57 protein-coding genes, 1 tRNA gene and 1 riboswitch (1 of these 59 cut by a window edge) are annotated in these 57,671 nt (G+C 39.4%); of the genes, 38 read left to right on the top strand and 20 right to left on the bottom strand.

The features are described 5' to 3' along the window. Nucleotides 1-10 precede the first annotated feature (10 nt). The 11 genes from pdxA (at nt 11) to PSF86_RS10415 (ending at nt 9,097) form a co-directional block, all read left to right on the top strand. Nucleotides 11-1,057 (top strand): 4-hydroxythreonine-4-phosphate dehydrogenase PdxA, encoded by a 1,047-nt coding sequence (gene pdxA, locus PSF86_RS10465; RefSeq protein ID WP_277900023.1) that lies wholly within the window; start codon nt 11-13, stop codon nt 1,055-1,057. A 99-nt stretch (nt 1,058-1,156) separates the two neighbouring features. Further along, nucleotides 1,157-1,693 carry a YceD family protein gene (locus tag PSF86_RS10460; protein ID WP_277900022.1) on the top strand — a complete coding sequence of 179 codons (537 nt, stop codon included), beginning with the start codon at nt 1,157-1,159 and terminating at the stop codon, nt 1,691-1,693. Nucleotides 1,694-1,702: 9 nt separating this feature from the next. Then, the gene (rpmF, locus tag PSF86_RS10455) at nt 1,703-1,900 is read left to right on the top strand and encodes a 50S ribosomal protein L32 (protein WP_277900021.1); all 198 of its coding nucleotides are present in this window, start codon (nt 1,703-1,705) and stop codon (nt 1,898-1,900) included. Between the two features lie 174 nt (nt 1,901-2,074). Then, nucleotides 2,075-3,070: a beta-ketoacyl-ACP synthase III gene (locus tag PSF86_RS10450; RefSeq protein ID WP_277900020.1), complete on the top strand. Its 996-nt coding sequence runs from the start codon at nt 2,075-2,077 to the stop codon at nt 3,068-3,070. Between the two features lie 30 nt (nt 3,071-3,100). Continuing rightward, nucleotides 3,101-3,607, top strand: a complete 507-nt coding sequence (gene accB / locus PSF86_RS10445; protein ID WP_277900019.1) for an acetyl-CoA carboxylase biotin carboxyl carrier protein — start codon at nt 3,101-3,103, stop codon at nt 3,605-3,607. A 91-nt stretch (nt 3,608-3,698) separates the two neighbouring features. Then, nucleotides 3,699-5,051 (top strand): acetyl-CoA carboxylase biotin carboxylase subunit, encoded by a 1,353-nt coding sequence (gene accC / locus PSF86_RS10440; protein WP_277900018.1) that lies wholly within the window; start codon nt 3,699-3,701, stop codon nt 5,049-5,051. 131 nt (nt 5,052-5,182) lie between these two features. Beyond that, nucleotides 5,183-6,313, top strand: a complete 1,131-nt coding sequence (locus PSF86_RS10435; RefSeq protein WP_277900017.1) for an NAD(P)/FAD-dependent oxidoreductase — start codon at nt 5,183-5,185, stop codon at nt 6,311-6,313. Continuing rightward, the gene (gene mtgA / locus PSF86_RS10430) at nt 6,306-6,992 is read left to right on the top strand and encodes a monofunctional biosynthetic peptidoglycan transglycosylase (RefSeq protein WP_277900016.1); all 687 of its coding nucleotides are present in this window, start codon (nt 6,306-6,308) and stop codon (nt 6,990-6,992) included. The genes PSF86_RS10435 and mtgA overlap by 8 nt, the downstream gene beginning before the upstream one ends. A gap of 15 nt (nt 6,993-7,007) precedes the next feature. Further along, complete coding sequence (locus tag PSF86_RS10425; protein ID WP_277900015.1) at nt 7,008-7,472, top strand: GreA/GreB family elongation factor; 465 nt, start codon at nt 7,008-7,010, stop codon at nt 7,470-7,472. A gap of 96 nt (nt 7,473-7,568) precedes the next feature. After that, a complete protein-coding gene (locus tag PSF86_RS10420; protein WP_277900014.1) occupies nt 7,569-8,120 on the top strand; it encodes a DUF5004 domain-containing protein in 552 nt (183 codons plus the stop codon). Nucleotides 8,121-8,269: 149 nt separating this feature from the next. Beyond that, nucleotides 8,270-9,097, top strand: a complete 828-nt coding sequence (locus PSF86_RS10415; RefSeq protein ID WP_277900013.1) for a hypothetical protein — start codon at nt 8,270-8,272, stop codon at nt 9,095-9,097. Nucleotides 9,098-9,104: 7 nt separating this feature from the next. Here PSF86_RS10415 and PSF86_RS10410 read toward each other — a convergent pair whose 3' ends face one another. From PSF86_RS10410 to PSF86_RS10395, 4 genes are all read right to left on the bottom strand, one after another. Then, entirely contained in the window at nt 9,105-10,058 is a 954-nt protein-coding gene (locus PSF86_RS10410) for an ABC transporter ATP-binding protein (RefSeq protein ID WP_277900012.1), read from the bottom strand. Nucleotides 10,059-10,096: 38 nt separating this feature from the next. After that, the gene (locus PSF86_RS10405; RefSeq protein ID WP_277900011.1) at nt 10,097-10,630 is read right to left on the bottom strand and encodes a DUF1697 domain-containing protein; all 534 of its coding nucleotides are present in this window, start codon (nt 10,628-10,630) and stop codon (nt 10,097-10,099) included. Between the two features lie 201 nt (nt 10,631-10,831). Further along, nucleotides 10,832-12,382, bottom strand: a complete 1,551-nt coding sequence (locus tag PSF86_RS10400; RefSeq protein ID WP_277900010.1) for a M20/M25/M40 family metallo-hydrolase — start codon at nt 12,380-12,382, stop codon at nt 10,832-10,834. 11 nt (nt 12,383-12,393) lie between these two features. After that, nucleotides 12,394-14,553, bottom strand: a complete 2,160-nt coding sequence (locus PSF86_RS10395; RefSeq protein WP_277900009.1) for a prolyl oligopeptidase family serine peptidase — start codon at nt 14,551-14,553, stop codon at nt 12,394-12,396. On the opposite strand from PSF86_RS10395, the gene PSF86_RS10390 reads away from it, so the two are divergent. Further along, nucleotides 14,552-14,704 (top strand): hypothetical protein, encoded by a 153-nt coding sequence (locus PSF86_RS10390; protein ID WP_277900008.1) that lies wholly within the window; start codon nt 14,552-14,554, stop codon nt 14,702-14,704. The two genes, PSF86_RS10395 and PSF86_RS10390, sit on opposite strands and share 2 nt — an antisense overlap. Before the next feature lie 21 nt (nt 14,705-14,725). Here PSF86_RS10390 and PSF86_RS10385 read toward each other — a convergent pair whose 3' ends face one another. From PSF86_RS10385 to PSF86_RS10370, 4 genes are all read right to left on the bottom strand, one after another. Then, nucleotides 14,726-15,715, bottom strand: coding sequence for an aspartate-semialdehyde dehydrogenase (locus PSF86_RS10385; protein WP_277900007.1), 990 nt, complete (start codon nt 15,713-15,715; stop codon nt 14,726-14,728). Between the two features lie 203 nt (nt 15,716-15,918). Then, on the bottom strand, nt 15,919-16,341 hold the full coding sequence (mscL, locus tag PSF86_RS10380; protein WP_277900006.1) for a large-conductance mechanosensitive channel protein MscL: 423 nt from the start codon (nt 16,339-16,341) through the stop codon (nt 15,919-15,921). A 133-nt stretch (nt 16,342-16,474) separates the two neighbouring features. After that, nucleotides 16,475-17,581 (bottom strand): alanine racemase, encoded by a 1,107-nt coding sequence (alr, locus tag PSF86_RS10375; RefSeq protein ID WP_277900005.1) that lies wholly within the window; start codon nt 17,579-17,581, stop codon nt 16,475-16,477. Next, the gene (locus PSF86_RS10370; RefSeq protein WP_277900004.1) at nt 17,547-18,230 is read right to left on the bottom strand and encodes a thymidine kinase; all 684 of its coding nucleotides are present in this window, start codon (nt 18,228-18,230) and stop codon (nt 17,547-17,549) included. The genes alr and PSF86_RS10370 overlap by 35 nt, the downstream gene beginning before the upstream one ends. Before the next feature lie 310 nt (nt 18,231-18,540). On the opposite strand from PSF86_RS10370, the gene PSF86_RS10365 reads away from it, so the two are divergent. The 11 genes from PSF86_RS10365 (at nt 18,541) to PSF86_RS10310 (ending at nt 28,230) form a co-directional block, all read left to right on the top strand. Continuing rightward, the gene (locus PSF86_RS10365; RefSeq protein WP_277900003.1) at nt 18,541-19,233 is read left to right on the top strand and encodes a DUF8457 domain-containing protein; all 693 of its coding nucleotides are present in this window, start codon (nt 18,541-18,543) and stop codon (nt 19,231-19,233) included. A gap of 135 nt (nt 19,234-19,368) precedes the next feature. After that, entirely contained in the window at nt 19,369-20,040 is a 672-nt protein-coding gene (gene rsmI, locus PSF86_RS10360; protein ID WP_277900002.1) for a 16S rRNA (cytidine(1402)-2'-O)-methyltransferase, read from the top strand. A gap of 12 nt (nt 20,041-20,052) precedes the next feature. After that, on the top strand, nt 20,053-20,625 hold the full coding sequence (locus PSF86_RS10355; RefSeq protein ID WP_277900001.1) for a uracil-DNA glycosylase family protein: 573 nt from the start codon (nt 20,053-20,055) through the stop codon (nt 20,623-20,625). A 59-nt stretch (nt 20,626-20,684) separates the two neighbouring features. Continuing rightward, nucleotides 20,685-21,110, top strand: a complete 426-nt coding sequence (locus PSF86_RS10350) for an OsmC family protein (protein ID WP_277900000.1) — start codon at nt 20,685-20,687, stop codon at nt 21,108-21,110. Between the two features lie 26 nt (nt 21,111-21,136). After that, the gene (gene recJ, locus PSF86_RS10345; RefSeq protein ID WP_277899999.1) at nt 21,137-22,825 is read left to right on the top strand and encodes a single-stranded-DNA-specific exonuclease RecJ; all 1,689 of its coding nucleotides are present in this window, start codon (nt 21,137-21,139) and stop codon (nt 22,823-22,825) included. A gap of 284 nt (nt 22,826-23,109) precedes the next feature. After that, nucleotides 23,110-23,565 (top strand): peptide-methionine (R)-S-oxide reductase MsrB, encoded by a 456-nt coding sequence (gene msrB, locus PSF86_RS10340; protein WP_277899998.1) that lies wholly within the window; start codon nt 23,110-23,112, stop codon nt 23,563-23,565. Beyond that, on the top strand, nt 23,558-24,112 hold the full coding sequence (msrA, locus tag PSF86_RS10335; RefSeq protein ID WP_277899997.1) for a peptide-methionine (S)-S-oxide reductase MsrA: 555 nt from the start codon (nt 23,558-23,560) through the stop codon (nt 24,110-24,112). The genes msrB and msrA overlap by 8 nt, the downstream gene beginning before the upstream one ends. Nucleotides 24,113-24,181: 69 nt before the next feature. Then, nucleotides 24,182-25,759: a protein adenylyltransferase SelO gene (locus PSF86_RS10330; RefSeq protein ID WP_407933326.1), complete on the top strand. Its 1,578-nt coding sequence runs from the start codon at nt 24,182-24,184 to the stop codon at nt 25,757-25,759. 17 nt (nt 25,760-25,776) lie between these two features. Beyond that, nucleotides 25,777-26,175, top strand: coding sequence for a DM13 domain-containing protein (locus PSF86_RS10325; RefSeq protein WP_277899995.1), 399 nt, complete (start codon nt 25,777-25,779; stop codon nt 26,173-26,175). Nucleotides 26,176-26,501: 326 nt separating this feature from the next. Continuing rightward, complete coding sequence (locus PSF86_RS10315) at nt 26,502-27,038, top strand: peptide-methionine (S)-S-oxide reductase (protein ID WP_277899994.1); 537 nt, start codon at nt 26,502-26,504, stop codon at nt 27,036-27,038. Next, a complete protein-coding gene (locus tag PSF86_RS10310; protein WP_277899993.1) occupies nt 27,013-28,230 on the top strand; it encodes a bifunctional alpha/beta hydrolase/OsmC family protein in 1,218 nt (405 codons plus the stop codon). The genes PSF86_RS10315 and PSF86_RS10310 overlap by 26 nt, the downstream gene beginning before the upstream one ends. Here PSF86_RS10310 and PSF86_RS10305 read toward each other — a convergent pair. The 4 genes from PSF86_RS10305 to PSF86_RS10290 form a co-directional block, all read right to left on the bottom strand. Next, nucleotides 28,227-29,288 carry a transporter substrate-binding domain-containing protein gene (locus tag PSF86_RS10305; RefSeq protein ID WP_277899992.1) on the bottom strand — a complete coding sequence of 354 codons (1,062 nt, stop codon included), beginning with the start codon at nt 29,286-29,288 and terminating at the stop codon, nt 28,227-28,229. The two genes, PSF86_RS10310 and PSF86_RS10305, sit on opposite strands and share 4 nt — an antisense overlap. Nucleotides 29,289-29,357: 69 nt before the next feature. Next, nucleotides 29,358-30,233: an alpha/beta fold hydrolase gene (locus PSF86_RS10300; protein ID WP_277899991.1), complete on the bottom strand. Its 876-nt coding sequence runs from the start codon at nt 30,231-30,233 to the stop codon at nt 29,358-29,360. Continuing rightward, on the bottom strand, nt 30,217-30,981 hold the full coding sequence (locus PSF86_RS10295; protein ID WP_277899990.1) for a UDP-2,3-diacylglucosamine diphosphatase: 765 nt from the start codon (nt 30,979-30,981) through the stop codon (nt 30,217-30,219). Before PSF86_RS10295 ends, PSF86_RS10300 begins: the two co-directional genes overlap by 17 nt. 73 nt (nt 30,982-31,054) lie before the next feature. Then, nucleotides 31,055-31,519 carry a 6-pyruvoyl trahydropterin synthase family protein gene (locus PSF86_RS10290; protein ID WP_277899989.1) on the bottom strand — a complete coding sequence of 155 codons (465 nt, stop codon included), beginning with the start codon at nt 31,517-31,519 and terminating at the stop codon, nt 31,055-31,057. A 254-nt stretch (nt 31,520-31,773) separates the two neighbouring features. Here PSF86_RS10290 and PSF86_RS10285 point away from each other — a divergent pair, with 254 nt between their 5' ends. The 12 genes from PSF86_RS10285 (at nt 31,774) to PSF86_RS10230 (ending at nt 45,191) form a co-directional block, all read left to right on the top strand. Beyond that, nucleotides 31,774-33,171, top strand: coding sequence for a glycoside hydrolase family 28 protein (locus PSF86_RS10285; RefSeq protein ID WP_277899988.1), 1,398 nt, complete (start codon nt 31,774-31,776; stop codon nt 33,169-33,171). A gap of 14 nt (nt 33,172-33,185) precedes the next feature. Beyond that, entirely contained in the window at nt 33,186-34,823 is a 1,638-nt protein-coding gene (locus tag PSF86_RS10280; RefSeq protein ID WP_277899987.1) for a glycoside hydrolase family 43 protein, read from the top strand. 41 nt (nt 34,824-34,864) lie between these two features. After that, complete coding sequence (locus PSF86_RS10275; RefSeq protein ID WP_277899986.1) at nt 34,865-37,510, top strand: glycoside hydrolase family 3 C-terminal domain-containing protein; 2,646 nt, start codon at nt 34,865-34,867, stop codon at nt 37,508-37,510. 106 nt (nt 37,511-37,616) lie between these two features. Then, a complete protein-coding gene (locus PSF86_RS10270) occupies nt 37,617-38,261 on the top strand; it encodes a 2OG-Fe(II) oxygenase (RefSeq protein ID WP_277899985.1) in 645 nt (214 codons plus the stop codon). Nucleotides 38,262-38,363: 102 nt separating this feature from the next. Then, nucleotides 38,364-38,458, top strand: a riboswitch (TPP riboswitch). A gap of 119 nt (nt 38,459-38,577) precedes the next feature. Beyond that, on the top strand, nt 38,578-38,778 hold the full coding sequence (gene thiS, locus PSF86_RS10265) for a sulfur carrier protein ThiS (protein ID WP_277899984.1): 201 nt from the start codon (nt 38,578-38,580) through the stop codon (nt 38,776-38,778). A 161-nt stretch (nt 38,779-38,939) separates the two neighbouring features. Beyond that, the gene (thiC, locus tag PSF86_RS10260; protein WP_277899983.1) at nt 38,940-40,802 is read left to right on the top strand and encodes a phosphomethylpyrimidine synthase ThiC; all 1,863 of its coding nucleotides are present in this window, start codon (nt 38,940-38,942) and stop codon (nt 40,800-40,802) included. Between the two features lie 58 nt (nt 40,803-40,860). Next, on the top strand, nt 40,861-41,457 hold the full coding sequence (locus PSF86_RS10255; protein ID WP_277899982.1) for a thiamine phosphate synthase: 597 nt from the start codon (nt 40,861-40,863) through the stop codon (nt 41,455-41,457). Then, on the top strand, nt 41,438-42,205 hold the full coding sequence (locus tag PSF86_RS10250; RefSeq protein WP_277899981.1) for a hydroxymethylpyrimidine/phosphomethylpyrimidine kinase: 768 nt from the start codon (nt 41,438-41,440) through the stop codon (nt 42,203-42,205). Before PSF86_RS10255 ends, PSF86_RS10250 begins: the two co-directional genes overlap by 20 nt. Continuing rightward, nucleotides 42,196-42,849, top strand: coding sequence for a thiamine phosphate synthase (gene thiE / locus PSF86_RS10245; RefSeq protein WP_277899980.1), 654 nt, complete (start codon nt 42,196-42,198; stop codon nt 42,847-42,849). Before PSF86_RS10250 ends, thiE begins: the two co-directional genes overlap by 10 nt. Continuing rightward, nucleotides 42,839-43,618, top strand: a complete 780-nt coding sequence (locus PSF86_RS10240; RefSeq protein WP_277899979.1) for a thiazole synthase — start codon at nt 42,839-42,841, stop codon at nt 43,616-43,618. Before thiE ends, PSF86_RS10240 begins: the two co-directional genes overlap by 11 nt. After that, complete coding sequence (gene thiH / locus PSF86_RS10235; RefSeq protein WP_277899978.1) at nt 43,611-44,726, top strand: 2-iminoacetate synthase ThiH; 1,116 nt, start codon at nt 43,611-43,613, stop codon at nt 44,724-44,726. The genes PSF86_RS10240 and thiH overlap by 8 nt, the downstream gene beginning before the upstream one ends. 117 nt (nt 44,727-44,843) lie before the next feature. Next, a complete protein-coding gene (locus tag PSF86_RS10230) occupies nt 44,844-45,191 on the top strand; it encodes a hypothetical protein (protein ID WP_277899977.1) in 348 nt (115 codons plus the stop codon). 54 nt (nt 45,192-45,245) lie between these two features. On the opposite strand, the gene PSF86_RS10225 is transcribed toward PSF86_RS10230, so the two are convergent. From PSF86_RS10225 to PSF86_RS10215, 3 genes are all read right to left on the bottom strand, one after another. Further along, nucleotides 45,246-46,013, bottom strand: coding sequence for an enoyl-CoA hydratase/isomerase family protein (locus PSF86_RS10225; protein WP_277899976.1), 768 nt, complete (start codon nt 46,011-46,013; stop codon nt 45,246-45,248). 357 nt (nt 46,014-46,370) lie between these two features. After that, complete coding sequence (locus tag PSF86_RS10220) at nt 46,371-46,460, bottom strand: hypothetical protein (RefSeq protein ID WP_277900216.1); 90 nt, start codon at nt 46,458-46,460, stop codon at nt 46,371-46,373. 205 nt (nt 46,461-46,665) lie between these two features. Next, nucleotides 46,666-47,991: an MATE family efflux transporter gene (locus PSF86_RS10215; RefSeq protein ID WP_277899975.1), complete on the bottom strand. Its 1,326-nt coding sequence runs from the start codon at nt 47,989-47,991 to the stop codon at nt 46,666-46,668. A 105-nt stretch (nt 47,992-48,096) separates the two neighbouring features. On the opposite strand from PSF86_RS10215, the gene PSF86_RS10210 reads away from it, so the two are divergent. The 3 genes from PSF86_RS10210 (at nt 48,097) to PSF86_RS10200 (ending at nt 49,846) form a co-directional block, all read left to right on the top strand. Beyond that, on the top strand, nt 48,097-48,891 hold the full coding sequence (locus PSF86_RS10210; protein WP_277899974.1) for a universal stress protein: 795 nt from the start codon (nt 48,097-48,099) through the stop codon (nt 48,889-48,891). A gap of 56 nt (nt 48,892-48,947) precedes the next feature. Beyond that, nucleotides 48,948-49,024: transfer RNA gene (locus PSF86_RS10205), tRNA-Ala, on the top strand. Nucleotides 49,025-49,129: 105 nt separating this feature from the next. Beyond that, a complete protein-coding gene (locus PSF86_RS10200; protein WP_277899973.1) occupies nt 49,130-49,846 on the top strand; it encodes an SDR family oxidoreductase in 717 nt (238 codons plus the stop codon). Nucleotides 49,847-49,851: 5 nt separating this feature from the next. Here PSF86_RS10200 and PSF86_RS10195 read toward each other — a convergent pair whose 3' ends face one another. The 5 genes from PSF86_RS10195 to PSF86_RS10175 all read right to left on the bottom strand — a co-directional run. Next, nucleotides 49,852-50,697, bottom strand: a complete 846-nt coding sequence (locus tag PSF86_RS10195; protein ID WP_277899972.1) for an alpha/beta hydrolase family protein — start codon at nt 50,695-50,697, stop codon at nt 49,852-49,854. Next, on the bottom strand, nt 50,687-53,443 hold the full coding sequence (locus PSF86_RS10190; protein ID WP_277899971.1) for a PD-(D/E)XK nuclease family protein: 2,757 nt from the start codon (nt 53,441-53,443) through the stop codon (nt 50,687-50,689). Before PSF86_RS10190 ends, PSF86_RS10195 begins: the two co-directional genes overlap by 11 nt. Nucleotides 53,444-53,551: 108 nt before the next feature. Then, nucleotides 53,552-54,901, bottom strand: a complete 1,350-nt coding sequence (locus tag PSF86_RS10185) for an OmpA family protein (protein ID WP_277899970.1) — start codon at nt 54,899-54,901, stop codon at nt 53,552-53,554. A gap of 109 nt (nt 54,902-55,010) precedes the next feature. Beyond that, nucleotides 55,011-56,204 (bottom strand): glycine C-acetyltransferase, encoded by a 1,194-nt coding sequence (kbl, locus tag PSF86_RS10180; protein WP_277899969.1) that lies wholly within the window; start codon nt 56,202-56,204, stop codon nt 55,011-55,013. Nucleotides 56,205-56,242: 38 nt separating this feature from the next. Then, nucleotides 56,243-57,671, bottom strand: the 3' portion of a protein-coding gene (locus PSF86_RS10175; RefSeq protein WP_277899968.1) for a UvrD-helicase domain-containing protein. 1,700 nt of this gene lie beyond the right edge of the window; 1,429 of the gene's 3,129 nt are visible here — the last part of the coding sequence; its start codon lies off the right edge, out of view; the stop codon is at nt 56,243-56,245.

The following is a 57,671-nucleotide window of genomic DNA, read 5'->3' as shown; positions in this document are numbered from 1 at the left end:
TTAAAAACAGATGAAAAACGACGATAACATAAAGGTAGGGATTTCCATTGGGGATTTAAACGGAATTGGGTGCGAGGTAATTTTAAAGACCTTTGAAGACAATAGAATGTTGGAATTATGCACTCCTGTTATTTTTGGTTCTACCAAGGTGATAAATTACCAGCGTAAAATGCTCGACATGAACCTTGCTTATAACGGTATAGATTCGGCAGTCAAGGTAGTCGCCGGAAAATTCAATGTGGTAAATGTATGGAAAGAAACCCCGAACATAGAGCCGGGAAAAGAGACCGAAGAAGGAGGGAAATATGCTTTTTTATCGTTAAAGGCTGCCGTAACGGCGTTAAAGAACGGCGAAATAGACGTATTGGTGACCGCTCCTATAAACAAACACAACATACAGTCGGAAGAATTTAAGTTTCCGGGCCATACAGATTACCTTGCGCAAGAGCTCGAAGGAGAGGCATTAATGTTTATGGTTACCAATGACCTAAAAGTAGGATTGTTAACAGACCACGTGCCCGTAAAAGAAGTAAGCAATAAGATAACCCCAAAATTGGTAGAAGGGAAAATCAATAAAATATATAATTCTTTGGTACAGGATTTTAGGGTACGTAAACCAAAGATTGCTGTTTTGGGCATCAATCCACATACAGGGGATAATGGTGTCATTGGCAAAGAAGACGATGAGGTATTGCGCCCCGTAATCAATAAAATAAACGACAGCGGGAAACTGGTATACGGTCCTTATGCCGCCGATAGTTTTTTCGGTTCCGGGCTACACCATCAATTTGATGCTATTTTGGCATCTTATCACGATCAGGGCTTAATCCCGTTTAAGACCTTATCGTTTGGAAAAGGGGTGAACTATACGGCCGGACTGTCCAAAGTGCGCACCTCTCCCGACCATGGAACCGCCTTTGAAATTGCAGGAAAAGGAGAGGCCAACCATAAATCGTTTGAAGAAGCCGTTTTTACGGCAATTTCAATATATAGAAATAGAGAAGAATACAACGAATTAACCAAAAATCCCTTAGAAAAGACGACAGGAAAGTTATAAACAAAAAAAAGTTAATAAGATTATTATCATAAATAAAAATTTATATCTTTGCACCCGCCTTATAATTAAGGAGTAAGGTTTTTAAAACTGATGTTTACAATGAAGAAGTTTAAGGAGTTTGAGATTCCTTTTGTAGGATTAAAACAAGGAAAACACCAGTTCGATTTTGAAATTAAGAAAAAGTTCTTTGATGCTTTCGAGTTCGACGAGTATAACAATGCAGACGTAAAGGTTAAACTTATATTGGACAAAAAAAGCAACATGCTGGAGTTAACCTTTGAAAACAAAGGGTCTGTAAACGTAAATTGCGATTTGTCCAATGAGCCGTACGACCAAAAAATAAAAGGAAAGCTTCACTTATTGGTAAAGTTCGGGGAGGAATATAACGATGAAAACGAAGAAATCCTTATAATCCCCCATGGCGAGCATCAAATAAATGTAGCACAATACATTTATGAGATGATCGTACTTTCGGTTCCCAGCAAAAGGGTACACCCAGGGGTGAAAGACGGGACTTTATCGACAGAGATCTTGGAGAAACTGGAAGAGTTTCAACCAAAAGAAGAAAAAAAGAATAACGACGGTGAAACCGATCCCCGTTGGGATCAATTGAAAAAACTATTAACGGATAAATAAAGATTTAAAATGGCACATCCTAAAAGAAGACAGTCTAGCACAAGAAGAGATAAGAGAAGAACGCATTACAAGGCTACTGCTCCTCAAATTGCTACAGACCCAACAACAGGGGAACAGCACGTGTATCACAGAGCTCACTGGCACGAAGGTAAACTTTATTACAGAGGCCAAGTGCTTATTGACAACACTACTGAAGAAGTAGCATAACATGAAATTTTAGTAAAAAGAATAAAACTCTCACAAGAAGTGGGAGTTTTTTTATTCAAAATTTTTCTAAAAGTCAAAAACGCCCTATTTTGCACCACTATTCGAATAAAAATTAGTAATTTGGACTGATTTTCATCGAATTTTTGCACGTTTTTGATAAAAACTAAGCGAATTATGAATAGACTTAAAGCAGCTATTACAGCTGTAGGAGCATATGTGCCCGAATATATATTGACCAACCAGATGTTGGAAACGATGGTGGATACGAATGATGAGTGGATTACCTCAAGAACTGGAATTAAACAAAGGCACATTTTAAAAGAAGAAGGTAAAGGGACTTCTTATCTAGCCATTAAGGCAGCAGAAGATCTACTTCAAAAAAGCGGCGCAAACCCGCAAGAAATAGACATGGTTATTGTAGCCACTGCAACCCCCGACTTACCCGTGGCGGCAACTGCTGCTTATGTAGCCTCGAAAATAGGGGCCATAAACGCATTTTCATACGATTTACAGGCAGCATGCTCCAGCTTTTTATACGGAATGTCTACCGCCTCCAGTTATATAGAAGCAGGTAGATATAAAAAGATATTACTCATAGGGGCCGATAAAATGTCTTCCATTATAGATTATACAGACAGGACAACCTGTATTATATTTGGCGATGGCGCCGGGGCCGTACTTTTCGAGCCCAATGAAGAAGGGCTAGGTTTGCAGGACGAATACTTAAGGAGCGATGGCATTGGCAGGGACTTCTTAAAGATCGATGCTGGCGGATCCATACTTCCGGCCTCAGAAGAAACAGTGAAAAACAAGCAACATTATGTATATCAAGACGGGAAAACAGTTTTCAAGTTTGCCGTGTCAAATATGGCAGATGTTGCAGAAAGAATAATGGTTCGCAATAACCTTACAAAAGATGACATCCAATGGTTAGTGCCACACCAGGCCAACAGGCGCATTATCGATGCTACGGCCAACCGTGTAAACCTCGATCCGTCCAGCGTAATGGTTAACATTGAAAAATACGGTAACACCACATCGGCAACCCTGCCTTTATTGCTCAACGATTACGAAAAGCAATTAAAAAAAGGGGACAATTTAATATTTGCAGCCTTTGGCGGTGGCTTTACCTGGGGATCCATTTATTTAAAATGGGCATATAACGCATAACAGAACTCAAATTACTAACAAAACTCAATCATGGATTTAAAAGAGATTCAAAGTTTAATCAAATTCGTGGCAAAATCCGGCGCAAGCGAAGTAAAGCTTGAAATGGAGGATGTGAAGATTACCATTAAAACAGGGTCTGAGGACAAAAAAGGAGAAGCTACTACCTATGTTCAACAAATTCCTGTAAATCAGCCAATGCCCCAACAGGGTACAGCTCCACAACCTGCAGCGGCACCAGCGGCAACTCAAGCCGAGGCCGAGGCCACTCCGGTTAAAGCCACTGAAGACGATAGTAAGTACATCACAATAAAGTCGCCGATCATAGGGACATTGTACAGAAGGCCATCACCAGACAAACCAAATTTCGTTGAAGTTGGCGATACCATTGCAAAAGGAGATGTTCTTTGTATCATTGAAGCAATGAAACTGTTTAATGAAATTGAATCGGAAGTATCTGGTAAAATCGTAAAAGTATTGGCTGACGACTCTTCTCCTATAGAATTCGATCAGCCATTATTTTTGGTAGACCCATCATAGAAATTTTGAATGTTCAATTTTGAATGATGACTTTAAGTGCGTCATTTAAAATAATTTAAAATTTAGAATCGATAATTTAAAGTTTCAAGAGATGTTCAAAAAAATATTGATTGCAAATAGAGGCGAAATTGCACTTCGTGTAATTCGAACTTGCAGAGAGATGGGGATTAAAACAGTAGCCGTGTATTCTAAAGCAGATGAAGAAAGCTTACACGTTCGTTTTGCCGATGAGGCCGTCTGCATTGGCCCTGCACCTAGCAAAGATTCATATCTTAAAATATCCAATATTATTGCAGCTGCAGAAATTACCAATGCCGATGCGATTCATCCGGGGTATGGCTTCCTGTCAGAAAATGCTAATTTTTCAAGAATTTGTAAAGAGCACGGCATAAAATTTATAGGTGCCGGACCTGAAATGATTGAAAAAATGGGAGACAAGGCAAGTGCAAAAGCAACCATGAAAGCAGCTAAGGTACCAACAGTGCCTGGATCAGACGGGTTATTGGGATCTTTAGAGGAAACCAAGAAATTGGCAAAAGAAATGGGCTATCCCGTTATGCTAAAGGCCACCGCAGGCGGTGGAGGAAAAGGGATGCGAGCCGTTTGGAAAGAAGAAGACATACAAAAAGCATACGAAAGTGCCAAGCAAGAAGCAGGTGCAGCCTTTGGAAACGACGGGATGTACATGGAAAAACTTATTGAAGAACCGCGGCACATAGAAATACAGGTTGTGGGAGATCAATTTGGTAAGGCTTGCCATCTTTCAGAAAGAGACTGCTCGGTGCAGCGTCGACACCAAAAGCTTACGGAAGAAACACCGTCCCCTTTTATGACCGATGAACTCCGTGAAAAAATGGGGAAAGCTGCCGTAAAAGCCGCCGAATATATAAAATACGAAGGAGCCGGGACCGTAGAATTTTTGGTGGACAAACACCGGAACTTCTATTTTATGGAAATGAATACCCGTATCCAGGTAGAGCACCCTATTACGGAACAGGTAATAGATTACGACCTAATCCGAGAGCAAATACTGGTAGCCGCCGGAGTGCCTATTTCAGGGAAAAATTACTTTCCGAAACTACATTCTATTGAGTGTAGGATCAATGCAGAAGATCCTTATAACGATTTTAGGCCATCGCCAGGCAAAATCACTACGTTGCATGCTCCCGGTGGACATGGTGTGCGTTTGGACACACATGTGTATAGCGGATATATTATCCCGCCCAATTACGATTCGATGATAGCCAAGTTGATAACAACAGCCCAAACAAGAGAAGAGGCCATCAATAAAATGAAACGCGCCTTGGACGAGTTTGTAATCGAAGGGATAAAAACAACCATTCCTTTCCATAGGCAGTTAATGGACGAGCCAGATTATGTTTCCGGTAATTACACCACCAAGTTTATGGAAACCTTTAAAATGAAACCCATGGAAGAGGAGTAAAGATCCTCTTTTTCTATAGTAAACAATAAGCGGCCTACAGTATTTGTAGGTCGTTTTTTATGGTAGTCCAAGACCTGGGACAAAGTCAACATCAATATAGGAATCACCAAAAATATGTTTACCTTAGGGATATGTCATTTCAATTGTCATATTGGGAGCAGGAAACCTATTTTTCCAAGGTAGACTTTACAATAATCGGTGGTGGTATTGTAGGGCTCCATTGTGCTTTGTCGCTTCGCAAAAAATATCCAAAAAACAAAATCGTGGTTTTGGAGCGCGGGTTGCTTCCCAGAGGAGCCAGTACTAAAAATGCGGGATTTGCCTGTTTTGGAAGCATTTCAGAATTGCTGGACGATCTTAATACGCAAACCGAAGAAGCAATGGTGAGCCTGGTTGAAAAGCGGTACCTGGGATTGCAAAAACTTAAAAAAGGTCTTGGGAGCAAAGGTATCGGTTACAGGCACCATCGCGGATTTGAGTTGTTTCAAGAAGGCAACCCGGAGCTTTATGAGGCCTGTTTGGAAAACAGAAATCGGATTAATAACCTTTTATTCCCCTTGTTTAAAAAAGAAGTTTTCTCCGTTGAAAAGAATTCCTTTGGTTTTGCGGGAATCCAAGATTATTATATGGCAAATGCTTTTGAAGGGCAGATTGATACCGGGAAAATGATGTATGCACTTTATTCAAAATGCATTAAAGAAAAGATTAAAATTTTATATGGCACAGAAATGCTCGGTTATGATGATGCCGGTTCCCATGTTGAGGTACAAACCGACCTTACCAACTTCTATACCCAAAAATTGTGCCTGGCTACCAATGGCTTTCTCTCATTGAAAGAATTTGAGGACATACAACCGGCCCGTGCCCAAGTACTTATTACCAAACCGATAAAAAACCTTCATATAAAAGGGAGTTTTCATTTGGATAAAGGATATTATTATTTCAGGAACATACATAACCGCATTCTTCTGGGCGGCGGTAGAAATTTAGATTTTAAAAAAGAAGCAACCGCAGAATTTGGGACGACCGAAACAATTCAAAATAAGTTAAAAGAAATTCTAAAAACAGTTATCTTACCAAATACAGTCTCCGAAATAGATTATTCGTGGAGTGGTATTATGGGTGTTGGAAGTATAAAGAAACCTATTATAGAGGCACTTTCAAACAATATTTTTTGTGGGGTCCGTTTAGGGGGTATGGGTATAGCCATTGGCGCCCAAGTAGGCGAAGAATTGGCAAAAATAACTATAGAACATGTTTAAAAAATTACTGCGTTTTATTTTTAAGCTATTGGTTTGGTTTGTAATAATTAGCTTGGGGCTTGTACTCTTGTATAAATGGGTTCCGGTGCCAGTTACACCCCTTATGGTAATAAGAAGCATTCAACAAAAACAATCGGATAAAGCGATTGTATGGAAACATGAGTGGATTGCGTTGGATAAAATTTCCAAAAACCTGCAATTGGCGGTGATTTGTAGTGAGGACCAAAAATTTGTTTACCACAATGGTTTTGATGTTCAGGCAATCGAAAAGGTAATCAATAAAGCTTCCGATGGCGGAAAGCTTCGTGGTGCCAGCACCATAAGTCAGCAGACCGCTAAAAATGTATTTTTATGGCCGGGCCGTAGTTGGATACGTAAAGGATTTGAAGTGTATTTTACATTTTTAATAGAACAACTTTGGGGCAAGGAACATATTTTGGAGGTGTATTTAAACAGCATCGAAATGGGGAATGGTATTTATGGTGCCGAGGCCGCTTCTCAATATTGGTTTCATAAAAAAGCAGGGGGGCTGTCAAAATACGAAGCTGCTGCCATTGCGGCCATATTGCCAAACCCGTTAAAAATGAAAGCTGCGCCGGCATCAAACTATATTCAGCAAAGAAAAGAATGGATCGTGACTCAAATGGGTTATTATGGAGCTTTTTCGTTGCCGAAGTAAAACATAGTAATAATTATGGACGAAATTAAACAACAACTCATAAAAGAATGCCTTGCGCTTTTAAACAAGAGGATGTACCAAATACAGAAAAGCATCAAGAGTATTGAAGAATCTTTGGCCTCTGAGACAAAAAGCAGTGCGGGCGACAAGCATGAAACCGGCCGTGCCATGCTTCAGTTGGAACGTGAAAAAGCAGGATTTCGCTTAAAGGAAATTGAAGAAATGCTTCAAACATTTTCGCGTATCAATTTCAATAGAACTTCCGAAGAAAGTAATAAAAAGGTAATTATTGGGAGTTTGGTTAAAACAAGTGAACATACTTATTTTATTGCAGTTTCCTTAGGAGAAATAATCATAAACAATTTAAAAATCTATTGTATTTCACCACAGTCGCCAATTGGTAAATTACTTGTTGGAAAAACCAACAAAGACATTGTCTCTTTTCAATCTTCAAAGTTTACCATTCTGGAAATTTGGTAGCAACGCGTAATTTCTTATAAAAATTAACAAGTATGTACGCAACCTTTTTTCGTTTTTCGCTTCTATAGGTTGAATAACAAAACTTAATAGCAAAAAATGAAAAATCAAAAACTAATTGCAACAACGTTGTTTGTTGCCCTTATGGGTGTATTTGTAAGCTGTACGGACGACGATTCTGACAATTGTGTTCCGGATTATACGGGAGCTTTGTCTGAAGCTGAAACAGCATTTGTAGGAGAATGGAGATTGTCGGCCATAGAAGCCGATGAAGAAGTAGACCTCACCGATGATGACGAAGACAACCCAAGTACGGATATATTTGCACAACAAACCGCTTGCCAAAACGATCAGGTATACGAATATAATTCCGACAGGACTTTTACATACAGTGCAGGTCAAAACGAGGAAGATTGTGAAGGTGCCGGGTCTATTGCCGGAACATGGAAACTTGGAGGAGATACGTTGGGACTTGTTTACAACTGTTTTGAGGACATTCTAGCGTTGGATTTTGATGCACAAAGAACAAGCTATACGATTGATTCCAACGTGCGTATCGAAGATGTAGACGGAAAAGTAATCCAAACACAAATAACGCTTACTTATACCAAGGCCGGAGCAGAAGAGCCCGCACCAGAAGAAGAGAACTAATAAAAATTATAGTTAAGTTTTAGGTTGAAAAGCCGGGGCGTTGACTAAGGTCAGGCTCCGGCTTTTTTCATGAAATTTCTTACTTACATTGTAAGGGACGGGATATTTGTATATTTTTATAGTCTAAATACAGCCAAAAACAAAAAACAATGAAAAAAATAACGATTCTTCCGGGTTTACTATTATTATTTGCATTCTCCCCAATTACCACAAATGCCCAATTTTGGAAGAAGATCCAGGATAAGGTAGAAAAGAAGGCTGTGGACGTAACCGATGATATGTTAAATGGTTCAACCGATGAGGAAGAAAGTACTGCTCAGGGAAATGCTTCAAAAGGACAGGTGCCTTACGTGGAAGAAGTTTTTTCTTTCGTTCCGGGAAGTAATATATATTTTCAGGATAATTATGACAACGAAAACCTTGGTTCCATGCCCAGATATTGGAAAACCAATGGCACCGGATCTATTGTCGAAATACCGGGACTTCCCGGGAAATGGCTAAAACTGGGAGACCGGTCCAGTTTTAAGCTCGATACTTTATTGGCCATGCCCAAAGGAAAGTTTACCTTGGAGTTTGATATCGTTACAAGAAGCGATAAAGCTAAAGATATAGGCGGGATGAATTTTGGTTTCAGTAAAGACAATGCTGTCCGTTCATGGATATCCGATGCTTATAATGATAATTCCATAACATCAACAGAACTACATTTTTGGAACAGGGCCGTATCTAATAGCAGCAGTGATACAAAAGTCAGCAATACATTGGACTTTCCTTTGGATAACTATGGAAATGCTTTAATACACGTTTCCATTGCTGTAGATGGGGATCAAATGCGGTTGTATCTTGACAAGTCTAAATTGTTGGATGCCAAGATGTTCTTGAACAAACCGACAAAGTACTTTTATGTAAGTGCCCCACTTGATATGGATCAAGGAGCTCAACTATTTATAGGGAATTTAAAGATAGCCAATAATTAAAGATACCTTAGTTATTTTTTAAAATAGATAACGATATCTCTTTTTCTATAGGCAACGCTTTTGGATGGTTAAAATAAATAGTTTTCCTTTTTCTTTTAGCTTCAATTAAGTAATGTGAACCTTGAAAATAACAGGTTTTTACCTTCACCTTAAAAATAGATGTAGGTATAACTTTTAGCTCGTGGGGATATAGTAAAATTTTTTTTGTTGAAGAATCACCCTCGATAAGTTGGTTCATGGCAATTTCATTAACTTCGCCAAACAAAGAAGCCACATAGCGGTTTTTTGGCCTTTGGTAAAGCTCTTTTGGGTTATTAAAATCAACCTTTTTGCCTGCTTTTAAAACCATTGTTGCATTGGCATAAGCCAAGGAATCTGTATTGTCGTGTGTGGCCGTAATGCAAGTTATGTTTTGCGACTTTAAATACGTAAATAAATCACGTCTCAGTCGGTTTTTCTTAAAATTGTCAATATTGCTAAATGGCTCATCAAGAAGCAGTAATTCGGGTTTGTTGGCCAAGGCTTTTGCAATAGCTACGCGTTGTTGTTGCCCACCGCTTAACTCTGTGGGCTTGGTGTTGGCGTAGGCTGTCATGCCAACGACTTCCAATAATTCGGCGATGCGCTTTTTCTTTTTTCTCAAATAAAAGTTTGACAAGAATTTTCCCACGTTTTCTTCAACGGTAATAAAGGGCATCAAATCGTAATCCTGGGCAACATATTTTATAAAATCTTCCCCCGGCACAATATTGTAATTCGGACCCATAAGTTGCTTGTTGCCCCAATATAATGTTCCTTTTTCTAGATGATATAAACCATAAATTATTTTGAGCAATGTACTTTTTCCAGAACCACTTTCGCCAATAATGGATAGGTGTTCTCCTTTTTGAAGTTTAAAGCTGATATTTTTTAAGACGGGGGCCTCTTTATATTGAAAAGAAACGTTTTTTACTTCAAGCATTCCAGGAAAGTTTTTGGTAAAGATATTGATTATGAATTTTAAATCATATCCCGTAATTTAAGCATGGTTTTCCAGTTTCGTGTGGTAGCGCCAAGCTTTAATTTTTTCTCTATAAACGGATTGGAAATTTTTGCTTTTCCATAACCGTTATGGTAGCAAAAGTATAGGATATTATCGCGGTGCGTATATTCTTCATCATCAACACGGTATTCATTTAAGTTTTGTATGGATTCTGGTAGAGGAGTACCTTCTAAAAAGGTGCAGTACAATTTTTCAATAGGTTCGCCTTTTTTTAAAAAGGGATTGTTCTTTATAATAGCGGTAAATTTTTTTTCAGAAATAATAAAGCACTTGACATCAAACCCAAAATGGGCTGCAATGTGCTGTTCTATCTTTTGCTGAATTTTTGAAACGTCGCTTTCATCTGAAGAAAAAATAACATTCCCGCTTTGAATATAAGAAGCCACTTTTTGAAACCCGATTTTTTCCAATGTAGCCCTTAAATCGGCCATTTTTATTTTTCTATGTCCGCCTACATTTATCCCACGAAGTAACAATATATATGTTTTCATTTTTACCCTGTTTGACTTTTTTAATACAGAACCTGTTGATGGACTAAAAATACGAACAAAATAAACCCCTTAAAAAGAATCCAATTCATTTTAAGGGGTTTGTAATATTTTGAATCTTAAAATTCCTCGACGGCTTTACCTTGAGGTTTCCGCTTTATCTCTTTTTGGAGAGGTCGGAACCGTCTCTTTTTGGCAGGTTTGTTAGTCCAATCCACCTTTTCTGTTTGGTTCTCTTGCTTCTGGCCATTCGCGTGGCTTTCCTGTTTCGTCATCAATTGGTAAAACACTTTTTACATTGGATGTTTTTTGCGGATCTTCACAGGCCATATATGCTAAAATAGCGGTTAGAATGACATTGTTTTGCACATCGTCAAAAACAATTTTGTCGTAAGTGTCCAGATTGGTATGCCATGTATAATTCCAATAAGCCCAACTTAAGGAGCTTAAGGAAAATGCCGGAGCGCCTTCGGCCACAAACGAGGCATAATCTGATCCGCCTCTCGCGGGAGTACCGGGAAAGTGTGTTTCAATTTGTTTTGTGATGCTTTCGGGAACTGCATGTAGCCACCTTCCCAAATATTCATAAGAATTTAAAAACCCTTGCCCTGATAAATTTACTACGCGTCCCGTTCCATTATCTTGATTAAAAACGGCTTGTACGTTCGCAACAATTTTAGGATGGTCTTCTACAAAGGCCCTCGACCCGTTTAACCCTTGTTCTTCGCTTCCCCACAAACCAATAATAATAGTCCGTTTAGGGTTTGGGTATATTTTTTTAAGAATACGCGCAGTTTCCATCATGGTAATGGTTCCCGTACCATTATCGGTAGCACCCGTACCGCCATCCCAAGAATCGAAATGGGCAGATAGAATTACATATTCGTCGGGTTTTTCCATACCCTTGATGGTTGCAATGGTGTTGAAAGTGGGCACAGTGCCTAAATTTTTAGATTCGGCAACAATTTTAATTTCGGGTTTTTTACCGTGTTCCACCAAGCGGTAAAGCATTCCGTAGTCTTCCAGGGCCACATCGACCATAGGGATTTTTTTTGTTCCGGCGCTAAATATTTTGTTTGCCCCAAAGCCTTTGGACCAATACGATTGTACAATACCAACGGCGCCGGCTTTTTCCAGGGCCTCGGGCAACGTTCTGCGCGTATATCCGGTTTTACGCATATTGTCCCGCCATGCATCTTCAAGGGAGTCCCTGTTTTTTTTCATTTTTTCAAAAGATTCAGGGGTTGCAAATTCTTCCCAATTATCATCGGGTCTTCCGGTAGGTTGTTTCATGGAAACCATTACTATTTTTCCTTTTACTGAAGGAAGCCATTTCTGGAAGTCAATGGAATCTTTTACTTCGGGAAGGATGATCAATTCTGCCGTAACTCCTTTTTTAGAAGTGCTTGGGTTCCATGCCAACTGCATTCCTTGGATAGATTTTACGCGAGGGGAAACCATATCGATATGGGTTATGCCACGTTCCCAGCCTTTCCATTCACCCCATTGTTGGTTCTCGGCCGTGATATCCCAAGAGCTGTATTTTTTTACGGCCCAATCGTGTGCCTGTTGCATTTGTGGAGTGCCTACCAAACGCGGACCAATACCGTCCATGAGTTCGAAGGCAAGCTCCTTTAATTGAGAGTTTTCTGAGGCCTCTTTTACAATGGCATCTACAACTTCTTGTTGTGTTTGTGCTTGCGCTAAAGAAATAAAAGCCAGAAAGGCTGCCAAAAAGATTGTTTTATTTATCATATGTGTTGGGTTTAGTTTTTAAATTCTTTTAAAGCAGCTTGGTTTGGAAGTTCTTTATAACCCATATTGAAAAGGGTAAATCCAAAAATATCTGCATATTGATCGATGGTTTTGCTCACCGGGGTACCGGCACCATGCCCCGCATTGGTTTCAATACGGATAAGAACAGGGTTCTTGCCTTGTTGTTTTTCCTGTAATTCGGCAGCAAACTTAAAGCTATGTGCCGGTACTACACGGTCGTCGTGGTCTCCCGTTGTAATTAATGTGGCTGGATATCGTGTGTCTTTTTTTACATTGTGGACAGGGGAATAGCCTTTTAAGTAATTAAACATTTCTTTGCTGTCCTCTGCGGTGCCATAATCATAGGCCCATCCGGCCCCTGCGGTGAAAGTGTGGTAGCGGAGCATGTCCAAAACACCTACAGCCGGTAAGGCTACTTTCATTAGGTCTGGGCGTTGTGTCATAGTGGCACCCACTAAAAGCCCTCCATTAGAACCCCCACGAATGGCTAAATATTCGGAAGAGGTGTAATGTTGATCGATTAAATATTCGCCAGCGGCAATAAAATCGTCGAACACGTTTTGCTTATGGAGCTTTGTGCCGGCATCGTGCCATTTTTTTCCATATTCGCCACCGCCACGAAGGTTTGGTACAGCATAAATCCCACCTTGTTCCAGCCATACCGCCATTGCTGTACTGAACGAAGGTGTTAAACTAATGTTGAAACCTCCATAACCATAAAGAATGGTCGGGTTTTTCCCATTGAGTTCAATCCCTTTTTTGTAGGTTATGATCATGGGGATTTTTGTGCCGTCTTTTGAAGTGTAAAATACCTGTTCAGACTCATAATCGTTGCCATTGAAGTCGATCTTAGGTTTCCAATAAGCCTCAGATTCTCCCGTTTCCGGGTTAAATTTATAAATACTCCCCGGGGTATTGTAATTGGTAAATGAATAATAGAGTTCTTTGTCTTTTTTCTTGGCGCCAAAGCCACCAATGCTTCCCAGTCCCGGAAGTTCAATGTCCCGAACTAGTTCCCCTTTATAATTGTATTGTTTCACTTGAGAAACGGCATCAACCATATATTCGGCAAAAAAATATCCGCTTCCTGTATTTGGATTTAACACATATTCTGTTTCAGGGACAAAATCTTTCCAGTTTTCCGGGGTTGGAGCGGAGGCATCGACGGTTACGATTTTTTTATTGGGAGCGTCTAAATCGGTTAACAGGAACAATGTGGAACCTTTATTTTCTATAACATATGTATCGCTTTCCGTAGTTTCAATAATAGGTATTAAGGAAGCATTTTCCTTTGTTAAATCTTTTAAATAAAGTTTGTTCCCAGAGGTTGATATAGATGCGCTGATTATTAAATAGCGGTTGTCCTCGGTGACATTGCCCCCTACATAACGATGCTTTTGTTCTTCGGTTCCCCCAAAAATAAGTTTATCGTCCTTTTGCGGAGTGCCGAGTTTGTGGTAATAAAGCTTATGTTGATCGGTTTTTGCCGAAAGTTCGCTTCCTTTAGGTTTATCGTAACTGGAATAATAGAAGCCTTCATCTGCTTTCCACGAAATACCGCTAAATTTTACATCTGCAAGCGTATCTTCAATAATTTCCTTGGTTTCCGCATTTTTTACAATGATTTTTCGCCAGTCGCTACCACCTTCAGAAATGGAATAGGCAGCCAATTTTCCGCTTTTGGAGAAGCTTAAACCGCTAAGAGATGTGGTCCCGTCTGTAGAAAAAGTATTGGGATCAAGAAAAACTTCTTCTTTGTTATCGCCTGTTTTTTTTCGGTATACCACATATTGGTTTTGCAAGCCGTCGTTTTTGTAGTAATACATATAATCGCCTTCTTTAAAAGGTGCCGAGAGTTTTTCGTAGTTCCATAATTGCTCCAGTCGTTTTTTTAGCTGTTCCCTAAAAGGAATTCTTTCAAGATAGCCAAACGTTACTTCGTTTTCGGCTTTTACCCATGCGGCCGTTTCATCAGAGCGGTCGTCTTCAAGCCAACGATACGGGTCTTTTACTTCAGTTCCAAAATAAGAGTTTATGGTATCTACTTTTTTAGTAGCTGGATATTTCAAGGCGAGCTTTTTTTTAGGTTCTGTGGTATCACAAGAATTTAAAATCCCCGCAACTACCACAAAAGCGATTAATTGTTTCATGGGTTCAAATTTATTGTTTTTAAAGGTCAATATGGAATATGGCACTGAGCATTTAGGATATAGCCTACTTCATTCCATTGGATTGATTAAAATTAGCGGGGATAATTTAAAGAAAAAGCCCTTGACCATATCAGGAAAAGGGCTTTTTTAACATATTTTTACAGAATCTTCTTTATACAAGATTGTTTTTTACCAAATACTCAGCAATCTGAACTGCATTGGTGGCCGCACCTTTTCGAAGGTTATCGGCTACAATCCACATATTTAAGGTGTTGGGTTGTGATTCATCCCGTCTAATTCTTCCAACAAAAACCTCGTCTTTATCATGTGCATAAATGGGCATTGGGTAAGTATTGGTATCTGGATTGTCCTGAACCACGACCCCCGGGGTGTCGTTTAGCAACCTTCTAATGTCTGCCAAAGTAAAATCATTTTCAAACTGTACATTCACAGCTTCCGAATGTCCGCCAGATGTTGGAATACGAACGGCAGTAGCCGAAACTGCAAATGAGTGGTCGCCGAATATTTTTTGAGGCTCCCGTGCCAGTTTCATTTCTTCTTTGGTATATCCATTTTCTTCAAAAACATCGCAATGCGGCAAAGCATTTCTGTTGATCGGATATGGATAAGCCATTTCACCTTCCACGCCTGCAAGCTCATTTTCCAGCTGTTTAACGGCTTTAACACCTGTCCCTGAAATAGATTGATATGTAGAAACTACCACGCGCTTCATTTTATAGGCTTTGTGCAGTGGGGCCAAGGCCATTACCATTTGTATGGTGGAACAGTTTGGATTGGCAATGATTTTATCTTCCGGGGTTAATTCGTTGGCATTGATTTCCGGGACCACCAATTTTTTGGTGGGGTCCATGCGCCATGCCGAAGAGTTATCGATAACGGTTACACCGGCATCTGCAAATTTTGGTGCCCATTCCAAAGAAGTGCCACCACCAGCCGAAAAAATGGCAATATCCGGTTTTTCGGCCACCGCATCGGCCAAACCAATTACTTTATATGTTTGTCCTTTGAAGGATAATTCTTTACCTACAGATCTTTCTGATGCTACAACTAATAATTCGGTAATCGGGAAATTGCGTTCCGCTAAAACTTTAAGCATTACCTCGCCTACCATTCCGGTAGCCCCTACAACAGCTATTTTCATGTTTTATTTAATTATGATGTCTTCTACATTTTATTTGAAGACAAAAGTAGTTAATATTCACGGTTCTACCATCGGAAAAACAACAATTGTTTTAATCGTAACAAAATGTTATAATTATCGATTGAATTAAAAATAACCACGCTTTATGGGCGTGGCTTTAATTACTATTGCTTGTGCAGCGGTTTGCCCCGAAAAGGGGTATTTTATTTGGTATTTTGCTTTTTTAACTCGTCACGAATTTCAATTAACAATTCTTCGGTAGTTGGCCCGGCGGGTGCTGCAGGAACTTCTTCTTTTTTCTTTTTGGTTTTTTCATAGGCTTTCAGTACCACAAAGATACAAAAACCGATAATTATAAAATCTATAACCGTTTGTATAAAAAGGCCATAATTGATGGTAATGGCTTCCGAGACCATCTCTTCACCATTTAGGACAGCATCTTTCAATACAATTTTAAGTTCGGTAAATTTTACACCGCCGAGAAGCATCCCTATAGGCGGCATTAAAATATCTTTGGTCAAAGAAGTTACGATTTTTCCAAAGGCGCCACCAACGATAACAGCAGTGGCCAAGTTTACAATGTCACCTTTAAGCAAAAAGGCCTTAAAATCTTTAAAGAATCCCATATAAATTATTTTGTTGATTAGTCAATGACTAAATATATAAAAAAATACGATAAGTATTGAAAGAGTCAACAAGTGAAGCCATTTTTTGCTTCATAACTAGAAAAAATATAACAGCCTTATTATTTGGAGGTGCTCAATGTGTAATTATTTTGCGCCGTACCCGCTGGGAAATGCCCGCAATGAGTTCGTAAGATATGGTGCCTGCTGTTGCCGCAAATTCACCGGCGGTAGGACTTTTGCCAAAAACCAGCACTTCGTCGCCTTCCTTGCATTGCACTTCGGAAACGTCTACCATGAGCATGTCCATACACACATTACCAACTATGGGGCATTTATGGCCATGAATGGTTACATGTGCCTTGCCTTTTCCGTACTGGCGCCCTATTCCATCGGCGTGGCCCAATGGAATGGTGGCTGTTTTCATAGCCTTATCGGCAATATGCCCTTGATTGTACCCGATACTGTTACCAGGGGCAATATTGTGTATCTGTGAAATAACACTTTTTAAGCTGAGCACTGTTTTAAACAAAGCATCGTATTGTGCGTCGTTTCCAAAACCATACAGCCCGATACCGCTCCTGACCATATCAAACTGTGCACTAGTTGTATAATTTAATATTCCGGATGTATTTAACAAATGGTATAGGGGTTTATGCGAAAATTTCTCGGCCAAAGATGCTTTTATTTCTTTAAATGAAAGGATTTGCCGCATCGTGAAATCTTTTTCATTTAAATCTTCCGAAGCTCCCAAGTGAGAAAATACAGATGCTACATAAACGTTTTTTTGATGAAGAAGCTTCCCTGAAATAAGCGCTATGTCCATTTTAACAAATCCTAAACGGTTGAGGCCGGTGTTAAATTTAAGATGAATTGGATACTCTTTTTCGTTTTTGGCAGCCTCCAAAAAAACTTCCAAAACATTAAAGCTATATAAACTTGGTTCTAGTCTATAATTTATAATCTCGTTGAAATGAACTGGAAGCGGATGTAATACCAAAATAGGTTTGGTTATACCGGCATTTCGTAGTGCAATACCTTCGTCGGTGTAGGCAACTGCAAAATAATCTACACCTAGTTTTTCAAGAAAAATGGCAATTTTAGGGGCATCGCTTCCGTAGGCATAGGCTTTTACAACAGCCATGAATTTGGTAGTGGGTTTAATTTTGCCCTTTAATAAGTTGTAATTGTGTTTTATTGCCGGAAGGTTAATTTCCAGTGTGGTTTCCCTGGTGTGCGTCATCGTCATTTTTTTTAACCTTTTCTTTTAAAGAAATATCCTCAGGATCTTTAACGTCCATTTTATTTACTTTTTCGCGAAGCATGGCCTTAAAAAAAGCGGCCCTGCTCAAGGGCTCGTATTCTTCTGTTTCTCCCAGCAGTACCAATTTGTCGTTGGTGGATTTTCTAAAGCTGTAATTGGCAAGGTTTCCGGTACGGGTACAAATGGCATGTACTTTGGTAACGTATTCGGCAGTGGCCATTAATGCCGGCATTGGCCCAAACGGATTCCCCTTAAAGTCCATGTCCAGGCCCGCAACAACTACACGCACCCCTTTGTTGGCAAGGTCGTTGCATACCGAAACAATTTCATCATCAAAAAACTGGGCTTCGTCTATTCCCACAACATCACAGCCATCTGCCAAAAGACGGATGTTGGCCGCAGCAGGAACCGGAGTAGACCTAATCTCGTTGGCATCATGAGAAACTACCATTTCGTCGTCATAGCGCACATCTACCGCGGGCTTGAAAATTTCAACCTTTTGCCTTGCAAACTGGGCGCGTTTAAGCCTTCGGATCAATTCTTCCGTTTTACCGGAAAACATAGACCCGCAAATGACTTCTATCCAGCCAAATTGCTCTTTATGATTTACTGTATTTTCGAGAAACATTTTGTAATTTTCTAGGCGAAAAAGAAAAGAGATTTCTTTTTGAGAAAAAACTAAACAAACTTAAGCAAATAATTAAAGTCTAAATTTAAGAAAAGAGAAATAATATCAACAAATACAAAGTTTTTAATATACCGTCGATATTTCATTGTAATTGTTCATGTTGCGGTATTTAACAACCCATTATTTATGGCTTAAGAAGACTTTAAGTAAATAATTATTAAAAAATAACTATCTTATATGCATATTAAAATACAGGTTATAAAAAAATTGCTGTAAGAACAGAATAGTCTCAAAACACAAAAAAGCAGTCATGAAAAAGAAATTAGAAGCAGAGTTGATAAGCATAGCTCATCGAGTCTTGAAATTAAAGGGAAAGGAAGATCTGGCCACCATGCACACCGAAAGCAGGGAACTGTATGAAAAACTTACGTTGTTGAAGTTTGTCGAAGATAATTTTGGGGAAATCCAGCCAACAACCGGCAGGAACGAAGTAGCCGACAAGTTTGAGCAATTAGCCAATTCGGTGTTGAAAGGAAACTCGGACGTGCCCGAAAGCAATCCCAATGAAGATGCAATTATGACGCCCGTAATAGATACCATACGGGATATGGTTGAAGAAATGCCCGAAGAAGAAACCTTGGACGAAATTTTATCGGGAATATTGCCCGAGCCCACCTTTGTAAAAAGGGACATGGAGGTGGTAACACCAAAAATGTCCAGTGGAAATACCATAACGGTAGAAAAAAGGGCATCGTCGCTAAACAATCGGTTAAAAGCGGGCCTTTCTATTGGGCTGAATGATAAATTGGCATTTACCAAACACTTGTTCAACAATAGCGATGAAGATTATATCCGGGTGATATCTCAAATCAATACTATGGATTCTTACGAAGATGTCCATCAGTTTATTGTTGAAATGATAAAGCCGGATTACGATAATTGGGAAGGAAAAGAAGCTTATGAAAACAGGTTTTTAGAAATTATTGAAAAAAAGTTTTCTTAAAACACATATAAAGAGTTCAATGAACGAACCATTAGCAATTGGACGTCATTTTTGTCTGCAGCTTCGATTTAATAGGATTGTTAGAAAAAAATTCATAAAAATAAAACTTCCTTTACCTTTGCCATAAATGTTGTTATGTCAAAACTGTATATAGTACCAACGCCCATAGGTAACCTTGAAGATATTACCTTAAGGGCCATTCGGACATTAAAGGAAGCAGATCTTATTCTAGCCGAAGATACCCGGACAAGCGGAAAACTTTTAAAGCATTTGGGAATTTCTACACAAATGCACAGTCACCATATGCATAACGAGCACAAAACGGTCGAGGCCATTTCCGAACGGATATTGTCCGGAATAACAATTGCGCTCATCAGTGACGCCGGAACACCCGCCATCTCCGACCCCGGGTTTTTATTAACACGTACATGTATTGAAAAAGGAATAGAAGTAGACTGTCTGCCGGGAGCAACCGCTTTTGTGCCTGCATTGGTAAACAGTGGCCTGCCAAACGATAAATTTGTTTTTGAAGGTTTTTTGCCCGTAAAGAAAGGCCGGCAAACACGGCTAAAGATATTGGCCGAAGAACCCAGGAGCATGGTTTTTTATGAGTCCCCTCACAAATTGATAAAAACGTTGACCGATTTTGCTACATTTTTTGGCGGAGACAGGCAGATGTCCGTTTCCAGAGAACTTACAAAAATGCACGAAGAAACCATAAGGGGCACCGTTCACGAGTTGATAAATCATTTTAATACAAAAGCGCCAAAGGGTGAGTTTGTAATTGTAATAAGCGGAAAGTCCTAAAAATAATAAAATTTGAAAGAATTGCTAAAGGAAATAAAAAAATGTAACATATGTGCGGCACATTTACCTTTAGAACCGCGCCCTGTGCTACGTTTCAATAAAAACAGCAAAATACTTATTATTGGACAGGCACCGGGGACAAAGGCACATGAAAGCCAAACCGATTTTGACGACGCAAGCGGAAAAAAGTTACGCCAATGGCTAGGCATAGACGCTAAAACTTTTTACAATACCAATAACATAGCCGTGGTGCCAATGGGGTTTTGTTATCCCGGCAAAGGTAAAACCGGCGATTTGCCTCCAAGGCCCGAATGTATGCCGAAATGGCATCAAAAGATATTCGATCAATTAGCAGACCTTCAGCTTGTAATATTAATAGGTCAATATGCACAGAAAGCATATTTAAAGGGCAATAGTTATAAAAACCTTACAGAAACCGTGCGGAATTATCAGGAGTTCCTGCCGGCATTTTTTCCAATTCCGCATCCATCGCCCACAAACCGGTTTTGGATGGCCAAAAACAAATGGTTTGAAATAGAAGTTATTCCGATCTTACAAGAAAGGGTACAGGTAATTTTAGAATGAATAAAAGGACTTTCTGTTGAGGAATATGTATTTTTGACGATTCATATAAAAATATAAAAATGGCAAATACAAATACAGTCATAACAACCTGGAGAGAGAACATGCAATTTCATTCTACCAATCCAGCGGGCGAATTAATTATAGACGCTAGCCCAGAAGATGGCGGAAACGGAGATGGATTGCGGCCAAAAGCATTAATGCTATCGGCATTGGCAGGCTGTTCTGGATTGGACGTTGCTTCTATGATAAAGAAAATGAAACTGGAAGTAGAAGATTTTAAAATCGATATTACGGCCGAACTTACAGACGAGCACCCAAAATATTACCATAAAGTAAGCGTAGATTATCATTTTTACGGAAAATCCTTGGAAGAAAAGAAACTGCAAAGGGCGGTCGACCTTTCTGTAGAAAAATATTGTGGCGTCATGGAAATGTTTCGTCGCTTTGCCGAAATGACAATCAACACACATTATCACAATTCATAAATAACTAGCCCCTAACCCTACTGTTTATGACTCGCTGGACCGTAAAGGCAATGCCTTCAAAAGATGAAATTTCAAGACTATCCAAGGAGCTTGGCGTAAATGCTATTGTCAGTACATTGCTGTTACAGCGGGGAATTACCAATTATTCGGATGCCAAAAAGTTTTTCCGGCCTTCGTTAAACCACCTTCACGACCCTTTTCTGATGAAAGACATGAGAAAGGCCGTATTGCGGATTGAAAAGGCCATTGAAGAAGGCGAGAATATTTTGGTTTATGGCGATTATGATGTGGACGGAACTACGGCTGTTTCCTTAATGTCGTCTTATTTAAAAGAAAATTACTTTAATGTGGCCACCTATATTCCAGATAGGTATGATGAAGGATACGGGGTTTCGTTTCAGGGCATCGATTTTGCCGACGACAACGATTTTACGCTCATAATAGCATTGGATTGTGGCATTAAAGCAGTCGATAAAGTGGCATATGCCAAAGAAAAGGGCATCGATTTTATTATTTGCGATCACCACAGGCCGGGCGAGACCATTCCAGATGCAGTTGCTATTTTAGACCCAAAGCAAAACGATTGCCAATATCCTTATGATGAATTATGCGGCTGTGGGGTGGGGTTCAAGCTTATTCAGGCACTTGGCTTGCGCAAAGGGCAAACCACTGAAGACCTTGTTCCTTATCTGGACTTGGTGGCTACCGCAATAGGAGCCGATATAGTCCCTATTACCGGAGAAAATAGGGTTTTGGCCCATTTTGGGATGAAAGTTATAAACGAAATGCCCAGGCCGGGTATCAAGGCTATTACCAAACAATTAAAAAAAGAACTTACCATTACCGATGTTGTTTTTGTGGTTGCGCCGCGCATCAATGCGGCCGGAAGGATGAAACATGGCCAGCATGCAGTGCAATTGCTGGTCGAAAAAGATTTTAATACTGCTGTTCAGTTTGCAGAAGAAGTAGAAAATTTTAATGCCGACCGAAAAAACCTGGACCAACAAATTACCCAGCAAGCATTATTGCAGATACAGGAGAATAAAGAAGAAAAGAACTATACTTCGGTGGTGTTTGATGAAACCTGGCACAAAGGCGTTATAGGTATTGTAGCTTCAAGGCTTATCGAAACTTATTACAGGCCGACACTGGTTTTTACCAAAAGTGGCGAAAAACTCGCTGCATCGGCAAGGTCGGTCAAAGGGTTCGATGTTTACAATGCCATTGAAGCCTGTGAAGACTGCCTGGAGCAATTTGGAGGGCATAAATATGCGGCAGGGCTTACGTTAAAACCCGAACAGTACAAACTGTTTAAGGCTAAATTTGAAAAAGTGGTTTCGGAAACAATCGATTTACAATTGTTAACGCCCGAACTCATTATCGATGCCGAAATCGACCTGAATGATATTACGCCTAAATTTTACCGCATCCTTAAACAATTTGCTCCATTTGGCCCCGGAAATATGGCTCTCGTTTTTTTAACTCAAGGACTACAGGATAACGGTTATGGAAAATGCGTGGGACAAGACCAAATACATTTAAAACTAAATGTATCACAGGGAAACAGCAATACATTTGGGGCCATTGGCTTTGGACTTGGGAATAAAATTGAAAAAACAATCCATAAAAAAACCTTCGATGCAGTTTATGCAATCGATGAAAATGAATGGAACGGTACCGTTTCCCTTCAATTAAAGTTGAAGGATATAAAATAGTATGACATACTTCGCTGCAAATAGTTTCTTTTTTTAACCAACTAAATTCAAGAGGTCTATATAATTTTCATTACATTGAAAAAAACAGTTGAGCAATGATATCCGTTTTGCCGTAAGAAATTTAAACCAAAAACGACTATTATACTGTTTTAATCGGAACTCGTTTTAATTCTTTTGATTAAAGTGAAAAATCAGTCATTTTACCCAACCGCTTGAACAATGTTAAACGGGCAGGTTAAAAAGCTTAAACGGGTTCTTCAACAAAAAAAGAAAGGAAAAACACTATGTTAACTTGGAAAGAAGTAATAAATTTTTCGGTAAAAGGTAATCCTAAACCAGATAAACGTGTTGAAAAAACCGATGCCGAATGGAAAGAATTGCTCACGCCCGAACAGTACAGGATTACACGGTTAAAAGGAACCGAAATGGCGCATTCGGGTGCTTTGTGCACTATTTACGATGCAGGAAAATACAATTGTATTTGTTGCGGCACCCCATTGTTCGACGCTACCATTAAGTACGATTCCAGTTCGGGATGGCCCAGTTTTACCCAGCCTATTAAAGAAAATGCCATTAAGTACGAAAAAGACGCTTCTTTTGGCATGGTAAGGGTTGAGGTAATGTGCAATACCTGCGATGCGCATTTAGGGCATGTTTTTCCGGATGGTCCGGAACCAAGCGGTTTGCGTTATTGCATAAATTCTGAATCAATAAAATTAGAAAGGACAGAAAATGAATAATAAACATGAAGTAGCCACTATTGGCGGCGGTTGTTTTTGGTGTATCGAGGCTGTTTTTCAAGAAGTAGCAGGCATAGAAAAAGTAGTATCCGGCTATGCAGGGGGAACGGCTCCCGGGAAACCTACATACAGAGAGGTGTGCTCTGGCTTAACAGGCCATGCAGAGGTCGTTCAAATTACATTCAATCCTGAAATAATTTCGTATAAAGAACTGCTAATAATATTTATGACGAGCCACGACCCTACAACCATGAATAGGCAAGGGGCCGATGTAGGTTCTCAATACCGTTCGGTTATTTATTATCACGATGAAAAACAAAAAACAATAGCCGAAAAAGTTGCAGAACAAATAGAACCTTATTATGAAGACCCAATTGTTACTGAAATAAGTCCATTAGGAACTTTTTATGAAGCAGAAGATTATCATCAGGATTATTACAGAAACAATCAATCGCAGGGATATTGTAGTGCGGTAATTACACCAAAATTGGCAAAACTTAGAAAAATGCATGCCGGCAAATTAAAAAAAACGGCTTCATCTAAATAATGACAGCAACAATTTAATAAATACATATAAACAGAATAAGAACAAGATTAAAACGTTATTACAACACATATTTTGAGTAAGTTAAGGCTAAACATACAAGACACGTTTAACAAAGAACTTCCTGCCGACCCAATTACAGAGAATTATACACGGCAGGTAAAGGGAGCCTGTTTTAGTTATGTAAAACCGAAAACAACCTCAAAACCATCGTTGATTCATGTTTCCGAGGAGATGTTGCGGGAACTTGGGCTAACTCCCGAAGATGCTAAAACCGATGATTTCCTCAATGTTTTTACCGGAAAAAAAGTACTGCCAAACACCAAGCCATACGCCATGTGTTATGGTGGTCACCAATTTGGTAATTGGGCAGGACAATTGGGCGATGGCCGCGCCATTAACCTGGCAGAAGTTGTACATCAGGATAAACGTTGGGCATTGCAATTAAAAGGAGCGGGAGAAACACCCTATTCTCGTTCGGCCGATGGTTTGGCAGTATTGCGCTCATCTATTAGGGAATATTTGTGCAGTGAGGCCATGTTCCATTTAGGGGTGCCAACAACAAGGGCACTTTCACTGGCCTTAACAGGCGACAATGTTCTAAGGGACATGATGTACAACGGCAACCCGGAATTCGAAAAAGGGGCCGTATTGTGCCGTGTTGCGCCAACTTTTATTCGTTTTGGAAACTTCGAGATACATGCTGCAAGGGAAGACCATGCAACATTGAAGAAACTGGCAGATTATACCATAAAGCATTTTTATTCCCACTTGGGGGAACCTTCAAAAGAAACCTATGTAAAACTATTCAAGGAAATTGCCCGTAAAACATTGGAAACCATAATTCATTGGCAACGGGTCGGTTTTGTCCATGGCGTGCTCAATACCGATAATATGTCTGTTTTAGGGCTCACCATTGATTATGGCCCCTATGGCTGGCTGGAAGGTTTCGATTTTGGATGGACGCCCAATACCACCGATGCCACCCATAAAAGATACCGTTTTGGAAATCAGCCTAATATTGGCCTTTGGAACCTGTACCAATTAGCAAATGCATTGTATCCGCTTATTAACGAAACAAAAGGGTTGGAAGACGCCCTTAATGCCTATAAGGAAGATTTTGAAGTCAAGTCCTTGGAAATGATGCGCAAAAAGCTTGGGTTATTTACTTCTGAAGAAAAAGAAGATACAACTTTAACAATGCAACTTGAAGAGCTGTTGGAAAACAATGAGATAGATATGACCCTGTTTTTTAGAAATTTAAGTACATTTAAAAAACAAAACCCAGAAAAAGGAGCCAAATTAATTGAAGAAGCCTTTTATTTTCCTGCGGAACTTGAGGGCGATGTATTGAAGAAATGGAATGCCTGGTTTGAACTGTATGCAATTAGGCTAAAAAACGAAAAGCTAAACGATGAGGAACGAAAAAAGAAAATGAACACAATAAACCCCAAATACGTTTTAAGAAACTATATGGCCCAACTTGCAATAGATGCAGCCAATAATGGCGATTATAGCCTTGTTGATGAGTTGTATAATTTGTTAAAGCGCCCATATGACGAACAACCGGAACACGAAAAATGGTTTGTAAAACGCCCAGACTGGGCACGCCATAAAATAGGTTGTTCCATGTTGTCTTGTAGCTCTTAACCCAAAAAAGCAAACCGATGAAAACTACTGTATTTACTTTTTTACTGTTTACCTTAATTGCATCCAGTGCATATACCCAAAACGGAAACCAATGGGTAGAAAAAGTATATAACGTAAAAGGAAACTGGTCTATTACAGAAAAAAATGGACAGCATTATTTTAGGCTTGGAAGTAATTTTAATACACTGGCGGGGCCCAACCTAAAATTGTACCTATCGCCTTTAAAAATGAGCGAAATTAAAAACCGCGAAGCAATAGATAAAGAGGGCGGTGTGCTTATAGCAGAATTAAAATCTAATAAAGGGAGCCAGCAATACAAATTGCCCGAAGACATAAATTTAACCGATTATAAATCGATTGTGATTCACTGCCAGCAATTTGCAGTGGTTTGGGGCGGTGTAGATATAGAAAAATAGCTTCCGTAAGCTTTTACCTAAAAAATAAAGCGGTTTAACCTTAACCATCAAGCTGATAAGATGCTATTGAATAAAATCAAACAAATTCCAATAGGATATTCGGAAGTGGAATATTTGAATAAAAAATATGGGGTTTCCCGAACCGATTTCAACAATGGGAAAAGTATAAAAATATATGCAGAAGAATTGGGAGGCAACAATTTTATAAGTTTAATTAAATTATTAGATCACTGCTCCTTCAGAAAGCCTTAAGCCTTGTGAAATGCCTGAAGCAAAAGTGACCGATTTTTTGAAGCGTTACAAATTAAAATGATAAAGCATATACCATGACAAAAATTGCTTTTGGGGGAAGTTGCCATTGGTGCATGGAAGCCATTTATCAATCGTTGATTGGCGTGGTGAAAGTAGAACAGGGGTTTGTAGCTTCAAAAGAAGCCCCGAGCACATTTTATGAAACGGTAATTGTTTATTTCAATCCGGAACAAATACCGCTAAAGGCGCTTGTAGAAATTCATCTTAAAACACACAAAAGTACAGTTAACCACAGTAAAAGGAACAAGTATGTTTCTGCAGTCTATGCTTTTTCAGTTGAACAGCAACATAAAATAAGGGTCTTGCTGGAAGCATTTCAAAATAATTCTTCAGAAAAAATAATAACGAAAGCTTCTTTATTCAACACCTTTAAGCCTTCCGAAGAGATGTTTTATAATTATTATTATTCCAACCCGGAAAAACCGTTTTGTAAAACCTACATCGACCCAAAGTTAAAAAAGCTTTTGGTCAACTATGAACAGTTTACAAATAAAAAGTTGCAAAGCCTTGTAAATAAAAACAATAATGAAAAGTCCATCATTCAGAATTAAAAATAGCAAGGGCTACGAATTGAACGCCTATTTGGAGTTGCCGGCCAACCAAAAGCCTAATTATTATGCCATATTTGCACATTGTTTTACGTGCAACAGCAATTTAACCGCTGTAAAAAATGTAAGCAGGTCATTGACAAACCACGGGTTTGGCGTAGTTCGTTTTGATTTTACCGGATTGGGGCAAAGCGAAGGAGCATTTACAGAGAGTTCCTTTTCTGCAAATATTGAAGACCTTATGGTGGTAAACAATTATATGACCAGGCATTACCAAGCGCCTTCCATGCTGATTGGGCATTCATTGGGCGGGACTGCGGTTCTCGTGGCAGCATCGCGATTGGATAATATCAAGGCTGTGGCCACCATTGGTGCTCCGGCCTCCGTAATGCATGCAAAAAACCTGTTTTCGCACCAACTTGAAGAGATTCAAGACAAAGGACAAGCTGAAGTAAATATTGGGGGCAGGCCATTTAAAATAGACCAGGATTTTATAAAGGGTTTTGATGGCATGGACCTTCCCGCGGTCATTAAATCGCTTCGAAGGCCATTGTTAATAATGCACGCCCCTTTCGATAAGGTTGTGGGGGTAGCTAATGCCGAAGAAATATATATGAGCGCCATGCACCCTAAAAGTTTTGTGAGTTTAGACGGTGCCGACCATTTGTTAACGGATAAAAGGGACAGCGAATATGCCGGAAATGTAATTGGTTGTTGGGTACAACGGTATTTTGATGTTCATCAGAACAGTATGCTCGATAGAAATGGAGAACAGTTGGTAGCCCATTTAAACCTAAAGGAAGACAATTTTACCACCAATATGCAAACCCGAACCCACGCCTTTCTGGCCGATGAGCCCAAAAGTGTGGGGGGTGACGATTTTGGCCCTGCCCCATACGATTTTTTAAGTGCGGCCTTGGCCTCGTGTACGGCCATGACCTTAAAACTATATGCCGAAAGAAAAAAATGGGACCTCCAGGAAGTTTTTGTATACATAACATATGCCAAGAAGCACAGCGAGGATTTAATGATAAAAGGAGACAGGTCGGGCAGAATGGATCATCTTTCAAAAAAAATAAAACTCATTGGAAACCTGGACGAAACCCAAAAAGCCAGGTTAAAGGAGATCTCTTCAAAATGCCCCGTGCACAAAACATTGCTGAACGACATTGTAATAGAAACTGATATGGTTTAATCCTTATTGATCCATTCTTTTATGATTTTTTTGATTTCCCCACTTTCTTTAAGCCTTAAAATTTCAATATCGATTTGTTTTTTTAGGACATTGGCTTCGGGAAAGGCCAGCCCGTAATGTTGGGGTAAAATTTCTTTTTTGCTTAGCAGGAATTCTTCTTTATCACCTTTGTCAAAAATATGTTCAAGCGGAACAACGTCATAGACCAAAGCATCGACATTTCCATCCATTAGTTTATCGTACCCTTCTTGAACGTTATTAACCACAATGGTTTCGCCCCCAACAATATGTATGTTGTCTATTAACTTTGGATTGGATGGTACGGCAACCTTTTTATTTTCCAAATGGGTAAGCGAGGAAATTGTCTTTCCTTCCTTGGAAGTAATGGAAAGCGTGGTTGCAATTCCGGCCACAAAGGAGGTGGCCATAATCAACGATATAATCATCCAACTTCCTATTATAAACCTCCCTAATACCGTTTTAGGGGCATAATCGCCATAACCAACGGTGGTCATGGTTACAATAGCCAGCCAAATACCGTTTCCTATTCCCTTAACGATGCTTTTTCCATATTCTTCGGCCATATATTTCCCTTCGGCAAACCAAAAGAGCACCCCGACAATTGTAAGTACAAACAGCAATCCTAGCACGGCGAATAAAAAAGTTTTACTAAAAAAGGGCTGGATACGCTCCCAGAGGGTTAAATCCAGAACGGGGGCCAAAATGGCCATTTCTGTATCAAAATACGGTTGAGAGAAGGTAACCTGCTCTGCACGCTCGGCATTGATGGTAGTTGGGCCAATAAAAACATCGACAGCATTGTTTTTTACGGCATTCAAGCCAGAATCAATGTTTTTATATGGGTATAGTTTATACTTCAGGTTCTCGTTAAATGCTAATTCACGCCATAGATCGACAATAATTCCCGTTGGCGAATCATCCGAGTATACAAACGGTTCAGATCCTCCATAACCCACACGGACAATACTGTCATTACTATTTTGAGAAAATAAACTTACGGAAAAAGTTAAAAATAACAGTACAAATGAGAATCGCATAGCTTCTTATGATTTTTTCAAATGTATAAAAATCATTTTATGGAGAAAAATATCTTAATTATTCTATAATTAAAGATGGATTAGCGAATCTATTTCCCTGACAATTAGCTGTTGCTTCGTCCATGGGATAAAGTGATTTTCTTCCGGAAGGGAAATGGTTCTTACAGGGGCATTTTTAAATTGCTCTTTGGCATATGTCATATTTTCATAAGAGGCCAACATATCTTTTTTACCGTGTATAATTACCGTTGGTACTTGTAGGTTTTTCCATTGCGGTTCTATTAACCGTAGTGCTGCCTCATGTGTATATTTTTCATCAGCAGAGACTACAAAAGCGGGCGGGACCAACCATCTTGTAGCCCGCCACCTGGCCAGATTGCCTATCCAAAAATAGATTTCTTTATCGGGGGCTATTGCCGGGGAAAGCATAACCAGTCCTTTTATGTCTTTGTTTTTTAAAGTAGCATAAGCTGCAACAGGAGCACCATAAGAATGCCCGACCAAAATTACATTTTTTAAATGCAGGGAATCAATAAGTTCGCTAACGGCCATGGCCTGTTTTATTATTGATGGATGCGCCTTCCCAAAATCGGAATACCCATAACCCGGACGGTCGAAAGTTACTATTTCTGCATTTTTAAGAAGTGTCGGGTCTTTTAGGTAATTATAAAAAGCATCGGCCGACCCCGGGGCGCCATGTACAAATAATACCGTGTTTTTTTTCTTTTCTGAAGTTTCTATGGCCCGTATGGAGCAATTTGTGGCCTTGACGTTAAAATATTTTATGGAAACGGGCACATGGGCCTTTTTAAAAATTTTAAGCGTTTGTTTGTCTGAAGTTCTAAATTGAAGGAAAAATTGAAGAAAAACACATATAATGCAGAGCACCAAAAAGAAAAGGAACCATTTCTTTTTATAAAAGCGCTTTTTATTGTACGTCTTCATATTTTAAAAGTTGCATCTCATTTCCATCAAAAACGGCATAGGTGTAATAAGAAATCCAATCACCTAAATTAAAATATTTGCTATTGTTTGCTAAAGTTATTTCCAAAGGAAGGTGCCTGTGCCCAAAAACAAAATAATTGCGGTGTCTATTTTCAAGCTTTCGCTTGCAGTATTGTACAAGCCATTCATTTTCTTCCCCTAAAAACTTAATATCTTCATCGCCGGAAATCAATTTGTTTTTTACCGACAGATATTGTGCTAGTTTTACTCCCAAATCAGGATGGAGCCACCTAAAAAACCATTTTGCCACAGGATTGGTAAATACTTTTTTCATCCGTTTGTAACCTTTATCTCCCGGCCCCAGGCCATCTCCGTGGCCGATAAGAAAGGTTTTGTTGTTAAAGGTATATTCTTGTGGTTTATGGTATACGGGGATATGGAGTTCTTCTTCAAAATAACCGTTCATCCACAAATCGTGATTTCCTACAAAATAATAAACCGGAATACCGGCATCGGTAATTTCTGCCAGTTTCCCCAAGGTTCTTGTAAACCCTTTGGGAACAACGCTTTTGTATTCAAACCAGAAGTCGAACAAATCCCCTAATAAAAAAATGGCGGCTGCATCTTCTTTTACATGGTCGAGCCACGCCACAAATTTTTTTTCACGAACCAAACTTTCTTTATGGTCTGGTGCCCCTAAATGATTGTCGGAAGCAAAATATATTTTTTTACCCTCGGGAATGTTCATCAATTTTGTTTAAAGGTGTAAAGATAAAATAAATAGTTTTCAGAACGATGATCATCGGGGAGGTTGAAAAAACTTAAATGGGTTCATGTTCATTGTCGCTGGCATACCATTCGGCAAAAGAGGTTTCAGTTTCCTGCAATTTTAGCGAATGTAATTTGATATGTTGGGGAAGTTTTTTTTGAATTTTTTTTGCAAAATCAATCACCATGTTTTCACTGGTGGGTTGATAATCCACTAAAATAACGTTGTGCCCCCGCCCAGATAATTCTTTGGCCAATTCTACATGCGGTGTGTTTTTGTTAAAAACCGTGGCATGATCAAAAACATCGACAATATCTTCTTTCACGATTTTTTTTAAATCACCAAAATCGATTACCATCCCCAATTTTACGTGCGAAGTGTCGGTAATGGGTGTTCCAATTACGGTTACAGACAATTTGTAACTATGCCCATGCACATTCCTGCATTTTCCGTCGTAACCATAAAGGGCATGGCCGGTTTCAAAACTGAACTGTTTGGTAATTCTTATTGTACTCATCTCCAGGAAAATTTTTACAAAGATAATGAGAATTATATAGGAAAAATGCGTTTTTAAATGGATGCTCCTTATTATAATTTTTGAAGCAAACTTTATTAAAACCCACAGGCTTGCTACTCAAGAATGAGATTTTATGGATTTCCCTTCTTTTATTTTATGAAACCATAAAAAAGCAACCCTAAAATTTGTAAATATGCTCCAAGTGAATATATTTGTGTAATCGATTGCATTAAACACACCATAAAACAGCCAAAATGAAAAAGCTTCTATTAAGCCTTATAACTACATTGTTGATTTTTTCATGTAAAGAAGAATCAAAAAAAGAAATTGTCCAAGAAGACCCTGTTGCTAAAATTATTGAAGGGATTATTGTTCCTGAATTTCCCGATAAAACTTTCAACATTAAAGATTTTGGTGCCGTAAACGATGGGAAAACCGATAATACCAATGCCATAAAAGAAGCTATCAAGGCATGCACCAATACCGGTGGCGGAAAGGTAATTATTCCCAAAGGAAAATACCTTACGGGACCGATTCACCTAAAAAGCAATATAAATTTACATTTGGAAGAAGGGGCCGAGGTGCTTTTCACCAAAGATAAAAAGGCATATTTACCGGTGGTACACACTTCTTATGAAGGGGTGGAACTCATGAACTATTCCCCGCTTATCTATGCTTACAAACAAAAAAATATTGCCGTGACCGGAAAAGGGGTTTTTAACGGGCAAGCAGGTAAAAAAAATTGGTGGCCTTGGTGTGGAGCTGAGCGTTACGGACATAAAGAAGGAGCGCCTCAACAAAAGGATTCCATTAATTTGCCAACTTTACGCAAAATGAATGAAGCCGGAACCCCGGTTGCAGAACGTGTTTTTGGCGAAGGGCATCATTTGCGCCCTACATTTTTTGAACCCTTTGAATGCGAAAACATTTTGGTACAAGGCGTAACCTTTACCAATGCACCTTTTTGGGTAATGCACCCCATAAAATCAACAAACATTACTGTTGATGGCGTTACCGTAAGCAGTCATGGACCCAACAACGATGGTTGCGATCCCGAATACAGCAAGAATGTATACATAAAAAATTGTTTGTTTGATACGGGCGATGATTGTATCGCCATAAAATCGGGAAGAAACGATGATGGAAGGCGGGTAAATATCCCAAGCGAAAATATTGTAGTTGAAAATTGCGAAATGAAAGACGGTCACGGAGGAGTTGTAATGGGAAGCGAAATTTCTGCCGGGGTACGCAATGTGTATGTAAGAAACTGTAAAATGGACAGTCCGAACCTGGAACGTGCCATCCGTATTAAAACCAACACGCTTCGTGGTGGGTTTGTGGAGAATGTTTTTGTAAAGAATATTGAAGTTGGACAGGTAAAAGAAGCATTTTTAAAAATAAATACCCATTATGGAATTTATGCCAACCAAGAAGGTAATTACATGCCGAGCATTAAAAATATACATATAGAAGATGTCAAGGTTGATAACGGAGGAAAATATGGAATTTTAATACGTGGGCGCAAAGCAAACCCCGTAAAAAACATCACTTTTAAAAACGTTACCATCAAAAAGGCAAAAATGCCAATGCTTGTGGAACATGCAGAGCCTATTCAGTTTACAAATACAACCATCAACGGAGCGAAATACTGAAAACATTCAAAAAAATGCTTGGCAAGATTTTAAAAACACTTTTTCTAACGGGCGTTGTATTTCAAGGGTCTTATGCACAGAATACTGATTTGTACAAATCCGATGTCTGGGTAGCCGATCAAGGTGATGGAACCTACAAAAACCCTATTTTACATGCCGATTATTCAGATCCGGACGTGGTGCGTGTGGGCAATGATTATTACATGACGGCTTCCAGTTTTAACTGTGCCCCGGGACTTCCCGTACTTCATTCAAAAGACATGGTAAATTGGGAACTTATTAATTACGCACTTCGGGAGCAAATTCCTGTTGATCATTTTAAAATTCCCCAACATGGAAACGGCGTTTGGGCACCGAGCATCCGTTATCATAACAATGAAATTTATATTTATTGGGGCGATCCTGATTTCGGAATTTACATGGTAAAAACCAAAGACCCGTTTGGTAAATGGGATGAGCCCGTCTTGGTAATGGAGGCCAAAGGAGCCATTGACCCCAGTCCGCTTTGGGACGACAATGGGAAAGCCTATTTGGTACATGCCTGGGCAGGTAGCCGTGCCGGAGTAAAAAGTTTGTTGACCGTGCATGAAATGAACTCCGAAGGAACCAAAATACTGGATAAAGGAAAGCACGTTTTCGATGGCCACGACGCAAACCCAACGGTTGAAGGCGCTAAATTTTACAAACGAAACGGGTATTACTACATTTTTGCGCCCGCTGGGGGCGTAGCCACGGGATGGCAACTTGTTTTAAGGTCAAAAGACATTTTTGGACCTTATGAAGAAAAAGTGGTGCTGGAACAGGGAAGCACAAAAATTAATGGTCCGCATCAAGGAGCTTGGGTAGAAACGCCAGCAGGAGTCTCTTGGTTTTATCATTTTCAAGATGTTGACGCTTATGGAAGAATAGTGCACTTACAACCCATGAGTTGGAAAAACAACTGGCCGGTAATGGGCGAAGATTACGATGGAAATGGTGTTGGCGAACCGGTAACTAAACATAAAAAGCCAATTGTTGGAGAAACATATCCAATGGTCTCTCCTATTGAAACCGATGAATTTAGCACAGATAAACTAGGCCTTCAATGGCAATGGCAGGCCAATCCAAATGTATTATGGAGCGTACAACTTCGAAACACCGATTATTTACGGCTGTTCTGCAGGAAAGTACCCGAAGGGAGCAGAAACCTTTGGATGGTTCCCAATCTCTTGCTTCAAAAATTTCCTGCAAATAACTTTTCTGCGACAACAAAGGTGAAGCTTTTCCCGGAGGAAGCCATATCTGGTAAAAGTTCAGGGCTCATCATCATGGGAATGGATTATGCAACGCTAACAATTGCTTCGGATAAAGATGGGTTTTTTATTGCACAAACCGAAGCTTTGGAGGCCATCAATGGAAACGACGAAAAAATAATTACTAAAGCGCGCATCAAAAGCAATCAAATATATTTTAAGGTTACTGTAAGGACTCCAGATGCCACCTGCCGATTCAGTTATAGCGAAAGTGGTAAAAAATTTAAACAAATAGGGAAACCTTTTAAAGCACAACCCGGTAAGTGGATTGGTGCTAAAGTGGGCCTTTTTAGCATAAGTACACAAAAGGCAAAACGCGGAGGCTATGCAGATTTTGATTGGTTCAGAATTTCTGAGTAATTTAATGCCTTTATTTAAGTGTAGAACAAACACCCGCCAAAATGAAAAACCAGACCCTTGCAAAATCTTTTTTGTCTTTATTGCTAATAACGATTGTTAATTTAAGCAATGCACAAAGCTATCCTTTTCAAAACACTGAATTATCGGAAGAAGAACGTTTAGACGATATAATGGAACGCCTCACGGTTGAGGAAAAAATTAACCAATTGCTGTTCAGGGCACCTGCAATTGAACGATTGGGGATACCCAAATACAATTGGTGGAACGAATCGTTGCACGGGGTGGCAAGGGCTGGGTACGCTACTGTTTTTCCGCAGTCCATAACCATTGCCGCTTCTTGGGACAAAGATTTAATATTTGCGGTTGCTTCAGCAATATCCGATGAAGCCCGAGCAAAGCATCATGAATACATACGCAGGGGCCAACGGGAAATTTATCAAGGGCTTACCTTTTGGTCACCCAATATCAATATTTATCGCGATCCAAGGTGGGGGCGGGGCCATGAAACATATGGAGAAGACCCCTATCTCACTGGGGAATTAGGGACGCAATTTGTAAAGGGCTTGCAAGGCGACGACCAGAAATACCTAAAAGTGGTGGCAACTGCCAAGCATTTCGCTGTACATTCCGGTCCTGAACCTTTACGGCATGAATTCGACGTAATGCCCACACAAAAAGATTTATGGGAAACGTATTTGCCGGCCTTCCGTTCGTTGGTAAAAGAGGGCAATGTATATTCGGTCATGACGGCCTACAACCGTGTTTATGGGGAAGCGGCAAGTGCCAGTGACACACTGTTTGATATTTTAAGGAATAAGTGGGGCTTTGATGGTTATGTGGTGTCAGATTGTGGCGCTATTTACGATATGTGGAAAACACACGGTGTAGCAAAAGATGCTATGGAAGCCTCGGCAATGGCCGTTAAAGAGGGTTGCGACCTAAACTGCGGCAATTCTTATGAAAAATTAACCGATGCTGTTAAAAACGGGCTTATAAATGAAGCAGAATTAACCATTGCCCTTCGCCGGTTGATGCGGGCACGCTTAAAACTGGGGATGTTTGATCCCGATGAAAAAGTTCCTTATGCACAAATTCCCTTTTCGGATAACAACAGTACCGAACATAACGATTTAGCAAAAAAAGCCGCCCGGGAAAGCATTGTTCTTCTAAAAAACAAAAACAATCTTTTGCCTTTTTCAAAAGAAGTAAAAAAAGTAGCTGTGATTGGCCCGAATGCAGCTAATGTACAGTCGCTTTGGGGAAATTACAACGGCATACCAAAAAGCCCGGTAACGGTTTTGCAGGGAATTAAAAATAAATTGGGCTCCCAAACAACTATTTTATATGAAGAAGGTTGCGAATTAGCAAAAGGAATACCCTCCATGGAAGCCATTCCGTCAAAATACCTTTCAACAAAAGATGGTAAACAAGGGCTTACCGCTCAATATTACAACGAGACGGAATGGAAAGGAGTACCACTTTTTACTAAAATAGACAGCACGATTGACTTTCAATGGGATATTGAAACACCCGACCCGCGCTTAAAAATAGGAAATTACAGCGTTCGCTGGACAGGATACATCACTCCTCCAAAAACTGGAATCTATTACTTTAGTGATTGGGGCAAACCTTTTATGGAGTTTACCATTGCCAATGAGGTTAAAGGTGGGGGAAATCACGAGCACCGCGCGGTTATAGACCCTAAAGAAATGGTAATGGAAAGAGGGAAAAAATATAAAATTGAAGTAAAATATAACAATTATTATGGCGATGCTACCGCTAAAATGCTTTGGAGCATACCAAAGGAAAATCAATTGAAAAAAGCAACCGAAATAGCCAAAGATGCCGATGTGGTAATCCTCGCTTTAGGGCTTAACGAACGCTTGGAAGGCGAAGAAATGAAGGTAGCAGTTGAAGGGTTTTCCGGTGGCGACCGGACCGATCTTAATTTGCCAAAAGCCCAAATAGAACTCATGCAGGCCATAGTTGCCACTGGAAAACCTGTTGTATTGGTATTGCTTAACGGAAGTGCCTTGTCGATTAACTGGGCATCGGCAAATGTTCCGGCAATTTTGTCGGCGGGATATCCCGGTCAGGAAGGGGGCGATGCCATTGCAGATGTACTCTTTGGCGATTACAACCCCGCGGGAAGGCTTCCGGTTACTTATTACAAATCGGTTGACGACTTGCCCCCGTTTGAAGATTACAACATGCAGGGACGAACTTATAAGTATTTCAACAAAGAACCGCTCTATCCATTTGGGTACGGGCTTAGCTATACCAAGTTTGAATATTCATCATGTAAACTTCCCACGGAAATTGAAATAAATAAACCGATCCCTGTTTCTGTTGAAGTTACTAACACAGGTAATTATGATGGAGACGAAGTGGTACAGTTATACCTTACCGATGAAGAAGCCTCAACAAAGCGGCCAATCCGTCAATTAATTGGCTTTAAAAGGATTCACCTAAAAAAAGGAGGTAAGCAAAAAGTGGAGTTTACCATTCAGCCAAGGCAGTTGTCCATGATAAATAACGAGGACAGGTTGGTTATCGAGCCTGGTTGGTTTACCATCAGTGTCGGAGGGAAACAACCCGGTTTTACAGGCGGCCAAGATGCAAATACCACCCAAACAATTTTAAAGCGTATTGAAGTAAAGGGCAAAAGCATACCGGTGGCTTACTAAATTGCCTGTTTACATATGGGTTGATAAAATGGTTAATAGCTCCATTATTTAACAAATAACCGTTCAAATTAAAAGCTATATTTGCGCACTTTTTAATGAGCAGCATATGAGTGAGTTGTTCGATCAACTAGAATTTGTGGAAGATCCGTTGTACGAGCGTATTATCAACGATCTTTTGGAGCAGCAATACAGCGTTATAGACAACTTCTTTACAGATGATGAAGTGGTGCTGCTACGCAATTCCCTGATGGCCAAATACGAGGAGGAACAGTTTAAAAAAGCGGCCATTGGCAATAAGTTTGACGAACAGATTATAAAATCCATCCGTGGCGACTTTGTTTTATGGATCGACGAGCAAAAAGCCAACGCGGCCGAGACACGCTTCTTCCACAAAATAAACCATATGACACATTACCTTAACAAAACCTGCTTTTTGGGTATTTTGCACAAAGAATTTCATTATGCCGTCTATCCCGAAGGCACCTTTTACAAACGTCATTTGGATACTTTCCAGAACGATGACCGTAGGAAACTATCTTTTGTTTGTTATCTCAACGACGAATATTGGAAAAACGAAAATGGCGGCGAACTGGTAATCTATCAGGAAAAAAACGGTGTGGAAGCAGCCAAAAGTTTGTATCCACTGCCCGGGCGCGTTGTTATTTTTGAAAGCCAGCTCTTAGAGCATGAAGTAAAGACAGTATTGGCCGCAGAACGGTATAGCATTACGGGCTGGTTAAAAACAAGGTAATGTTTAGGTCAATATTTAATGACGCACGAAATCTCAAAGCAATGTTCCTTTTGTCGAATAATCGCTTTGCATCCTCAAACAAAATACATACCTTTATCACAACATAAACTTTAGGGGTGCCGTGAAAGCCGGCTGAGATAAAACCCTCGGAACCTGATCTCGTTAATACGAGCGAAGGGAAAAGTTGAAATATTTAAGCGACATACTATTTCCAAATAGTATGTTTTGGGGACAAGGCTACTTACGGCACTTGTAACCTATTCAATCTACTTTTCAGGGAGTTCCCCTCCTAAAGTTTACAGAAAAACATAAAAAAATGATTACTGTAAACGTAAACAGCACCAAGCACACATTTTCACAGGGCATCAATACACAGGAATTGCTGGAGCAACTGCAAGTTTCCCCAAATGGCATTGCCGTGGCCATAAACAACCAAGTCGTGCCAAAAGCAAAGTGGCAGGAAACCATTACAAATAATGCCAATATATTAATTATTAAAGCAACCCAAGGCGGATAATACTGAAGTTTTATTTGGGCGGGCCCTTCATTGCATTCCGGCCTGGCTATCCGCTGTATCCCCGACATTTATCGTCGAGGGATACCGCTGCTATCCCTGCCCGTTCCATCAATCGGGCTTTACCTAAAAAACAATTATTTAGAAAAATAAATTACAAGAACATGAATCCTAAAACCCAAAACACCACACCCAACAATACCATAAGCAGGGCTCCTTTTCCTAATTCAAATAAAATATATGTATACGGAAACATCCATAAAGGGGTAAAAGTGCCCATGCGGCAAATACAATTAGACGATACCGTAGATAAATTTAACGGAACACGCGAAAAAAACGATCCGGTATTGGTATACGATACCAGCGGCCCATATACAGACCCGAACATACAAATAGACGTGAAAAAAGGCTTGCAGCCCATTCGCGAACAATGGATAGCAGCACGGGGCGATGTTGAACAGCTCGACGGGCTTACTTCTTCTTATGGAAACGAACGCCTGAACAATGAGAATTTGGACGAACTACGGTTTCAACACCTTAAAAATCCTTTCAAGGCCAAAAAAGGGCAAAATGTTACCCAAATGCATTATGCCAAAAAAGGGATCATTACTCCCGAAATGGAATTTATAGCCATTCGTGAAAACCAAAAACTGCAAGAGGCCAAAGCCATTGCCGGGCAACATCCCGGAGAGAGCTTTGGGGCCGCCATTCCTAAAGAGATCACGCCAGAATTTGTGCGTCAGGAAGTAGCAAGTGGCCGGGCCGTTATTCCGTGCAACATCAACCACCCGGAAAGCGAACCGATGATTATTGGTAGAAATTTTCTGGTAAAAATAAATGCCAATATCGGGAACTCAGCCGTAACATCATCCATTGAAGAAGAAGTAGAAAAAGCCGTTTGGGCGTGCCGTTGGGGAGCAGATACCATTATGGACCTTTCCACTGGAAAAAACATTCATGAAACCCGTGAGTGGATTTTGCGCAATTCGCCCGTGCCCATAGGAACGGTTCCCATTTATCAGGCATTGGAGAAGGTAAACGGAAAAGCCGAAAATTTAACATGGGAGATTTTTAGGGATACCTTGATCGAACAGGCCGAACAAGGGGTTGATTATTTTACCATTCATGCCGGGGTTCGCTTGGCTTATGTACCGCATACGGCCAAACGTGTAACCGGGATTGTATCACGCGGGGGGTCTATTATGGCAAAATGGTGCTTGGCACATCATAAAGAAAACTTTTTGTACACGCATTTTGAAGAAATCTGCGAAATCATGAAAGCCTACGATGTTTCCTTTTCCCTAGGCGATGGCCTGCGTCCGGGAAGCATAGCCGATGCAAACGATTATGCACAGTTTGCCGAACTGGAAACACTTGGCGAGCTTACAAAAATTGCATGGAAATACGATGTGCAAACCATTATTGAAGGCCCCGGCCATATACCAATGCACATGATTAAGGAAAATATGGATAAACAGTTAAGAGAATGTGGCGAGGCACCCTTTTATACATTGGGGCCTTTAACAACCGATATCGCTCCCGGTTACGACCATATCACAAGCGGTATAGGTGCCGCAATGATTGGTTGGTACGGTTGTGCCATGCTATGCTATGTTACGCCAAAGGAACATTTGGGGCTGCCTAATAAAGAAGATGTAAAACAAGGTGTAATTACCTATAAAATTGCAGCACATGCCGCCGATTTGGCAAAAGGTCATCCCGGAGCCCAACACCGCGACGATGCCATGAGCAAGGCACGTTTCGAGTTCCGTTGGGAAGACCAATTTAATTTGGCATTAGACCCCGATACGGCACGTGCATATCACGATGAAACCCTGCCTTCGGACAATGCAAAGGTAGCTCATTTCTGCTCGATGTGCGGTCCTAATTTTTGCTCCATGAAGATTACTCAAGATGTGCGAAACTATGCCAAAGAAAATGGTCTAGATACTCAAGAAGCCATAGAAGAAGGAATGAAGAAAAAGGCCGAAGAGTTTAAAGAAAAGGGAAGCGAAGTATACCTATAACGATGAAATGTTTATAACCCCGATACTTGAATACTATAATTTAATAAAGCTATCAAACATGTTTACTGTAATAACATCCGAAAATAATTTAAAAAACGAGGTTGAAATTATAAACAAACTGTTTGTTGCCGGATTAAATTGCCTGCATGTCCGGAAGCCTAAAATGACTAAAGAAGAACTGCATAAATGGATTACGGACATCAATGAGAATTTCCATAATCGATGTATGCTTCATCAGCATCATGAATTGGTTTTGAAATTTAATTTGAAAGGCATTCATATAAAAGAAAAACAACGTGGCGAAATAAAAGATTTAGACAGGTACACTCGGTATTTTCAACAAGAAAATAAGTGCAAAAGTACCGGATTTCATCAGTTGGGGGAATACAAAATGTTATCTCAAAAATTCGAGTATGCATTTTTGAGCCCTGTTTTTAATTCTGTTTCAAAAGAAAATTACCATGGTATGGAATGGGATGTGAGTTCTTTACAACAAAAACCAATTGCCCTGGGTGGGGTAACGGAAAAGAACATACAAGAAACCAAAAAATTAGGATACGGAGGCATTGCTGTTTTGGGCAGCGTATGGAACGCCTCAAATCCGGTAAATGCTTTTCTGTCGTTAAAAAATGAATATGATGAGGTATATGGATAAAAGGCCTTTTGTATTGTCGATAGCCGGATTCGACCCCTCTGCCGGGGCTGGATTGTTGGCAGATATTAAAACCATTGAAGCCATCAAGGCGTATGGTTTAGGGGTTTGTACCGCCAATACCGTTCAAACGGACGAAGGCTTTTATCAATGCGAATGGACGAATCCCGAAACGATAAAATTTCAGTTACAAGTATTATTAAAAGCTTATAAAATCAAGGCTGTTAAGATTGGAATTGTTCAAAATGAAAAACTGTTAAATGAATTGCTCGACATGATAAAAAAGTACAATTCCAACACAAAAATAGTATTGGACCCGGTGTTAAAATCAACAAGCGGACATCGGTTTCAGCAAGCAGGGGATTTTTTATCAGAAGAAACAGTAAAAAAAATCACATTGTTAACGCCCAATTATGAAGAAATTGAACAATTACGTCCTTTATTTTCAATGGAAAGAACTATTAAAGCTTTAATGGTTCATACAAATATATTACTCAAAGGAGGACATCATCCAGCAGAAAAGGGAAAAGACGTTTTATATGAAAAAGGAAAGGAAAACTTGGTTTTATTCCCCTTATCAACTGGAAAAATATACGAAAAGCATGGGAGTGGCTGTGTGCTGTCATCGGCAATTACAACCTATTTAGCGTTGGGTTTGCCACTTCATGAAGCTTGTAAAAAGGCAAAACAGTATACGGAAAGCATTTTAATATCGAATACCACCAAATTAGGTTACCATTTATGGAAATAGCCAAGTTACATTATATATCGCAAGGAAAAACGCCAAAAGAACACATTCAAAACATAAAAAATGTTTGTGAAAGCGGAGTGAAATGGGTGCAATTGCGTTTAAAAAACGAATCACCGCCCACCATATTAAAAACGACCTTAATAGCTAAGTCCATTTGCGAAGCATATGGGGTTAAGCTTATATTAAACGATTATCTGGAAATAGCCAAAGAGCTGGATGTAGATGGTGTTCATTTAGGAAAAGAAGACAGTTGCCCTTTGCTGGCGAGAAAATTATTGGGACCCGAAAAAATTATTGGGGGAACGGCCAATACCAAGAAAGATTGTAGGGGCTTAATTGATAAAGGAGTGAATTATATTGGTTTAGGCCCTTTTCGATATACGGAGACAAAGAAAAGCTTAAGTCCGATTCTCGGAATTGATGGATATCATAACATAATTGTAGCATTACGATTAAAAAAACACAACATTCCAATAATTGCGATAGGCGGAATATTGCAAACCGATTTAAATCTATTAAAAGAAACAGGGGTATATGGCGTTGCCATGTCCGGTTGGTTGACCAACACAGCAAACCTTGAAGAAAAAATTAATACTATTCACGCACGAATGCGTAAAAAAATACCCATGAATTATGCAAAATGAAGATTATTTGAAAATAGCCGATAAAAAATTTCAATCGCGTCTATTTGTAGGCACTGGAAAGTTTAGTTCGGCCACCCTGATGAAAGAGGCCATAAAGGCAAGCGGTAGCGAACTGGTAACCGTGGCCTTAAAAAGGGTGGATGCCCAAAATGAAGAAGATGACCTGCTAAATGGTTTGCAAAACAAGCACCTTAATTTATTGCCGAATACCTCGGGGGTACGAAATGCAAAAGAAGCTGTTTTCGCGGCCGAATTGGCACGGGAGGCCTTGGAAACAAATTGGGTAAAGTTAGAAATTCACCCAGACCCTAATTATTTGTTACCCGACCCGGTTGAAACATTAAAAGCCACCGAAAAATTGGTAAAAAAAGGTTTTGTGGTAATGCCATATATACATGCTGACCCCGTTTTGTGCAAAAGGTTGGAAGATATAGGCGTGCAATGTGTAATGCCTTTGGGAGCACCAATTGGGACCAACAAAGGGTTGAAGACGTTCGATTTTCTGGAAATTATTATAGCACAAAGTACAGTTCCTGTTATTGTCGACGCGGGCATAGGGGCACCGTCTCATGCGGCGGCGGCCATGGAAATGGGAGCCGATGCGGTTTTGGTAAATACGGCCATAGCGGTTTCTAATAATCCCGTTGGCATGGCAAAAGCATTTAAAAAAGGCGTAGAAGCAGGACGGGAAGCATATTTGGCAAGCTTGGCAAACATTCAGGCGAAAGCAGAAGCCAGTAGCCCATTAACCAGTTTTTTATATGAGTAGTTTTAGAGATACCTTTGAGAAATATCCATGGACCCATGTTTTGGAAAGCATTATGGACAAAACTTCCAACGATGTAATTCGCGCCTTGGAAAGACCCAAGCCAAACCAGGAAGATTTAAAGGCATTGATAGCTCCGGCGGCTAAACCTTTTCTGGAAGAAATGGCACAAAAAAGCAGTATAATCACAAAAAAACGTTTTGGGAACACCATGCAAATGTTCGCGCCCATGTATTTAAGCAATGAATGCCAAAATATATGCACCTATTGCGGTTTTAGCTTTACCAATAAAATCCCGCGCCGTACATTAACCGATGCTGAAATATTAGAAGAAGTGGGCTACATAAAAAGCAAGGGATTTGAACATATCTTACTGGTTACGGGAGAGGCAAATGCAACCGTTGGGGTTTCGTATTTAAAAAACGCCATTCAATTAATACGAAACCATTTTTCGAACATAAGCATTGAAGTGCAGCCTTTGGATCAAGATGAATATGAATTGTTGATTGATGAAGGCCTGTATGCCGTTTTGGTATATCAGGAAACATATCATGAAATGGAATATAAAAAACATCATCCGAAGGGGAAAAAATCAAACTTTTTCTATCGGTTGGAAACGCCCGACCGATTGGGGCGGGCCGGAGTCCATAAAATAGGGCTCGGGGCTTTATTTGGGCTGGAGGATTGGCGAGCCGACAGTTTTTTCACGGCATTGCATTTGTCGTATCTTAAAAAAACATATTGGCGAACTAAATTTTCAATCTCTTTTCCTCGTTTACGACCTTTTTCGGGGGGATTGGAACCAAAAGTAGCAATGACCGACCGGGATTTGGTGCAGTTAATATGCGCTTACCGGTTGTTTGACGAAGATGTGGAATTATCAATTTCAACAAGGGAAAATGAAAAGTTTAGGGACCATATTGTAAACTTGGGGATTACATCTATGAGTGCCGAGTCTAAAACCAATCCGGGGGGGTATGTAGTCGATAAACAGTCGTTAGACCAATTCGAAATATCCGATGAACGGCCAACTGAAGAAATAGCAACCATGCTACGGAATCAAGGGATTGATGTCGTATGGAAAGATTGGGAGAATAATTGGGCAAAATAAAACTTTTTTACGGAACGATTTAGCAAATATTTAAGAATTTTGCACTTAAAAAAACGCAGCTTTTTATTTATATTTGACAATATATCGAGCGTATATTAATATATAAATAAAAAAGTTATGAAAAAAAGACTATTTATTGCAGTATTCTCATTTTTTGCATTTTTAGCCCAAGCGCAGGATAAGGAAATTAAGTTAGGGGATGTTTTAAAGATTAACAATATTCCGGAAGCGACATTTCAACACATAGAGTTACCAAAAAAGAATATAATTATTAAAAGAGGCGGAGTGCCCGATTATAAAACGGTACATAATAACGAAGTAGTAGTTACAAAACTAACGACAAACCATGAAGGGGAACAAATGGCCACCTTAAAAAGAAAAGATGGGCGTAATTTCTTTGTTAGTTTTCCGTCGATTACAGCCAATGTAACGAGGGCTATTGCCGAGGAGGAAATTAGTTATTAAAATAAGCTTGAATGGCCAAATTGTATCGGTGCTTTTTGGAAACTTACAATGGGGTTATTTTTTAAATTTTTCTAAGGCTTTTTTGGTTTCGGGAGATAGCACGAGCCGGCCGGAAGTTTCTGCTCTTTCTTCTAAGAGCGACTCCCAATGGTCGGTACCTTGCCACATGATTTTTTTCATGGCCAAAACGGCTTGAGGGTTGTATGCAGCGAGTTTGTTCGTTAAAATATCAATTTCTTCATCAACATCGGTAAGGGATTCAAAAACTTTGGCATACAACCCTCTTTCTTTTGCCCAGTATGCATTTTTCCATTCGGTAGCGGCCAACGAAAGCTCGGCTAGGGCAGCAATGCCCATTTTGCGTTCTATGGCGGGGGCGATAACAAAAGGACCAATGCCAATGGTAAGCTCAGAAAGTTTAATGGCGGCGGCTTCGGTAGCAATGGCATAGTCGCAGGCGGCAATTAAGCCAACCCCTCCACCAACGGTTTTCCCCTGAATGCGGCCGACAATTAATTTTTTACAAAGCCGCATGGAGTTGATTACCTTGGCAAACCCGCTAAAAAACCGTTTTCCTTCTGCTTCGCTGGAAATGGCAACCAATTCATCAAAAGAAGCTCCGGCACAAAAGGCTTTTTTGCCTTCGCTTTTAAGGATTATCACATGTACGTTCTTATTCTCAGAAAGTTTTTCAAATTCATGGGCCAAACGATTTAATAATACCGTTGGAAAAGAATTACTGGCAGGATGGCCAAATTCAATGGTTGCAATGTTATTTTCAATTTTTGTATATAAACTTCCATCAAGACGATCGGTGCCCATGTTTTGTATGTTTTGCAATTGTTATATCAAAAATAAGTAATCAAAGCCAGCTTGGGGAATTTTTATCCGTTCATTTTTGAGGATGAAAAGCCAACGGAAGGTATAAGCGCATTACGGGATTTCAAAGCCTATACTTTCAACTCTGCTGATATGTTTGCCAGTATTCGATTCGTTTAAATTGAGCATGCTCGCCCACATTACGGTTACGAATACTGACTAGGGCCTTTTTATCTGTTATTTGATGCAAAATCCCGGTGATTTTTGCCTGATCACTTTTTTGGTTGATTTTATAACTCATTGTTCAGTCAGGTGTTTTTGATGTAAGCTTTTCAAGCGTTTTTTTTCGGTAAAAATTTTCTACAAAACCTGATTTCTCTCCTTTTTTAGTTCTATGATAAGTGCTGCCTTTACAACTTCACTTGCGGAAGTATATTTTCCCGTTTTAATTTGTTGGCTGATGAAATTGTCAAAATAATCTCCTAGAAAACAGAGATATTTTTAACCATAATCCCATAACCTTTTCAAAGGCACCAACTATTGGTATGAAATCATAATAATACTAATTTCTGCCTAATAAGCAACGTGCCGCTGTTAGCAAAACGCCTTTAATACTATTTGTAGAAGAGGCCAAGACATTTTTTTAATAATGGGATTAGGCGTTTACATACTTCCTCCTGAACTTAATAACCAGAGCCGAGGAGCGAACAAGCATCCATACGAAAAAGGCGGTCCAAATGGCATATAATTTCCAGTCGAGGTAATCCAGAACAAGTAATGTTGGGGTAAAACCGAGAAAAGTGGCCGCTAATAATACATTACGCAAATAGGAAGCTTCGCCAAGACCTTTGAAAATACCGTCGAACATGAAAGCGATGGCATTTACAGGCTGCATGAGCAGTACCATCCAAAAAACAGATGAAAACAGTGAAAGTACGGCAACTTCTTTGTTAAAAAGCAGGCCTATTTGATTATAAAACAAACCGCAGGCCAACATTAAAACAAATGAAATTATAATGGCATATTTACAAATGTCGATACTTAAAAACCAAAGCCGCTTGTAATCTTTAGCTCCCAATAACCTTCCTGAAAGGGCATTTCCGGCGTTTGCATAACCATCTATAAAAAAGGAAAAAAACAGCCAGATATTCATTAAAATACTTTGTGCCGCGATATAGTTTTTGCCATAATCTGTAGCGTAGGCATTGGCTAGATAAATGGCAAAATTGAGAGCTGCGGTCCGCACAAAAAGATTTGCGCTCATTAATAAGAGCTTTTTCATTTGCGGATTGACCTTTAACCGAAGTCTTAAATTAAAAGGTGTTTTTTTAAAGTAAAAGTACAATGCCATGATGAGCATAACCAATTGTGCCATCACGCTTGCATAACCTGCACCTTTTAAATGCATAGCCGGAAGCAAGCCATCTATACCATATACTAATGCGTAATCTAAAACAATATTTACCAATGCGCCCGTTAAACTGCATTTCATGGCCCATAAGGTGTTTTGCAACCCCCTAAAAACCCCAAAAACTGCAAAAGTCACCAGTGTTAATGGGTAACCAATGGCTCGGATGGTATAATAATCTTCTGTGTATTGCAAAATAAGCCCTTCGGCATTGTATAAGCTGAAAATTTCTTTAGCAAGTAACGCTGTGCTAAAATAAATTGCAAGGCTGAGCAAAAAGTTAAAAACCAAGGCCTGTGGGACCAGGGTTTTTACCGCATGCAACCTGTTGGCCCCTAAATGTTGCGAAACAATGGCCGAAATGGCTGTTTTGGTTTGGGCGACTATCCAAATAATGGCGGATAGAAACGAACCCACAATTCCGGCGGCAGCAAGGGCCTCGACCGGGTTTTTATCAACATTTCCTATAATGGCAATATCGGTAAGCGATATTAAGGGTTCTGCAATGCCTGCTATAATCGCTGGCACTGCTAATTGATTAATTTCTTTAAAGCTGATTTTGGTTTTCTCCATGAATTTGTCTAGCGAAATGTTAGCTTAGTGTAAACACAAAATAATTTTATGTAAATTTAAATGCAAAATAAAGCATTTAACAATCAAACATTAAATACTACACCCATGAAAAATATTTTGGTTCCCATTGGTACTTCGGCCAACTCAGTAAAAACATTACAATATGCTATAGATTTTGCCAGTTCTTTTGGGAGCAAGCTCTACATAATGCAGGCATTTACCTTGATAAATAAGGCTGGTAATATTGCTAATATAGAAGATATCGTTGCCAAGTCTACCACAGATCAACTTGAAGGGATTTTAAGTAAGGTGGACAAAAAAGGGGTTTCGGTAACCAAGGCCGCATATAATGGTGATGTTTTGGACGGGGTTAAGGCGGTAGACAATCAATATGGAATAGATTTAATTATTTTAGAACCTAAAACCATTGACATACGCGAAGAAGTATACTTGGGGCAAACATCGGGCAGCATTGTTAAAAAAACAAACATTCCTACATTAATTGTACCCGAGGGAAATACATTTAAGCCTTATAAAACCGGTTTGGTTGCCTTTAAGTCAGGAATTGTTAAACGAGATGCCATTTTAGACCCATTAGTGCTTTTAAAAGATAAATTTAAATTGAATTTAAACCTCTTATTGGTAAAAACGCCAAGCTATACAGCAGAAGATTTAGAGATAAATCCAACATTAAAAAAATTAAGCAATGGTCTGCAAACCACCGAAAACACTACTACTTTTGAGGGGGTGCTAGAGCATTTTCAGGAAAACCAGCCGGATATTTTAATAGTTTTTAGAAGAAAACGCGGTTTTTTTACCAAGTTATGGGAAAAAAATATAATTTTGAAGCGCGAATTTCGTTGCTCAATACCTTTACTGGTTTTAAGCGTTAAAAAGTAGAAATTGCAAAAAAACATTATATTTGCCACCGGAAGAAAATGGCAAAAAAATAATTTGGGGCATTAGCTCAGCTGGCTAGAGCGCTACACTGGCAGTGTAGAGGTCATCGGTTCGACTCCGATATGCTCCACCAAAGGCAACGTTATAAACGTTGCTTTTTTATTTTAAGAAAACAATAACGCAAGCTATTTTAATGGGTCCTTGTTAGCTTTTATCTTTATGGAAAAATTAAACTAAAATGGATTTAAAAGGAAAAGTAGCTTATATAACTGGAGGCACAAAAGGAATTGGATATGGAATTGCCGAAGTATTGTTGAAGCATGGAATGAAAGTGGCCATAAGCGGGCGCAAAATTGAAGACGCAGAGAAATCGGCATCGTCTTTGAGTTCAAACCCGGATGAGGTTCTTGGAATTTCATCGGATGTAACAAAATTATCGGATGAAAAAAATGCCATTGAAGTGATTTTGGACAAATGGGGGCATGTCGATGTAATTCTAGCTAACGCAGGAGTTGGTCATTTTGCTCCCATAGACGAACTGGAAGATGATAAATGGCAGCAGATGATAAATACCAATTTAAATGGCGTTTATCACACTTTAAAAGCTTCTGTTGAAGCCTTGAAGCAAGCTAAAGGGTATTATATAACATTGGCAAGTTTGGCAGGAACCAATTTTTTCCCAACGGCGGCAGGCTATAATGCTACCAAATTTGGGGTTGTAGGGTTTACACAAGCGGCTATGCTCGATTTAAGACCATATGATATAAAAGTATCGACCATTATGCCGGGCTCTGTAGCTTCTCATTTTAACAATAACACACCTTCAGATTCTGATACATGGAAAATTCAACCCGAAGATATTGGGGAATTGGTTGTAGACTTACTAAAAATGCACCCAAGAACATTGCCGAGCAAAATTGAAGTACGACCAACGCGTCCGGATAAGAAGAAATAACAAATTTAGCTTAAGGCAAATTTAATAGACGCTTCTACAACCTGTTGCATGTGTCGTGGGAGCTTGTTTTCTTCCCAGGGATGTTTTCCTCCAAACACATGATTGGCATCTTTAATTATGACTAATTTACTTTTAGGATTCCACTGATGAAGCGCTTGGGCCTCTTTAATATTTACTGTAGGGTCGTGTGTGCCGTGGACGATGAGTTGTGGTGCTTCAAGCCTTTCGGAAGCGGTTTTAATGGTTAAACGGGCTTCGTTTGCTATAAAATCTTCATAAAACTGATAATAATGGGGCAATTGCTGTTTAGTGCGGCTATTTTCAATATAAATTATTCCATTTTCCTGCCAATACGCCCGTGCTTTTTCATCGGCAAAACGTGCCTTGAAATCGCAAACGCTGGCCCAGGTTATAATTTTGCTTACCCGGGAGTCTTCAGCCGATTTAATGATGGAAATTCCGCCCCCGCGCGAATGGCCGATTAATACAATATTTGTGGTGTCAATTCTGTCGGCTGCATCAAAATCTTTACTTGTAACCCAATTAATAACGGTATCCAAATCGTCTAATTCAATTGAAAAATTGTTTTTTGCAAATGCCTCAGGATCCGGAAAATCTATGGGCTGTTCAATGGTGCCGCCATTATGCGAAAAATTAAACTTTATAAAGCAAAAACCGTTTTCGGCAAATGTTTTTGCTACCAAATCCCAATACCCCCAATCTTTAAAGCCTTTATATCCATGACTGAAAATAACAATAGGTGCTTTTGCTTGTTTGTTTTTTATATAAACATCGGTTAGAATGGGTTTATGGTGCTTTCCTTGAAGTATATGGTTTCTTTTAATATTCATGTTTTTGTATTTCTTTTTCCTGAAAAGGAACGGCTTTAGAAAAAATTTCGTGTATCAGATTTTTTAAAATTTCTTCAAACGTTTCGATTAGTTGTTGGTCTATTGAATATATTTTTACGGCACCTTTCCCTTGTTTATCCTTTTTAGCAAACTTGATAACTTCGCTTTGTAAGTTTTTAAAGGAAATTATTCCGCCTTCAAATAAATTGTATGGTGTTTCCTTATACATCATATATGCATAACAGAGTATTTGAAAGGCTTTACTGTATTTATAATCCTCGGTAAGGACGCTCCAGTTTATTATTTCTACATCCTTTTGTTCCACCTTTCCGGTTTTATAGTCTATAATATTGATGATTCCGTCTACTTCTTCCACACGGTCTACCTTTCCTTTGATATAAATAGGAAAATTGTAATCGGGATGTTTGATTTGCGACTTTACCTTGGTTTCAATTTGAAGGATTTTAATTTTTTTGCCTTTTTTTAATCGCTTTTCTTCAAAGTTCATGAAATTTTCAATATAACGCTTGGCGACATGGTACGCGATAAGGTTTTTTCCCTGCAAATTGGATGTGCTGGTATAAGATTGTGAAAAATGCTCAGCAACCAACTTTTCAATGCTTTTACGCATTTGTTGGATATGTTCAATATGCAGGAATTGTCCTTCTAATGGTTTGTATAGGGCTTCGAGCGTATCGTGAACAATAGTGCCCAATGTATTGGCGGCAATGGTTTCTTCTACTTCCTCAATTTCTTTTATGCCCAAGATGGTTTGTGTGTAAAAGCTAAGCGGATTCCTGATATAATTGCTTAATGATGTAGGTGAAAAACCTTTATTGGAAACCTCTTTTAACCGCTGGATGGCTGCATTGCTTTTATTGATATGGAAAAGCTCTTTTTTATTATTTTTTATATGTGGATTGGCAATAAATTGAGTTATGTGGTGGTTATCCTGTTTCAACATGGTTAATTGTTGAAGCAGCCTGCTCTTTTCCCCACCTTCCAAAACATCGGGTTCTGTATTGTACAGGAGGTATATGTTTTTGGCCCTTTGGAGCAAGCGGTAAAAATGATAGCTATAAATGGCGTCCTTCTCTTTGTAGGTTGGAAGGCCGAAGGCTATTTTTAAATCGAACGGGATAAATGAATTATTGCTTTTTCCCGCCGGCAGGATCCCCTCATTTACCGAAGTAAGGATGACATTGTCGAAATCTAAGTTCCTGCTTTCAAGCATTCCCATAATTTGAAGCCCTTCTAAAGGTTCTCCTTGAAAGTCTACAGTTTCGCCGGTTAACAGCTCATCGTATATTTTTTTTAAGGAACGCATCCCGGTAATAAAAGCATGCTCTTGATTAAAGGTATTAAGCTGATTGAATATTTCGTAAAAACGATAGAGATATTCCAAAAACAACAAGTTTCGTTGGTTTTCGTTGGAATAATGGACTTTCAAGGCAAGGATAATGTCAATACAGTTATTAATAATTGCATTTGTGGTCTTATTTGTAGCCGGAATGAATAATTGAGCACTTATATTGATAACTGTTTCATCATTTAGGTAAATAACGTTTTCCTTATTAATTTTTTGTATAAGCGCTTTCGTTTCTTCTTTTTTGCCTGTAGTAAATGTATGAGCAATGGGGTTTGATAGGATTTTTATGACATCTTGATAATACCATAAGCCATTTTTATTCTTTTCCCAGACTTCCATTAGCATTTCAAAAAAAGGGGCAAAGGGCGAAAGCTCCAAGGGAAATCCACTGGTAATATTTGCTTTGTTTATAGTTTTGGGGATGCTGTTCAAGATTGGGTTTAATAAATTTTCGTTTCCAAGAACAATTGCAGTGTTTTTTATATCAAGGCTCGGTTGGGCTAAAAGGTTCCCCACGTATTTGGCCTGCCCGATATTTTTTGGGACGCCAATTATTTGTATATTTTTTTCCTCTTGAAAATGGGTGCTTATAACTTTAAAGGGATGCTGTTTAAAATAAGGCCATTGGTCTTTATATTTTCTTAAAAACAAACCGGCATCGTGTTCTGTATGCTCAATGAAAAATGCGTCTATATCCCAATAAATTTCTGCTTCGGTATTGGTGAGGAGTTCCTGAAAAATATTTTTTTCGGCATTGTTTAGGGCATTGAACCCAATTAAATAATGTGTTATATTTTTTTTGTTCTGAATGTAATGTTCTATGTTTTCATTGGCTTCACGGTATATCATCCCTTGATATCCAATTCCTTTTTGTATTAAATGATGGTTGAAGGCTGTATAATACACATGCAATTTTTCCCAAAATTTAAGATATTGCAACTGTAAATGGGTTTTGTTTTCGGTATTTGTCCAATGAAACTGGTCTAGTTCCTTAATATGGAAAAGGTGTGAAAAAAAACTTTTTGGGTCGATTAAATAGCGATCGATTTCATTAAAGTCCTTTAGTACCGTTTGTGACCACGAGGTGAAAGTATGAAAATCTTCTAACTGGCCTTCTGGGGTGAGTTTTTTGTAGATGCTGTAAAACTCGAACGACAATTGAATATTGGTAGCTAGCTTTAAATTAGCAAGATCTTGGATAAATTCTTCAATACTAATAATCTTTGGGGCGATCGTTGCTTTTTCTACCAATTTTAAAAGCTCGTTCCTTAAAAAGGTAACGGCCCTTTTACTGGGAAGTATAATTACTAATGTGGATAACGAGTTTTGATTTTTGGTATATATCTCTTTGGCTACTTGAGCTAAAAATGATTTCATGTAAAAGGGTTTGCTTGTACTAAAGTACCAAAAATAAAAGCAAAATGATAGAAATAAAAAAACGCTCCGAATTTCGGAGCGTTCCTTGTATGGTTTGAATTAATCTAATTATTTAATTAGGTTAATTTCAACTCTTCTGTTTTGAGCTCTACCGTTTCTAGTTGAGTTAGAAGCAATTGGCTTAGTTTCACCATAACCATGGGACTCTAATCTACCAGCGTCGATACCGTGCTCGATTAAATAAACTTTAACCGCACCAGCTCTTTCTTCTGAAAGTCTTTGGTTCAATGAATCACTACCAGTGCTATCTGTGTGCCCGTCGATAGAGAACTTGGCATTTGGATATTCGTTAAGAATTCCAACGATATCTGTTAATACTTGTGCAGATTCAGTCTTGATAGTTGATTTACCAGTGTCGAATAAGATAGTTTTAGCATAATCGTTCAATGCTTTCTGAACTGCTTCAGATAACTCAGGACAACCATTGTTAGCAACAGTACCTGCAGTTTCAGGACATTGGTCGTCTTTGTCTAATACACCATCGCCATCTTTGTCAGGACAACCGTTTGTAGCGGCAGGACCAGCAACATCTGGACATTGATCGTCTTTATCAGCTACACCGTCACCGTCAGAATCAGGACAACCAGCAAGTTCTTTAAGACCTGGAGTTTCAGGACACTCATCTTGAGGATCAGCTACACCGTCACCATCAGAATCAGGACAACCGTTCATTTCGGCAGTACCAGCTTCGTTAGGACAAGCATCTTTAGAATCTTCGATACCATCTCCGTCAGAATCAGGACAACCGTTGAAAGCTTCTAAACCAGGAACTTCTGGACAAGCATCATCCTTATCGTAAACACCGTCACCGTCAGAATCAGTTCCACCGAACTTGATAGCAAGACCAGCTAAGTGTTGGAAATGAGGAGTACTGTAGTCTTCAAATACATGCTTGTAGCTAGATTGTAAAGTAAGACCTAGGTTTTCAGTAAACCATACATTGAAACCAACACCTCCATTAAGAGTACCGGCTCCAATCTCGTCCAACCAAGTGTATCCACCACCTACTTCAACAAAAGGGTCGAAAATGTGTCCTTCCGCGAAATTGTATTTGATAGTACCATCAACACCGTAGTAAGACCAATCATCTACTTCGGTATCTCCAAGTTTATCAATTTTGTTTAGCGATCCTCGAACCCCTACGGAGAATCCACCACCTACGTATTTTGAAACCGATACATAAGAGATAGAAGGTAGAATGTTCCAGTGATCACTTGCGTTAAAATACTCGTCGAACCATTTCTCTGAAGCAAATGGCCTATCAGAATTTGTAGGGTAAGCGTCAACCGCATTTACCCCAAAGCTAATCTGCCAAGGATTGTTCTGGTCTTGAGCATTCATGTTGCTAATCCCTACAAATAGGAACGCAGCAACTAGTAATTTGCTAAGATGTTTCATGTTCAATTATTTAATTTTAAGTGTTAATTTAAAGACAAATGTAAGCTGTTACAACTTATTAACAAAAACAAATATATAATTTTTTAATTAAAATGAAAAGATAGCGAGCTTAAACTACCCCTAGTTTTTTGCCTACCTCTGTAAATGCTTTTATGGCCTTATCCAAGTGCTCACGCGTGTGAGCGGCCGATAATTGTACTCTGATCCGTGCTTTTTCCTTGGGCACTACCGGATAGAAAAATCCTATAACATAGATACCTTTTTCTAGAAGCTCATCGGCCATAGTCTGCGAAAGTTTTGCATCGTACAGCATTACAGGTACAATAGCCGAATCTCCGTCTATGATGTCAAAGCCTGCTTTTGTCATGCCTTCCTTAAAATATTTTGTGTTTTTTTCCAGGCGGTCTCTTAATTCGGTACTTTTAGATAGCATTTCAAAAACTTTAATCGATGCACCTACAATATTAGGTGCCAAAGAATTTGAAAACAAATAAGGGCGGGAACGTTGACGAAGCAACTCAATGATTTCTTTTTTTCCGGTGGTATAACCGCCCATGGCACCGCCAAGTGCTTTTCCTAGGGTGCCGGTTATTATATCTATCCTTCCCATGACATTTTTTTCTTCCAGGGTGCCTCTTCCCGTTTCACCAATAAACCCGGTAGCATGGCATTCGTCTATCATTACCATGGCGTCGTATTTGTCTGCAAGGTTGCATATGTTATCGAGCGGGGCTACTAGGCCGTCCATAGAAAAAACACCATCGGTAACAATTATTTTAAAACGAGCTCCATCTTCATTGGCTTGTTTTAATTGCTTTTCAAGATCGGCCATATCACTATTTTGATATCTATAGCGCTTGGCCTTGCATAGCCGGACGCCGTCAATTATGGACGCGTGGTTTAGGGAGTCTGAAATAATGGCATCCTCGGCAGTCAATAGAGGTTCGAATACCCCCCCGTTTGCATCAAAAGCAGCAGCATAAAGAATGGTATCTTCAGTTCCGTAGAAAGCGGCTATTCTTTGTTCAAGTTCTTTGTGGATGTCTTGTGTGCCACATATAAAACGTACCGACGACATCCCAAACCCATGTGAATCCAACGTGTTTTTTGCTGCTTGGATAACTTCGGGGTGCGACGAGAGCCCTAAATAATTGTTGGCACAAAAATTTATAACCGTTTCTCCGGTACTAATGGTTATCTCGGCACCTTGTTGTGAGGTAATAATACGCTCTTTTTTATACAGCCCAGCATCTTTAATGTCCTGTAGCTCTTGTTCTAAGTGTTCTTTTATTTTACCGTACATTTATTCTGTTTTTTTACAAAGTTATATAGATTATAATATTATACGGAGATTACTTCAATATTTTCGTTTATGAAAACCAAAAACTTTTGATTTATTTCGAATCCGGCTTCTTTTAAAATATTTGCATAATTGTTTACTTGTGTTTTGTATTTCTCTGAAGGAGCTCCTGTTTTATAGTCTATTATGGTTGCCTTGTTGTTTTTTAACACAAACCGGTCGGGCCTTAAAAATTGGCCTTCAGGGCTCATTATTTCGCTTTCGTTATAAACGGTATATGCTTGGGTATAATATTCTTTTAGCAATGGGTGTGCAACCAAATTAGATAAATATTGTTGAATCTGGGATTGTTCTTCTTTTGGAATTAATCCATTATCGACGGCCTCCGTAACTGTTTGGGCTACATCAAATGTGTAATATATTTTTGAAAGCAGATAGTGGAAGATATTTCCTTTGTCGATGGCTTCTTTTTGTTTGGTATTCCACAGGGAGCCGGATTTGGTTATGAGCTGGAAGGTATTTCCAAAGGAATCGTTGCTTATGAATTCAATTTCTTTGGTAACCGACGTTGTTTCTCTCGAGCGCGATTGCTTCTGCGGAATGCCAATTTTATAATTCGACTCCTGCTCTTGCCAAAGCATTTTTGATTTTAAGTAATTAATGAAAAGTCCGGCAAAACTGTTTTGATTTTCAATTCCCTTGGCATTGCTGTCTTTTTTGCAAATAATGTACAATTGCTCGATCGCCCGTGTTAGCGCTACATAGAGAATGTTAAACTGGTCCAGTTCTTGTTTTTCTTTGTACAACTGTATTAAATCTGCCCCTGTTTGATTTATGTTTTCAACGGCGCTTTTTTTACTGAACAGGGCATAGGAAACCCCAAAAAGTTCCAAATCTACCGGAAACCACACCTTAAAGTCTTTTTCCCTGTAAATATCCGTGTTTGCATAAGGATAAATTACCACGGGGAATTCAAGCCCTTTGGATTTATGAATGGTAAGAATCTGTACAGCATTGGAAGCTTGTGGTGCAATTATGCTCAACTTGTCTTTCTTCTGGTCCCAATATTCCAGAAAACTGCCAATACCTCCGTTATTGTTCTGTGTAAAGGCAAAAACTTCATCTAAAAAAAACTGTATGTGCGCATCCGATTCATCGACCAGATCGAACGAATTGACACTGTATTCAATAGCATTGTAAAACGGAAGCTGTAAAAAATACGTCTCGTCAAAGCCTTCTTCTTTTAAAATTGTTGGCAGGCGGTGTAGGTTTTTTGCAAAATAATCATGGAGGTTTTCAACACCGTTTTTATGGGCCAGGAATTTTAAAATCTCAAGATGAAGTTCTGGGTCGTCGGGTCGGTTAAAATAAGAGATTAGCTGGATGATAAAATTTACTTTAATATCGTTCTTGAGCAATAAAGTTTCAGATGAAACAATGGGGATGTCCTTCGCCAAAAGGTAATCGGCA

It is taken from the genome of Galbibacter pacificus (assembly GCF_029603165.1).
Lineage (GTDB): Bacteria > Bacteroidota > Bacteroidia > Flavobacteriales > Flavobacteriaceae > Galbibacter > Galbibacter pacificus.
Note: the sequence above shows the minus strand (reverse complement) of the source record. Positions and strands in the feature narration are given on the sequence as shown.

What these genes read in the sequence shown, in the direction of transcription:
- PSF86_RS10255 (WP_277899982.1), top strand. Translation starts at nt 40,861, where the DNA reads ATGTTTACTGTAATAACATCCGAAAATAATTTAAAAAACGAGGTTGAA.
- PSF86_RS10230 (WP_277899977.1), top strand. Translation starts at nt 44,844, where the DNA reads ATGAAAAAAAGACTATTTATTGCAGTATTCTCATTTTTTGCATTTTTA.
- accC (WP_277900018.1), top strand. Translation starts at nt 3,699, where the DNA reads ATGTTCAAAAAAATATTGATTGCAAATAGAGGCGAAATTGCACTTCGT.
- accB (WP_277900019.1), top strand. Translation starts at nt 3,101, where the DNA reads ATGGATTTAAAAGAGATTCAAAGTTTAATCAAATTCGTGGCAAAATCC.
- msrA (WP_277899997.1), top strand. Translation starts at nt 23,558, where the DNA reads ATGAATAATAAACATGAAGTAGCCACTATTGGCGGCGGTTGTTTTTGG.
- PSF86_RS10450 (WP_277900020.1), top strand. Translation starts at nt 2,075, where the DNA reads ATGAATAGACTTAAAGCAGCTATTACAGCTGTAGGAGCATATGTGCCC.
- PSF86_RS10425 (WP_277900015.1), top strand. Translation starts at nt 7,008, where the DNA reads ATGGACGAAATTAAACAACAACTCATAAAAGAATGCCTTGCGCTTTTA.
- PSF86_RS10270 (WP_277899985.1), top strand. Translation starts at nt 37,617, where the DNA reads ATGAGTGAGTTGTTCGATCAACTAGAATTTGTGGAAGATCCGTTGTAC.
- PSF86_RS10305 (WP_277899992.1), bottom strand. Translation starts at nt 29,288, where the DNA reads ATGCGATTCTCATTTGTACTGTTATTTTTAACTTTTTCCGTAAGTTTA.
- PSF86_RS10400 (WP_277900010.1), bottom strand. Translation starts at nt 12,382, where the DNA reads ATGATAAATAAAACAATCTTTTTGGCAGCCTTTCTGGCTTTTATTTCT.
- rpmF (WP_277900021.1), top strand. Translation starts at nt 1,703, where the DNA reads ATGGCACATCCTAAAAGAAGACAGTCTAGCACAAGAAGAGATAAGAGA.
- PSF86_RS10185 (WP_277899970.1), bottom strand. Translation starts at nt 54,901, where the DNA reads ATGAAACATCTTAGCAAATTACTAGTTGCTGCGTTCCTATTTGTAGGG.
- PSF86_RS10195 (WP_277899972.1), bottom strand. Translation starts at nt 50,697, where the DNA reads ATGAATATTAAAAGAAACCATATACTTCAAGGAAAGCACCATAAACCC.
- PSF86_RS10280 (WP_277899987.1), top strand. Translation starts at nt 33,186, where the DNA reads ATGCTTGGCAAGATTTTAAAAACACTTTTTCTAACGGGCGTTGTATTT.
- PSF86_RS10410 (WP_277900012.1), bottom strand. Translation starts at nt 10,058, where the DNA reads ATGCTTGAAGTAAAAAACGTTTCTTTTCAATATAAAGAGGCCCCCGTC.
- PSF86_RS10200 (WP_277899973.1), top strand. Translation starts at nt 49,130, where the DNA reads ATGGATTTAAAAGGAAAAGTAGCTTATATAACTGGAGGCACAAAAGGA.
- rsmI (WP_277900002.1), top strand. Translation starts at nt 19,369, where the DNA reads ATGTCAAAACTGTATATAGTACCAACGCCCATAGGTAACCTTGAAGAT.
- PSF86_RS10365 (WP_277900003.1), top strand. Translation starts at nt 18,541, where the DNA reads ATGAAAAAGAAATTAGAAGCAGAGTTGATAAGCATAGCTCATCGAGTC.
- thiC (WP_277899983.1), top strand. Translation starts at nt 38,940, where the DNA reads ATGAATCCTAAAACCCAAAACACCACACCCAACAATACCATAAGCAGG.
- thiH (WP_277899978.1), top strand. Translation starts at nt 43,611, where the DNA reads ATGAGTAGTTTTAGAGATACCTTTGAGAAATATCCATGGACCCATGTT.
- alr (WP_277900005.1), bottom strand. Translation starts at nt 17,581, where the DNA reads ATGACGCACACCAGGGAAACCACACTGGAAATTAACCTTCCGGCAATA.
- PSF86_RS10215 (WP_277899975.1), bottom strand. Translation starts at nt 47,991, where the DNA reads ATGGAGAAAACCAAAATCAGCTTTAAAGAAATTAATCAATTAGCAGTG.
- recJ (WP_277899999.1), top strand. Translation starts at nt 21,137, where the DNA reads ATGACTCGCTGGACCGTAAAGGCAATGCCTTCAAAAGATGAAATTTCA.
- PSF86_RS10300 (WP_277899991.1), bottom strand. Translation starts at nt 30,233, where the DNA reads ATGAAGACGTACAATAAAAAGCGCTTTTATAAAAAGAAATGGTTCCTT.
- PSF86_RS10315 (WP_277899994.1), top strand. Translation starts at nt 26,502, where the DNA reads ATGACAAAAATTGCTTTTGGGGGAAGTTGCCATTGGTGCATGGAAGCC.
- PSF86_RS10325 (WP_277899995.1), top strand. Translation starts at nt 25,777, where the DNA reads ATGAAAACTACTGTATTTACTTTTTTACTGTTTACCTTAATTGCATCC.
- PSF86_RS10370 (WP_277900004.1), bottom strand. Translation starts at nt 18,230, where the DNA reads ATGTTTCTCGAAAATACAGTAAATCATAAAGAGCAATTTGGCTGGATA.
- PSF86_RS10225 (WP_277899976.1), bottom strand. Translation starts at nt 46,013, where the DNA reads ATGGGCACCGATCGTCTTGATGGAAGTTTATATACAAAAATTGAAAAT.
- kbl (WP_277899969.1), bottom strand. Translation starts at nt 56,204, where the DNA reads ATGTACGGTAAAATAAAAGAACACTTAGAACAAGAGCTACAGGACATT.
- mscL (WP_277900006.1), bottom strand. Translation starts at nt 16,341, where the DNA reads ATGGGATTCTTTAAAGATTTTAAGGCCTTTTTGCTTAAAGGTGACATT.
- PSF86_RS10210 (WP_277899974.1), top strand. Translation starts at nt 48,097, where the DNA reads ATGAAAAATATTTTGGTTCCCATTGGTACTTCGGCCAACTCAGTAAAA.
- thiE (WP_277899980.1), top strand. Translation starts at nt 42,196, where the DNA reads ATGGAAATAGCCAAGTTACATTATATATCGCAAGGAAAAACGCCAAAA.
- mtgA (WP_277900016.1), top strand. Translation starts at nt 6,306, where the DNA reads ATGTTTAAAAAATTACTGCGTTTTATTTTTAAGCTATTGGTTTGGTTT.
- PSF86_RS10350 (WP_277900000.1), top strand. Translation starts at nt 20,685, where the DNA reads ATGGCAAATACAAATACAGTCATAACAACCTGGAGAGAGAACATGCAA.
- PSF86_RS10415 (WP_277900013.1), top strand. Translation starts at nt 8,270, where the DNA reads ATGAAAAAAATAACGATTCTTCCGGGTTTACTATTATTATTTGCATTC.
- PSF86_RS10435 (WP_277900017.1), top strand. Translation starts at nt 5,183, where the DNA reads ATGTCATTTCAATTGTCATATTGGGAGCAGGAAACCTATTTTTCCAAG.
- PSF86_RS10250 (WP_277899981.1), top strand. Translation starts at nt 41,438, where the DNA reads ATGATGAGGTATATGGATAAAAGGCCTTTTGTATTGTCGATAGCCGGA.
- PSF86_RS10275 (WP_277899986.1), top strand. Translation starts at nt 34,865, where the DNA reads ATGAAAAACCAGACCCTTGCAAAATCTTTTTTGTCTTTATTGCTAATA.
- pdxA (WP_277900023.1), top strand. Translation starts at nt 11, where the DNA reads ATGAAAAACGACGATAACATAAAGGTAGGGATTTCCATTGGGGATTTA.
- msrB (WP_277899998.1), top strand. Translation starts at nt 23,110, where the DNA reads ATGTTAACTTGGAAAGAAGTAATAAATTTTTCGGTAAAAGGTAATCCT.
- PSF86_RS10190 (WP_277899971.1), bottom strand. Translation starts at nt 53,443, where the DNA reads ATGAAATCATTTTTAGCTCAAGTAGCCAAAGAGATATATACCAAAAAT.
- PSF86_RS10385 (WP_277900007.1), bottom strand. Translation starts at nt 15,715, where the DNA reads ATGAAAATAGCTGTTGTAGGGGCTACCGGAATGGTAGGCGAGGTAATG.
- PSF86_RS10240 (WP_277899979.1), top strand. Translation starts at nt 42,839, where the DNA reads ATGCAAAATGAAGATTATTTGAAAATAGCCGATAAAAAATTTCAATCG.
- PSF86_RS10295 (WP_277899990.1), bottom strand. Translation starts at nt 30,981, where the DNA reads ATGAACATTCCCGAGGGTAAAAAAATATATTTTGCTTCCGACAATCAT.
- PSF86_RS10310 (WP_277899993.1), top strand. Translation starts at nt 27,013, where the DNA reads ATGAAAAGTCCATCATTCAGAATTAAAAATAGCAAGGGCTACGAATTG.
- PSF86_RS10395 (WP_277900009.1), bottom strand. Translation starts at nt 14,553, where the DNA reads ATGAAACAATTAATCGCTTTTGTGGTAGTTGCGGGGATTTTAAATTCT.
- PSF86_RS10290 (WP_277899989.1), bottom strand. Translation starts at nt 31,519, where the DNA reads ATGAGTACAATAAGAATTACCAAACAGTTCAGTTTTGAAACCGGCCAT.
- thiS (WP_277899984.1), top strand. Translation starts at nt 38,578, where the DNA reads ATGATTACTGTAAACGTAAACAGCACCAAGCACACATTTTCACAGGGC.
- PSF86_RS10285 (WP_277899988.1), top strand. Translation starts at nt 31,774, where the DNA reads ATGAAAAAGCTTCTATTAAGCCTTATAACTACATTGTTGATTTTTTCA.
- PSF86_RS10460 (WP_277900022.1), top strand. Translation starts at nt 1,157, where the DNA reads ATGAAGAAGTTTAAGGAGTTTGAGATTCCTTTTGTAGGATTAAAACAA.
- PSF86_RS10405 (WP_277900011.1), bottom strand. Translation starts at nt 10,630, where the DNA reads ATGAAAACATATATATTGTTACTTCGTGGGATAAATGTAGGCGGACAT.
- PSF86_RS10390 (WP_277900008.1), top strand. Translation starts at nt 14,552, where the DNA reads ATGGGTTCAAATTTATTGTTTTTAAAGGTCAATATGGAATATGGCACT.
- PSF86_RS10420 (WP_277900014.1), top strand. Translation starts at nt 7,569, where the DNA reads ATGAAAAATCAAAAACTAATTGCAACAACGTTGTTTGTTGCCCTTATG.